Origin of the sequence: Paenibacillus sp. PsM32 (genome assembly GCF_030433815.1) — a bacterium.
GTDB lineage: Bacteria > Bacillota > Bacilli > Paenibacillales > Paenibacillaceae > Saccharibacillus > Saccharibacillus kyungheensis.
In genome coordinates, this window is record NZ_JARUWY010000001.1 from 576713 (window position 1) to 634383 (window position 57671).

Sequence of the window (57671 nt, forward strand, 5' to 3'; positions counted from 1 at the left end):
GGTGCTCGGATTCGTTACGACGAGTCGCTGTCAAGAATGCACGACCGGATTGGTTCTCAAGCATAAAGTCACGTGCAAATTTACCTTGTTGGATATCAGACAATACTTCTTTCATTGCTTTTTTCGTATCTTCAGTAACGATACGAGGACCTGTTACATAGTCACCATATTCTGCTGTGTTACTGATTGAATCACGCATTGTAGACAAGCCACCTTCATACATCAAGTCAACGATCAATTTCAATTCGTGTAGACACTCGAAGTATGCCATTTCTGGAGCATAACCAGCTTCTGTCAATGTTTCAAATCCAGCTTTAACTAGCGCACTTACACCACCACATAGTACTGCTTGCTCACCGAACAAATCAGTTTCTGTTTCTTCACGGAATGATGTTTCGATAACACCTGCACGTGTACAACCGATACCTTTAGCATAAGCTAGACCGATTTCTTTTGCAGAACCTGTAGCATCTTGATGAATCGCGATTAGGCCTGGTACACCGAATCCTTCTTCATATGTACGACGTACCATGTGTCCTGGAGATTTAGGAGCGATAAGCAACACATCGTTACCTTCTGGAGCTATGATTTGTCCAAAGTGAACATTGAATCCATGAGCGAATAGTAATGCAGCATCAGGTTTCAGGTTAGCTTCGATATCACTTTTGTATACACTTGCTTGTGTTTCATCAGGCATCAAAATTTGTACAAGGTCTGCACGTTTAGTTGCTTCTGCTACAGATAGTACTTCAAAACCATCATTTTTTGCTTTGTCAAAAGATTTACCTTCACGAAGTCCGATTACTACAGACAATCCGCTATCACGCAAGTTTTGTGCATGAGCATGACCTTGACTTCCGTAACCGATAATTGCGATTGTTTTACCTTTCAATACGTTCAATTCTGCATCATTTTCATAGTAAGTTGTTATAGCCATTTCTTATTCCTCCTCTAATGTATGAAGCTTGTTCTCGGTATACACCGGTAGTCATAATACTCAACCCTCTGACAAGAGCGGGTATTTCAAAAGATAACATGATATAGAAGAAACTCATTTCATCTGTAAACTACACCTGAATATACACTAGGAAGTTATACAGTTATCTTTTCAAATTACCCGCTCTTGCCTGATCAATAATCTTTTATACGTTACCGCGTATCATCGCTGTCGCGCCTGTGCGGGAAAGTTCACGTATACCATAAGGCTTCAACAATTCAAGCATAGCATCAATTTTATGAGTATCTCCTACCACTTGAACCATAAGACTGTTAGGGCCAATATCTACAACTGCTGCGCGGAACGTTTCTACAACTCCCATAATTTCTGGACGTTCAGCTGGCTCTGATTTTACTTTGATCAATGCTAATTCACGTGTAACCATTGGCTTGGAGCTTAGATCGATAACTTTGATAACATCAATGATTTTATATAGCTGTTTTTCGATCTGTTCTAACGTTTTTTCGCCGCCTGTAGTCACAATAACCATGCGCGATAATCCTACTTCTTCCGATTGACCTACTGTAATACTTTCGATATTGAATCCCCGACGGCCAAAGAGTCCTGAGACTCTTTGAAGAACGCCGGGCTGATCATTCACTAAAACAGCGATTGTATGCTTTGTAATATTCATTCTTCATCCCCCATTAACATTTGATCAATGGTAGATCCCTGAGTAACCATTGGATACACGTTCTCATGTTTGTTAACAACAAACTCGACAACGACCGGGCCTGGTGTATCCATCGCTTCTTTCCAAGCAGCTTGTGCTTCTTCTTTATTAGTAGCACGTAGACCTTTAACACCATATGCTTCTGCTAATTTTACAAAATCAGGGCTGCCTGCAAGATCAATATGACTGTACCGATTATCATAGATCAATTCTTGCCACTGACGAACCATACCCAATACCTGATTATTCAAAATAACAATTTTGACTGGAATATTATTGATCGCGCAGATCGCTAATTCTTGCGAACACATCTGCATCCCACCATCACCATTGATCGAAATAACCAAACGTTCTGGATTCGCCATCTGTGCTCCAATAGCTGAAGGGAAACCAAAGCCCATCGTTCCTAGTCCACCTGAAGTCACCCATGAACGAGGTTGGTTAAAGCGATAATATTGTGCAGACCACATTTGATGTTGACCTACATCTGTTGTTACGATCGCTTCTCCGTTGGTTGTATCATTAAGCATTTCTACCACCCATTGTGGTTTCAATACTTCATCTGAATCATCATAGCGGAAAGGCTTTTCTTGTTTCCAACCTGCTACTTTAGCCCGCCATTCATCTGCTTTTGTCGCATAAGGTACATTGACATTTAACATTTCCAATACCGTTTTCACATCGCCTACGATAGGAATATCAACTGCTACATTTTTACCGATTTCAGCAGGATCAATATCGATATGAACAATTTTGGCATGTGGTGCGAAGCCATCTAGCTTACCTGTTACCCGATCATCGAATCGTGCTCCGATATTGATAAGTAGATCTGATTGTTGAATCGCATTATTAGCTGTATATGTTCCATGCATCCCCGGCATACCAATCCATAGATCGTTACCACTCGGGAAACCACCAAGCCCTAGCAAAGTTGTTGTAATCGGAATACCTGTAGAAGTAACGAACTTGAATAGTTCTTCATGACCTCCAGAGTATACAACTCCACCACCTGCAAGAATCAATGGACGCTCTGCTTCAGCGATTGCCTGGTGCAATTTATCTAATTGTAATCTGTTAGGTGTGACTGTTGGATTGTAACCACGCATCGCTACAGGTTCTGTATGTGGTTTGAATAATGCTTTTGCTGCTGATACGTCTTTAGGAATATCGATCAATACCGGACCTTTACGACCCGTATTGGCAATATGGAATGCTTCATGAATCACTCTTGGCAAGTCCTCTACATCACGTACTAGATAACTGTGCTTGGTGATTGGCATTGTGATACCGGTAATATCTGCTTCTTGGAAAGCATCTGTTCCGATCAATGTTGTTGCTACGTTACCAGTGATCACAACCAGAGGTGTTGAATCCATATAAGCTGTTGCAATTCCTGTTACCAGATTGGTTGCTCCTGGTCCGGAAGTAGCGATACATACGCCAACTTTACCACTAGCACGAGCATAACCGTCTGCTGCATGAATAGCACCTTGTTCATGACGTGTTAGCAAATGTTTGAAATCTTCAAATCCATGCATTGCATCATAAATATATAATACTGCTCCACCCGGATAGCCAAAGACACAATCTACACCTTCCAGTAGTAAGCTACGAAGTAACATTTCCGAACCTGTAATCACTTCCGGTTTCATCCATTTCTCACGCAATTCATCTGTTGATTGTACATTAGGTATATTCGTACTCATAAGTCATCCTCCTCCCAAAAATTCACATCAATCTTACATTGGCAAATGAACAATATCCCTTGATCCAGCTTAGGATGTACAGTACAGATTTTCTGTTATAACTGGAAGAAAGACATCAAAAAAGCCTTTCGCCGCCTCAAACAGAAAAATCTGTTATTGAGGGACGAAAGGCTAAGCTTCCGTGGTACCACCCATATTTGCGCACAGCTTCACAGCATAAGTACGCCTCATAAAGTAAAGTAGATTAAGACTTTACTTGTTGTCTGTAACGTAGACCTTACGATTTTCCCTAATAATCATATTTGGAGTCAGATATAAATCTATAAGATCCACATCTACTTAAACATGCCTTTCAGGAAAACAGCTCCGAGGTGAGCTCGTATATAAGGGATTCTGATGAAGCTTACACCAAATGCTTCACTCTCTGGACAAAAGAGCCCTTAAAACTTCGTCCTCTTCATTGCCGATACATAGTATTCAATGATTACTGCCGCTTACGCTTGTCAGCGACTCAAATGATTTAGGAATATTATATGATTCATTTTCGATAGAGTCAATACTTCTTTTTTGTCATTCTTTACAATCCCATTTTAATACATCATTTGTTACATACTTAAAAAAAGTAATCAAACCAAGCTTTATCAGTAATCTATATAATAATTTATACCAAGTAATTCAGTATGTATTTTGTTCTTTATGCACAACTTCTATAAATAGTATAAAAGAAATCTTTGTCTAACAAGCACTAAAAGTTGGAAAAAATGCTGACTCACTTGCTTCATGTATCTAAATAAGTAATTGGTTAATTTTATTTTTTTATTCATAGAGCCACTCTATAAAATTTAAAATAATGATCTCTTTTTAGGTCAAAATTGATTTTATTTAATAGCTTGCAGATATAAAAAAAGTCGAAGTTCAGAAAAATCCAAACTTCGACTTTATTCAATCATTTACCTGTATTACTTTTTATATCGACTTAACGTTTACTTGGATCATAAGGTTGTCCCAGTGCAGAAGGTGCGCTTGAACGTCCTACTGCTGCAACCAATACAATAATCGTTAATACGTATGGCAACATATAAATCACTTCTTGCGGAATACTTTGTGTCCATGCAAAAAGCTGTACATAGTTACGCACTGCTTGAGCAAGACCGAAGAATACAGCCGCTCCGAATGCTCCCCATGGATTCCATTTACCAAAAATCATAGCTGCAATCGCAATATAACCTTGCCCTGAAATCGTATTATGCGAAAATGTTCCTGTAGTTGTCAGTGTAATTGTTGCTCCACCGATACCAGCAAGTGCTCCACTTAGCATAACTCCGATATAACGTAACCGATTGACTTTGATCCCTACTGTATCTGCTGCACTTGGATGTTCCCCAACAGAACGTAGACGAAGACCAAACGGTGTTTTGTACAATACATAATACGTAACAATAACAGCTATTACTGCTAAATACGTTGTAGGATACGCATGGAAAAAGACATCACCGATCAATGGAATAGTAGATAGATAAGGAATATTTACTTTATCAAACCCAGAGATCAAACCTGTTTCACCTGCACCATCAAATAACAATTTAACCATGTACAATGTACTACCAGCAGCCAAGAAGTTAATTACAATACCGCTGATAACCTGATCCGCTTTGAACGTAATCGAAGCTACAGCATGAATCAATGAAACCAATACTCCAAATACGATTGCTGCCAATACACCGATACAAGCTGCGCCAAAGCCGCTTAATCCTGCATCTTGAGCATAAAATCCTGCTACGCCTGCTGCAAACGCACCAAAAATCATCAAACCTTCTAGCCCTAGATTAGTAACCCCAGATTTCTCTGAGAAAATACCGCCTAAAGATGTAAAGATAAGTGCTGTAGCAAAGACTAGCGTCGTATTAATCAGCTGTCCAATAATAGTCAACACGTCCATTACAACACCTTCTCTTTCTTACGTTTAGCATAAAAAGGTTTTAAGACCCAACGTACAATGCCTTGCGCTGCAATAAAGAATATAATCGCTCCGATAACAATCCGTACAATCTCCGGTGGAACATCAGCACTAAAGCTCATCCCTGCTGAACCATACGTTAATGTACCGAATAGAATCGAACCTAAAATAATACCGAATGGATTATTTAGACCAATCAAAGCTACGGCAATTCCATCAAATCCAGTTCCTGGTGAACTTGCCATAACCGATTGATATTGGAATACACCAAGTACTTCAAAAGATCCTGCTAGACCTGCAAACATACCACTGATAAACATCGCTTTGACAATGTTGCGATTCACGTTCATCCCTGCATATTTGGAAGCATCCTGGTTAAAGCCTACAGCACGAAGCTCGTACCCTTGTTTTGTTTTCCACATAAATACATAGAAGAACACAGCCGCAGCCAGAGCAATAGCTGTCCCCCAGTGCACACGAGCATTACCCATCATTTCAGATAACCACATGATAGCAATAGATGCACTTGGTTGAATATCTTCAGAACGGTTTTGACCTTGCAACAACATAAAGTGATTAATCACAAAGTTAGCTAGATACAGACCGATCCAGTTCAACATAATACAGGAGATAACTTCATTAACACCACGAACTGCTTTGAGGAAACCAGCGATAGCCGCCCACAATCCTCCAAAGACAGCTCCTGCAATAATCGCAAGCGGTGCATGGATATAAGCTGGTAGACCATGAAGGTTCACAGCAACCACTGTAGCAGCTGTCATTCCAATTAGAAATTGTCCTTCGCCACCGATATTAAATAGTCCAGCACGTGCTGCAAAAGCAAACGCCATACCTGTCATAATCAAAGGTGTCATTTCACGAATAGCTTCACCGAAATCATAAGGATCACCATATACACGTGTGAGCAATGCAGAATAAGCATCTATCGGATTGTATCCGCCGATCAGCATAACAATCGCACCTAAAATCAGACCCATAATAATTGCGACAATTGGCAACACAAACGAATCTTTGGTAATCGCTTTGAGAATATTATTCATGTGCTGCACCTCTCTTCGCGGTGCTTCCTGCCATCATCAAGCCTAATTCCTGATCATTGGTTTTGTCTGGTAGCACTTCGCCTACAATTTGTCCTTCATAAATAACAGCGATGCGATCAGATACGTTAATAATTTCATCCAGTTCAAATGAAATCAACAATACCGCTTTACCTTGATCACGCTGTGCAATCAATTGTTGTTGTACAAATTCTATCGCACCAACATCCAGACCACGTGTAGGTTGAGCAGCAATCATTAATGTAGGATTTTTATCAATCTCACGCGCAATAATCGCTTTCTGCTGATTACCACCGGACAGTGAACGGGCATGTGTAGCAATACTTGGTGTACGTACATCAAAGCGTTCGACAAGGCGTGTAGCATGCTTATCAATCGCATCAAAGTTCAAAAATCCACCTTTATTGAATGGAGCTTTATAATACGTTTCTAGAACCATATTTTCACTTACTGAAAAATCGAGTACCAGACCATGTTTGTGACGGTCTTCTGGAATATGAGAGACACCGGATTCTGTAATCTTACGTGGGGACAAATTAGTGATGTCTTTACCAAGTAATTTGACAGTACCTCCATCTACATGACGTAGACCAGTTAGTGCTTCAATCAATTCACTTTGACCATTACCATCAACACCGGCAATACCCAAAATTTCGCCTGCTCGAACTTCTAAATTCAATCCTTGCAAAATAGCTGCGCCTTCTTTGTTGTTAGAAATGATATTTTCCATTTGCAATACAACATCGCCTGGTTCAGCTGGCTTTTTGTCTACTTTGAAAGTAACATTACGACCGACCATTTTTTCAGCCAGTTCTTGTGGTGTCGTTTCTGACTTTTTGACGGTATCGACTACTTTACCACGACGAATAATAGTTACATTGTCGGCAATTTGCATAATTTCTTTCAACTTATGTGTAATCAAAATAATCGATTTTCCTTCAGCCACAAGACGCTTCATAATTTCCATCAATTCCGAAATTTCTTGCGGAGTCAATACTGCTGTTGGTTCATCAAAAATCAAAATTTCCGCTCCACGATATAATGTTTTCAGTATTTCTACCCGTTGCTGCATACCTACTGAAATATCATGAATTTTGGCATTTGGATTGACTTGCAGACCATATTGCTCTGAAAGCTGACGAATCTCTTCAGTCGCTTTTTTATAATTGATTCGGGTTCCTTTTTTCGGTTCTGAACCCAGAATGATATTCTCAGTAACTGTAAATGGCTGAACGAGTTTGAAGTGCTGATGCACCATACCAATCCCGAGCTCGATCGCTCTGTTAGGACTGTCAATGATCACAGGTTCTCCATTAACTTCGATACTACCTTCTTCAGGCTGATAAAGACCAAATACAATATTCATCAATGTTGATTTACCTGCACCATTTTCACCTAAAAGAGCATGAATTTCTCCCTTGTGCAGCTTAAAGCTAATAGAATCATTGGCAATAATACCAGGAAAGACTTTTGTAATTTGTTTCAACTCTACCACAGGGGTTGCTGCACCCATGAGATCACCCTTATAAGCGTATTGATTGGTACAGACAGCAAGACTGTCTATAACCGAAAGCTAAAATTATGAGATTTTCCGAAACGACAACTGATATTTACATCGAACCATCAGGTTATAAACGTGACAACAAGGCTAGTGTCTATGAACCAGCCTTGTTGTTGTTTTTATTTGAAAAGCATATTAATGATCAAGTAATTACTCGCTAGGAACTTTCAATTCGCCGCTAACAATTTTAGCTTTGTAATCATCAACGAGTTTGATTACATCAGCAGGAACGTTTTTGGAAGAAGTATCTGCTAAGCCTACGCCATCCTCTTTAAGTCCCAATACTTCTGTACCACCAGCAAATGTACCATCTACGACTTCTTTAGAAACTTTTTCTACAGCAACGTCTACACGTTTAACCATAGAAGTCAAAGTCACTTTATCACCGAATTCTAGTGATTGGTCTTTATCTACACCGATAACCCATGCCGTTTGACCAGAGTTAGAACGGGAAGCTGCTTCGTTAAATACGCCTGTACCTGTACCACCAGCAGCATGGAAAATGATATCCGCGCCATCGTTGTACATTGTAGCTGCTGCTGCTTTACCTAGATCAGGTTTATCGAATGCACCTGTATAGTTAACAAGCAATTCAGCATCAGGGTTTACTGCTTTGATACCTGCTTTAAAACCAACTTCGAATTTTTTGATCAATGGGCTATCTACACCACCGACAAATCCGATTTTGTTGGATTTTGTCATTTTACCTGCTACTACACCTACTAAGAAGGAACCTTCATTTTCAGAGAAAGTTACAGATTTAACGTTAGGAGCATCGACTACACTATCAATGATAGCTAATTTTGCATTTGGATTTTGTTTAGCAACAGTAGCAATACCGTCTGCTAAGCTAAAACCAATACCCCAAGTTAAGCTGTAATCACCTTTTACAAATTGATTCAAGTTAGGAATATAATCCTGATCGGATTTACTTTGCAGATATTTAACTTCTGCTCCGCTTTCCTTTTGTACTTTTTCAAGAGCTTCCCAAGCAGATTGGTTAAATGATTTATCATTTACGCCACCTACGTCAGTTACCATACCAATTTTAACATCGCTTTTTGCTGCTCCGCCTGTAGCATCGCCACTCCCTGCGTTGTCAGTACCGTTGCTTTTGTTCCCACAAGCTGCTAATACCAATGAAAATGCTAGCAACATAATGAGTGAAAGTTTGTACGCCTTCTTCATGAATCTTTTTCCCCCTTAGAAGTATAAGCTATGATCTGCTGCCTCTCTGTCTGGATACGAACAATTTTTACCCTTATCGAGCTCAATATTCGTTATAGGTGCAGATTTAACAGTCGATGAACAAATTATACAATCAAGTGGTAAGAAAATCTACTATTTAAATTACTATTGGTCAATTAATTTACGATTTTATTTTCTGTAAGCGCTTTATTATGTAAGAAAATACTATTTTATGTTAAACCCATGTAATATTACCGTTCATACTCTTTACACATTTTACGTTTTAATGCGTTAAATCGCGATTTTCATGTTATGTTTTATTACTATGTATTTTTTGCTACTAATTTGCGTATAAAAAGAGCCCCCGGATCATCCGACGGCTCTTTATGCAACTCATAAGAATAAATCTTATGCGTTAATTTTTTCTTTAGCTACATTAGCCAATGAGTTAAACGCGTTAACATCATTTACAGCCAATTCAGCTAGCATTTTACGGTTAATATCAACGCCAGCCAATTTAAGACCGTGCATCAATTTGTTGTAAGACAATCCGTTAATGCGTGCTGCTGCGTTAATACGAACGATCCACAATCTGCGGAAGTTACGTTTTGTTTGACGACGGTCACGGTAAGCATACACCAAAGATTTGTTAACTTGCTCTTTTGCAGTTTTAAAAATACGGTGTTTCGAACCGAAGTAACCTTTTGCTAATTTAAGAATTTTCTTATGTCTGCGACGTGTGACGAATCCGCCCTTCACTCTTGCCATATCAGTAAACCTCCCAGTAAATTAAAATTATTTAAGATTAGATAATTGTTGTTTCAAACGTTTTACATCACCGCTAGACATCAACGGGTTTGTTCCCAAAACGCGTTTTTGACGTTTGGATTTGTGAGAAAGCAAGTGGTTTTTGAACGCTTTATAGCGTTTTACTTTACCTGTTCCTGTAATTTTGAAGCGTCCTTTTAAACTACTATGAGTTTTCATTTTCGGCATTTTAATATCCCCCTTTTAATTTTTCGGCGCCAAGATCATGATCATGCTGCGGCCTTCCAATTTTGGTTGGCGCTCTATTGTACAAAGTTCTTCAACTTCAACTTTTACACGATCCAATATTTTTTGACCAATACTTGCATGTGTAATTTCGCGACCGCGGAAGCGGACCGAGCATTTCACTTTGTCGCCATCTTTTAAAAATTTAACAACATTGCGGAGTTTAGTTTGATAATCATGCTCCTCAATGTTAGCACGGAACCATACTTCTTTAAGATCAACGATCTTTTGGTTTTTGCGTGCTTCTTTCTCTTTCTTCTGTTGCTCGTAGCGGAATTTACCATAGTCCATAATGCGACATACAGGTGGTTTCGCTTGTGGAGCTACATTTACAAGATCCATGTTCAAATCGATTGCCATCTGCAATGCTTCACGAGTAGGCGTAATTCCGATCTGTTCACCTTCAGCACCAACCAGGCGTACTTCTTTAACCCGGATTTCGTCATTGATCATATGTTCTTTACTAATAACTTTCCACCTCCATATTATGATCGTACAACTATATTAAATATAGAAATCAAAAAGGGATGCAGGTCTAGTCACCTGCATCCCTTGATCAGCTCATATCCATAACAAGACAAAGGCTTGTTATTACATTCAGATCAATGAACCAGCCGACTATTATCGGGCAGGTGAGAAGCAAAGCTTCTACTTTGTATATCTCAATCACGTACTAAAATAGTATACCATATACTTTTAATATATACAAGCCTTTTATAAACATAAAATAATCATTGATTTATAAGACATTTGAAATCTTATTTAATCATTCTAATTTATGTTACTAGTCATCTGTTGCTTTGTTAACTATAGCTGTAATTTATATTTACTTATAAAAAGAACCTGTATAACAGATAGACTGTTATACAGGTTCTTGAGTGAGATATCTTTGTGTAGCTTCAAGCGAGATTAACCTTGTTTGCTTTGTACTTCTTCCAAACGTACAACACGCGTATGTTGCGTATGGCTCCATTGTTTGTTGTTTTGTGTGAAGAAAGCATAAAACGTAATTGGCCACCAAGATAGACCGTAGATAGGGAACAATAGCAAGTATAGATATACTTTCCAAGACTTCACTTTTTCTAATGCCATTGCAAGAATAAAAGTAACAACATTGGCACCAATTGCTGTAATAGCTACCCACATTGGCAGGTAATTATAGATAGTAGCGATATGTGGTCCACCTAGAATAGATGTATCGATCCACATAGCAGCAGTCATTAAGAATGTAATTAAAACGATATATACGTTGACACTATACAATGCCAAGTCGAATTTGATAATGCTCATTTCTTTTACACTTTTCCATAATAGCGGGAAGAAATAACGACGAGCTACTGTAAAGTGACCTTGCATCCAACGCAAACGTTGGCGAGAAGAAGCTTTGAATGTTAACGGCTTTTCATCAAATACTTTTGCATCATAGCTAAAGCGCGGATAGATTCCTTTTTCTGCACAACGCATTGTAAATTCTAAATCTTCTACAAGGCTTGTTGCGCCCCATCCGATTTCTTTCAATAGTTCATTTTCAAAACACATACCTGTACCACCAAGGAAGTTCGCCATATTCAAATTATGACGGGACAATTGCCATAGACGGTTGATGTACCAGTAAGATACGCCATAAGCAGCAGTGATCCAAGAATCTTCTGGATTCTTTGTATCAATATAACCTTGAATAACACGTGCACCTTCACACATATCGTTGTTCATTTCTGTCAAGAATCTATGATCTGCCAAGTTATCAGCATCGAACATTACGATACCATCGTACTGACGAGGCATACTCCACAATTCTCTTAGCATCCATTCGATCGCGTATCCTTTACCACGTTCTGCTGGATTGGTACGTACACAAGCGTTCATTCCATGGCTACGTACGATATCTGCTGTACCATCTGTACAGTTATCACAGATAACAAACACATCATATAGTTCAGCCGGATAATCCATATTTTTTAGATTTTCCATTAATGCTCCAATAACGGTCTCTTCATTGTGCGCTGCAACTAGAACAGCAAATGATTTCTGTGGAGCATGATCCGCTCTTTTTTTCCTTTTAACAATTCCGAATAGCGAGAATGAAAACTGATATACACCGATAACTGCCAGTAGAACCTGGAGCACGATAAATATAGCATCAATAATGTTTCCCATAATAACTGTGAACCTCCTTAAATTTTAAAACCACAATATAACAAATTCATTCTTTTTCTCTAGATCACTAATTTCAAGACGTCACATTTTAAATTTAATTTTTAGCATGAGTCGCTTTAAAACTTTTCACCCCAGATGATTATACTATGACGAACATTAAAGTTATGTTACAAAACGATTACAAGCGACATTAAGATTTTGCACATTTTTTATGGATTTGTCAAAATTCTAAAAGAGGGTATACGGTTAAAAACCATGGAATTACGACGAGTTATATGCAATAAATGTTACAGAACAAGGTTTAACGCCATTTTATGCCTATTTATGTTCTATTTGCTTATTTTTATTGCTAATGGTGTTGGATTTGTATGAGGATAAATAATGAAGCTATGATGACTGATTGAGTTGTGGGTGTATTTCTTTGAATTTTTAAACGTATTTATTTGAGTTGAACCATGTTATTGATAACGATTTACATATTGGTTAAGGCGCATGTGAATGACTTTTGCCATTCTCGGGTAAGGGTAATAAGAAATACTTTTGGATTATTTTGCAAATCAGGTTTAAACTATTGGGTAACTTACAAAAGTTGTATCTATTTTAACACTCTGTTAACGTTATAAAGCTTGAAAAGCGTACTGAATAAAAATATGATGAATATAAGCCGAAAATTGGCAATTAATACGGGGGTCTCTCATGCGTCAGTTTCTTATTCGCCTACAAACGATGGAGCAACACATTTTTAGATGGTTTAACTCAAGGCTCCATAATAAGTTCCTAAATTTATTTTTTTACTACTTAACGAATTTAGGCGGAGCTACGTTCACGATTATAGCGACTTTGGCAGTATGGCAATTAGCGCCATTTCCTTGGAGCCGCGCAGGTCTCCAAGCAGCTGTAGCACTAGCGATTAGCCATGTTCCTGTAGCTATTGTTAAAAAGCTATACCCGCGTATTCGTCCATACTTAGCTATCCCTGAAACGATTACGTTCCGCAATCCTTTAACAGACCATTCGTTTCCATCAGGACATACCACAGCGATCTTTTCCGTTACTGTTCCATTTATGCTGACAGATCCACTCATGATTCTGTTGCTGTTACCATTCGCACTGATTGTTGCTGTGTCTCGTATGTATTTAGGATTACATTATCCTTCAGATGTACTGGTTGGAGCTGCAATTGGAACATCGGTAGCGATGGGTACATTTGCATTATGGCCGTAAAGAGGCTATTCTAGCAATATTACCGGATTGTTACAGTAGTATTACAGAGAAAGCTGGAATGTTTGCTTCCTCTACTCCATTTTATTAGAGAATACCTTGCAGAAAAGGTGAACTGGACGTGTCAAAATATAGAGTGCTGCTTTTGTCGGAAGGTTTTGGTTCTGGTCACACACAAGCTGCTTACGCACTAGCAAGTAGTTTACGCAAAATCTCACCGAATATTCAGACTAAGGTACTGGAACTCGGTAGTTTCCTTAATCCTAAAGTGGCTCCACTCATCCTAACCGCATACAAAAAAACGGTCATCTCGCAGCCACGACTTGTGCGTATGATGTATCGCAGCCAATACAAAAAATCGATCAATCGGCTAGCCACGCTAGCTTTACATCGTCTCTTCTATACACATACACATAATGTGATTCGGCAATTAAAACCAGATGTGATTGTATGTACACATCCGATTCCGGGAGCTGTGATTTCAAGGCTCAAACGATTAGGACTGCGTACACCGTTATGTATGGTTATTACAGATTATGATGCTCATGGTACATGGGTGAGTCCAGAGGTGAACCGTTATCTGGTATCTACACCTGATGTACGTTCCAAATTAATTCAGCGTGGTGTACCGATTCAGAAAATTGAAGTCTCTGGTATTCCTGTTCATCCAAAGTTTTGGGAACATACAGGCAAAGTCGAATTTCAACAGAAGTTTGGACTTAAAAATATGCCGACAGTACTAGTGATGAGCGGCGGTTGGGGATTGATGAGCGATGATGTGGTAAATGCGTATCTTACCAGCTTCAGCGATAAGATCCAATTTATTTTTTGTTTTGGTAACAATGAGAAAGCTTATCGCAAAGCTAAGCAGAATGTGAACTTTAATCATCCAAATATTCATTTGATTCGATACACTAATGAAATTGATCAATTGATGGAAGTATCCGATCTTCTTGTAACCAAACCGGGAGGAATGACATGTACTGAAGGATTAGCCAAAGCGATCCCGATGTTATTTTATAACCCTTTACCCGGACAAGAAGAAAAAAATTCTCAGTATTTTACGCAACAAGGTTGGGGAGAACCGATCACTTCGATTGATGTGGTTACGGAATGGATGGACTTGTTGATTAATGATTATGACGCTGTTGTAGAGCAACGTAAGCAAAATATAGCTCAGATTGATCGTTATAATCCAACACAAAGTGCTCATAGCATTGCTGAAATGGTAGAAAAAAGTAAGGTCTTATCCTAAATTAACGGATAAGACCTTACTTTTTTTATGTTATAAATTAATATTTATCTAGACGCATCGCTTGATATTCACGCAAAACGTCTTCACCGATCAATACTTCGCAACGATGAATATTCATCCCTTTGCCCATAAATTTAGCTTCATATTCTGTCATGACATGTTCTTCGTTGATACCATCACGATGAAGATTCAAGCTAATATTCGTCATTTGTAGACCATAATCGGCAAATGAATTTAGTGAAAATTCAAATAGCGTTTCAGAATCGGTTTTGAAATGAATTTCACCGCGAGTATTTAACAATTTACAATACATGTCCAAAAAGCGTGGATGTGTTAAACGACGACGACCATGTTTCTTTTTCGGCCATGGATCGCTGAAGTTAAGATAGATTCGCTCAATCTCACTAGGAGCAAATACCTCTTCAATTTTTTCGATATTTGCGCGAGCTAGCTGAATTGTCGTTGGTTCTCCGCGTTCTGCTTCTTCCCATGCCATTCTTGTTTTCTCACTGGCACGGCGTACCAATTCATCATACATATCGAAGCCGATATAATTGACATTTGGATGTTTGACACTCATTTGGCTGACAAATCTTCCTTTGCCCATTCCAAATTCAACATGAATCGGCAGATCGTTTCCAAAACGCTCTTGCCATTTTCCTTTATATTGTTCAGGATTCAGCACGACCAAATCTTCCTGCTGCTCCAATCCTTCACGTATTCCTTTTCTACCTCGTAAACGCATGTCGTTCCTCCGATTTCAATGGTCTATATAGTGATCCTACTACTAAGGCATTATTGTGACGAAGAAATGAGCAAATGTAAAGCATTTATCTGCATCATTATCTGAACACAGGAAAAAAGGATCTCCCTTCTCTGCAAGCAGATCAGAAAATCCTTTTCTCTATATTTGGAATTGGGGTCCAACAAATTTAGCAATCATAGTCTACCATTTTTCGTTATAAAATTAAATGGGTATTGTGATAAACTATGAAAAAATTAAGCTTTTAAGACGTTTCTACCTTTGATTACCCCTTTTTTGTAGAAATGAAGCGAACCTTAATTTTAAATCATTTATTTTGCAAATAATATTTTGAACTTCGTCACCTGTTGCTATCTTTTAAATCCAGATTTTTGTTACAATATAACCTGATTAGCGAGATATTACACATGTTAACGAACTGTTAAATACTTAATGAAGAACGATTGAAGGAGCTTCACTATGCTTACAACTCAAGATACATCCACTCCCCTATTATGGAGTGATAAAAGGTTTCATACGTGGAATACAGAGATGCGTGAACAATTTGGAAATAAAGTATTCAAAGTAACACTAGATGCTGGCTTTACCTGTCCAAATCGTGATGGTTCGATTGCTAAAGGCGGTTGTACATTCTGTAGTGCTCGTGGTTCAGGAGATTTTGCTGGTAGTCGTCGTGACGATCTAGTGACTCAATTTAATCATATTCGTGATCGTCAGCACCAGAAATGGCCTCATGCACAGTATATTGGTTATTTTCAAGCGTATACGAATACGTATGCTCCTGTAGAACAATTACGCGAATATTTTGAAATTATTTTGAAGCAACCGGGAGTTGTGGGATTATCGATAGCAACTCGTCCTGATTGTTTGCCTGATGATGTTATTGATTATTTGGCTGAACTAAATGAACGGACTTATCTGTGGGTCGAAATGGGTCTGCAAACGATTCATGAATCCACTTCTACACTTATCAATCGTGCTCATGATAGTCAATGCTATGAGGAAGCTGTAGCCAAATTGCGTGCTCGTGGTATTCGAGTATGTGCGCATATTATCTATGGATTACCTCAAGAAACACATGAAATGATGTTAGATACAGGCCGTGCTGTAGCTCAAATGGATGTACAGGGAATCAAAATTCATCTTCTTCATCTGATGCGCAAAACACCGATGGTCAAACAATATGAAGCTGGATTGTTACGCTTTCTAGAAAAAGATGAGTATATCAAATTGATTGTAGATACTCTTGAAATCTTGCCACCTGATATGATCGTTCATCGTCTTACAGGAGATGCACCTCGTGATCTATTAATTGGTCCAATGTGGAGTCTACGCAAATGGGAAGTACTTAACGGAATCGATGATGAATTGAAGCAACGTGATACATGGCAAAGTAAATATTGGAGAGCATTATAATATGGGATTTTTGTCTGTTTTGAGTTATGCACACAAATTGGTTGCAGAGCGTCTGGATGCTCACAACGGCTATGCTATAGACGCAACTGCTGGTACAGGTGTAGACACACTGATGCTTGCTAAGACCGTAGGCAGAAGTGGTCAGGTATTCAGCTTCGATATTCAGCAAGAGGCTCTTGATCGCACACAGGAGCGTTTAGACAAGGAACAGCATACTGTACTTGCTCCTGTGCAACTGATTCTGGATAGTCATGCTACAATGAACCAGTATATTCCTGATCATTTACATGGTAAAATCCAAGTGATCATGTTCAATCTAGGTTATCTTCCTTCAGGAGATTTGAGTATTATTACTGAACCGGATTCAACATTGACTGCTTTGGCATCTGCTTTTGATCTATTAGCTATTCGAGGTATACTAACGATTGTTCTGTATCCGGGGCATCCCGGTGGTGCTGAGGAAGCAGAAGCTGTGCAAGCATGGGCTTCTACTCTGCCTGTGGCGATAGCACAATCGATTATGTACCGCCAATTGCAACGACAAGATGCACCTTATCTGATTGCGATTGAGAAAAAAGCGTCAAGAACACCATAAATAAGCATGCCCTGCTGTATGTGATGTAACATTATATTGAAGGAGTGAGTATGGATGGCTGTACGCAAACTAGAACATGTAGGTATTATGGTAAAATCGATAGAAGTGTCGATTGCTTTTTATGAAGATGTTATAGGTTTGAAGCATCTTGAAAATGCTGGACATATCGATGAGCATATCAAACTCGCTTTTCTTGCTTTTCCAGATCAATCGCAAACTGAACTTGAATTGGTGCAAGGATACACAGGTGAGCTCGCTAATGAAGGCAGAGTGCACCATGTCGCTTTTGCAGTAGACGATATTGAACAAGAATATGCACGTATTCAAGCACTGAATTTGCAAGAATTGGATACCGAAATTACGACTTTACCTAATGGCAGTCGCTACTTTTTCTTTAGTGGCCCGGATGGAGAACGTCTGGAATTTTTCCAATCTGCACGTTAAGATAGATACAGATTGCTTGGAGAGACAAATTGCATAGGATACATAGAATGGTTGTATACCTATTACACTTGGAGGAGAGATAATAATGACTAATCCATACCCACTTCAATTTCAACCGGAATTTAAAGAACGTGTGTGGGGCGGACGTGCCCTTGAACAATTTGGCTGGGATATTCCTGAAGGTGTGATTGGTGAAGGCTGGATGATCGCGGATCACCCGAATGGAACTACTTCTGTAATCGGTGGCGAGTTGGATGGTGTCAGCTTAACCGAACTTACGCAAAAATTCGGTCGTGATTGGTTCGGTACCAAAGGCGTATCTGAAGTGAACGGACGTTTTCCATTGTTAATCAAATTGCTGGATTGTAATGACGACCTTTCAGTTCAGGTTCATCCTACAGATGATTATGCAGGGCTTCCTAAAGGTGAACTTGGCAAAACCGAAATGTGGTATGTACTTGCTGCTAAGCCAGGCGCTAAGATCATTTATGGTCTTAAAGAAGGCGTGACTCGTGAATCATTAGCAGAAGCGATTAAGAATAATAAAATTACAGATACACTGCAAGAAGTTTCGGTAGAAGCAGGCGATACATTCTATATTCCTGCCGGTACTGTACATGCCTTATGTGCAGGCGTATTAGTTGCTGAAATTCAACAAAATTCAGATACTACCTATCGTCTGTATGATTATGATCGCCCCGGGTTAGACGGTAAGCCTCGTGAACTTCATATTGAAGATTCTCTTAATGTGATCGCTTATGAAGGCGCTGGCGCAACAACAATGAAAACAGACGGCCTTGCTGCCGGACAATGGTTACAACTTGCGGCTTCTCCTTATTTTATTGTTGAAAAAGGAGTTGTCGACGGTGCATGGGAATTATCGACTACAGCAGAAAGTTTCACTATTCTAGTGATTGCTGATGGCGAAGGCACGATTACATGGGGTAATGAACATGTCGCTGTAAAAGGCGGACAATGCTTCTTATTGCCTGCTAATCTAGGACAATACACATTAGATGGTCATTGTACGGTTATTCGTTCTTATTTACCATAAATAATGTAGCGATACTGACTTCACTTTAATTTTGATTCAATCATTGGAATACATGGTTAACATTGCTTAGATTGTATTTTGTAAATAATACCAAAATAGACCTGTACAAACCTACATCGATTGTGTAGATTTGTACAGGTTATTTGCAAGGAGGGATAGGATGCTCGAACATACATTTACTATGACTGATCCTGAAGATGTTGCTGTACATGTATATGAATGGCGTCCAGAAGATCAAGCCGATCAGCTACCTGTGCGCGGTATTGTTCAGATTACTCATGGCATGTCTGAGACCGCCAAAAGATACAAACGGTTGGCAGAATCGCTTACTGCTCAAGGATTTATCGTCTATGCTCATGATCAACGTGGACATGGATTAACCGCTTCAGGGCCAGAATATTTAGGCGATCCTGGTGATAACGGATTTTATTGGATGACTCAAAATGTGATTCAATTATCCAAATGGATTCGAGATCATCACCCGACGTTACCTCTTTTTATTATGGGACATAGCATGGGTTCTTTTATTATTCAAAAAGTGATGTATGAGCAACCTGATCTGTATGATGGTTTTATGTTATCAGGCACAAATGGGAAACGTAATCTGCTTCGAGTCGGTAAGCAAATTGCTCATCTGCAGCAACGGTTTCGTGGTCAGGTACATCGCAGTCTGCTATTAAATATCATTGTATTTGCTTCTTACAATAAAGGGCTCCCCCGTCCACGTAAAACATTTGATTGGTTATCGCGTGATCCTGATGAAGTGTCATTATTTATGAATGATCCTTTTTGCGGAAAGCTACCTTCTGTGCGCTTTTATGTTCATTTTTTTGAATTATTATTAGAGATTCATCAACCCGGGCATATGAAGCGTATTCCAACGGATAAACCTGTGTATTTATTTAGCGGTGAACGTGATCCTGTAGGGCAGTATGGTAAAGGGGTCAAGCAATTGTATCAACAATATCTTCAGTTAGGTCTACAAGATGTTAAGCTAGATCTGTATCCAGATAGCAGACACGAGACGCTCAATGATATTAATCGTGATGAAGTAACAGCTAATGTGATTCACTGGTTAGATGAACATATATCTAGTACAACGATTGCATCCAAATAAAGCAACCTCTCCTATTGTAGTAGGTAGAGGTTGCTTTATTTTTGTACACCTATAATGATTTATTATGAAGAAACATTCCGTGACGTACGTAACAGATTGAGACCTAATAAGATAAAAATACTACCTGTGATCTTATTCATGTATGTAGCGATACGACTAGATTGTAGACGATGTGCCATTTTGCTTGAAAAGACTACTAACAACATACACCATAAGATGCCAGTCGTACTGAATGTAAGTCCTAGCAAAATAAATGGAATCGCTCCATATGTCTGTTCCGGGCTTACAAATTGCGGTATAAATGCTAAGTAAAACAAAGCTACTTTGGGATTCAGTACATTGGTCATCATCCCTTGTAGATATACTTTGCGATTACTTTGAGAATCTACAGCTTGCATCACTTGAGCCGATTCGTGACGCGCCATTATCGAACGTATCCCTAACCAGATCAGATAAGCAGCTCCAATCCATTTGACTATATTAAAAGCTAGTGCAGACTGCATAAGGATCAAAGAAAGTCCCAGACCTGCTAACAATGTATGTACTAATGAACCTGAGATAATACCGTATACTGACATGATGCCTGCCTTTTTCCCTTGAAAAATACTACGACTCAAAATATAAATCGTATCACTGCCAGGGGTGATATTCAGCAAAATACTAGACAGTATAAAAATCCAATAATGTTCGATTCCCCACATCTATCTTCACTCCTATCTTTTTTTCTATTTGAAGATTATACATGCTTTGATCGAAAATGGGTATAGAACATATGACTTTTAAGACGATACATTCAGATGATAATACAAAAAAATACAGACAAACGTATCTTATAGATACAATGTTGTCTGTATTTTGTGAAAGTAACACTTATAGCTAGTACATGATCGACTATTCTATCATCGCTTAGAAATTTATTGACGATTTTCTAATTTTCTTGGATCAGGGCTAGTATTGGCTGTCATTGCTACACCTTCATGTAGACCTGCATCAATAGATTGCCATGGAACCATTTTGAAGTTTTGATTAATCTTTTTGCCATTTTTCAAATTCTCATCATCTTGCGCAATAAATACACCATATGGATATTGGCTACCCATATTAGCACCTAGTACATCTATTCCATCTGTCTCGGTAGTTCCATCTATTCCTTTTCCATCATTGATCGTAAAGTTAGAGATGTACTTGTTATTATCTTGACGATCATACACAGCATACGTATTGTTACCTTGGCTAGAAGCCATCAAATATCCAGTTCCATTTGCTCCGTAATACAGAGTTAAGCCCTCAATATCATCGTGCAAACGACGTCCATCTGCGATATCTACAGTACTTAATGGTTGATTACCACCATCTGGCTCAGCGCTGTACTTCCAGATCGCTGCATCTTCTTCAGCAATATACAATGTGCCGTATTCGTCATCAGCAACCATACCTTCGGATTGTGTATCTAATTTGAAATGACGTACTAATGTGCCTTTCACTTTGCCTTTGCCATTATCCGTTAATTCATATTGCTCAAATTCGCCCTCTTTACCCAAAACAAGCGCATAATATTTGTTTGTTTTTAAACTATGATACAAGCTAAATCCATACACTTCGCCCATTTTGGATTTGATCGGGTTAGCCAAAATATTGGTAAGTGCTCCTGTTTTGCCATCAAAAGAAAAAATGTCTACAGTATTAGATGAACGATTAGTCGCACCAACAATATCTACTTTTTTACCATTCAAAGGAAAATCGTAACGAAGATCTGTATTGTTCATTTTGCCTGTGCTGTATGATTTTAATTCTTTTCCTTTTAGATCGTAGACTAACATTCCGCCACCTTTGTTCGTAGCAATAATCTTGCTATTCGAAGCATTGGAAGGATCGAGCCAAATCGCGGGATCGTCAGCCGCATCTTCACCGGATTCTACAGCATCTGTCTCCCCTGTCGGTTGTACTGCGAACACAGGTACTGTGTCAGTAGGATCATTGAATTTGGCATTTTCAGCATTAATCATTGTTAGTAAGGTTTGTGGGATATAAGTAGCTCCCTGTTGCAATTCAGCCGCTTGTTCCAATGTACCGCTTTTGCCTGCTAAACGGTATTTCTTCTCACCGACTGTGATTGAACCTGTAATGCCATTTTTCAATTGGAAAAAGGCAGCTTTGTCTTCTCCATCCCAGTACATTTTGCCACCCATTGCTTCGATTGATTGCCTAAGAGGAACGGATGAACCCTCTGCTGCATGTACAAGCGGACTCGCTACCGCTGTTGTAATACTGATTCCTGCCATTAATAAAGCCGTTTTACATATGTTCTTCAACATTTCATCTGCTCCTTATCGCGATTACGCTATGTATGGCGTGTCATACCCATCGATTTAAATATAGGTCATGATTGTTAGCGTGGAGTCTGTATTGTGTAAAGTTCAGGTAAAGCGCAGGAATTCCATTTATTTATCCAAATCTAGCTTCTTTTCATAGCAAAGACTAATTCCATCATCTTCATAATCTGCAAACACAGGAATACGATAATAGCCGTTACGCTCATAAAAAGCAGTCGCTTCAAACTGCTCTGCACCTGTCTCCAGACGAACAAAATGACATCCTTGCTCAATCGCTTTTTGCTCTAATGCTTGTAACATGTTGCCAGCAATCCCTTGTCTACGGTAAGTAGAATCAACAAAAAATCGCTTCAATTCTACACTGTCTGTATCCAATGGTCGGATAGCGCCGCAACCTACCGGTGTATCGTCTATATAAGCAACCATAAAAGTAGTATAAAAAGCATCTGGATGATCAAGATCGATCGTATAAATATTTTCCTCGTCATACCGTTGTTGCAAATCTTTATCTAATGCCTGAATTAATGTTCTCAAATGAAGATCAGTTGGCGGAACTTGCTCGATACGAATCATAGTTATAACACTCCTTCGGTGATTAAGATTGAGATGATTCTACAATTTCATAATGATGAACTGCCGGGAACGGATCATAGTAATGATGCAGTAGTTTTTTCCATTCTTGATATTCTGCTGATCCGCGGAATCCTTCAGTATGATCAGCTAATGTCTCCCAACGGACTAACAATAAGTATAGATTGTCAACTTCAAGGCAACGTTGTAATTCATGAGATATGTACCCTTTCATACTGGAAATAATCTGTGAAGCCTGGCGAAAACTTTGTTCAAACTCATACGTTTGACTTGCTTTCACTTGTAAATTAGCTACTTCTAATATCATAAAACAATGGCCTCCTTATACGTTAATAGGTAGCAGTATACGAATGATTCAGCACTACCCATAATGAGTTTGATTTAGTATAAATGGCTTTGCGATTTCGTTCAACCTGAATGTACAAAAAAAGCCTTGCTCCTACAATAAGGAACAAAGCTTTTATATTGATTATTTAATTACGGCTATTCAATTTAGATAACAAACGTAGAATTTCCATATACAACCAGATCAAAGTTACCATCAGACCAAATGCTGCATACCATTCCATATATTTAGGAGCACCTGATTGCGCTTCTGTCTCAATAAAATGAAAATCTAACAATAAGTTAAGTGCAGCAATCGCTACGATAAATAAGCTAATACCGATACCAATCCAACCTGTTTCATGAATAAACGGTACATTGATTCCAAAAAAGCCTAAAATAATATCAATAAGATATACAAGAGCTATTGATGCTGTACAAATCACGATCCCAAGTGCAAATCCTGGTGTAACTTTGATAATACGCAGTGTGTAGATCGCTAACATCAAAAATAACGTACCCACAGTAATCAAAATCGCATTGATGACGATTCCCGGGTAACTATAATCGGTCCACGCCGAGATAGCTCCTAACATTAATCCATTCAAAATGACATATAACGGTGCTGTTACAAACGCTGCTCTTTTGAAAAAAATAGTGATTAATGAAGTCACCAGACTACCGATTAGACCTACAATCAAAAAGCCTGTTACATCCTGTCCTTGATAATACAAATACCATGTGTACACTGCCGCAACCATCAATAAAGCAAGAAGTACCATTGTTTTTCCTACTGTACCGCCAACCGTCATTGCACCTGCTTTAAAGTCACTTTCTTTAAAATCCGAGAATGCTTTTTCGCTAAGTGCTGGATTGTTTAACGCCATATGATCATCTCTTTTCTGTCTAAAATGTAAAATCCCCTCTTCTATACCATGACTGTTATCGATTACTTGTCCATTATAGGTGGGAATGATTCATTTGAACAACCATAAATAGGTAATTTATCATAAATATTTATGAGGATGTAGTTCTTACAATCTACGTATTCACCCATTTGGCGCGTAGTACAAATACTTCTTTATTATTTTTAATCGTTTCGGCTAGATTACTACTTGTCGCTGTATGCTCACCGTCATTATTAACACGCATCGAAAGATCGACCGTTTTGTTCATCGGAATTGCGCGCTGATCTAACATTGTACTCGACATAGAAGTAGAAGCATGTACTGGAACATATGTATACTCTAGACTGGTAGAACTGAGTCCAACTTGAATTGTGATATCTACCTTCTCTTGACCATCATCTTCTTTTTTAGAATAAGAGCTAATCGTCATCTGTTGTTCTCCTGTTGGAATAGGCACATTGTTATACAACATTTGTTCTTTGAGCTGTCCATTGCGATAATGATCTATCCATGTTCGGACTGTTGTTACTTTTTGCTGATTGATATTTACTTTGGCAATCACGATATTTTCTAATGTTTGTGCTTGTAACTTTTTGTATTCAGAATCAGTATTAGGTAGCACATATAACTGAATCATCTTTTTTTGTTTTATCGCTTTTTTGGTAGCTTCTTTAGCTTTGTATTGTTCGATCAGATCTGTGGTTAGACCTTTTTCTGAAGAGGGCTGTGTGCCAGAATCGGTCACAGGCATATCAGGCGTTTGGATAACTTTAGCTGTGGCAGGGTGTGGTGAAGAAGATTGATTCTCACAACCTACTACTAGAATCAGTAATAAGACTATTATTGTTTTTTTCAATCGTTTGGCTTCCTTTCAATCATAGGATGATCATGATTTCCTAGAAATGATTTTAGAAAATATTGCACTACGGGAAGATCAGGTGGATTGATCATCTGCGGTAAATCAAACAGATCAAAAAATTGTAGTTCTTGAACTTCAGAATATTGAGCTTGCAGTGAACCGCTATACTCTCTACATACATAAGCCGCAACTACGTTATACACTTCATCACCATGTGGATACTGATAATACAGTTCAGGCCCGGAGAAGATATCCAGTAGCTGCAAATGCACAGCTACCAGTCCTGTTTCTTCTTCCAATTCGCGCTTAGCGACTTGTTCTAATGTCTCACCAAGTTCCATACTTCCACCTGGCAATCCCCAACAATGATTATCGGCACGCTTTTGCAATAGAATCTGTTGTTGATCATTCATCAATACGACTGTAGCACCAGCCATAATAAGAGGTCTGCTTCCTACAACTTCTCTCAGTTCAGTGATATAGCTCATCCACCTTTGCTCCTTATTGAACAGCGATAATTTGCTGTTTGGTCTGTCGCGCGATTTCTCTGCCTTCTTCATCCAGTGAAGCATCTAACATCGCAAACCATGTATCAATATCCATTTTGTCTTTACGAGCAGTCAAAATAATTTTCACTGCTTCCATCGCATGCGGTAGCATAGGCACTCCGCGCATATACAAAAAGGTATCATCTGTAATATGAAGCTGCTTATAAATATCCATTAATTCATTTAAAACAGTAAATGCACGATCATATTCTTTCGCATCTGCCAGTGCACGACAAGCATAATACATCATCTGTGGAATCGGTACACCTTCATCATCTTCAGCTTGTGCCCGTAATTGTTTGGCTTGTGTATAAGCTTCCATACCTTGATCGATATGACCTGCTAGAATAGCCGATGTCATCAAATTAAACCAATCATTAATATCACTATACTCTTTTGCTAACCACTCGAATGTTGCCCGTGCTTGTTCATATTGTTCTAAGCGAAAATACGATAGAGCTGTTAGACCGTATGCTTCTTTCACCACATACGTATCTAGAGATGAACGATACGGTTCTACCTCTTGCAAGACTTCATTGAACTTTTCTTGTTGAAACAATTCACGCAACCGATCCATTTCTTGAAATTCAGGATTGGCTAGATTCACTTGCTGTTGTGCTGGCTCCTGATCCGACCCGGATACTAAAGCTTCTTGTTGTTGTGTAGAGGCGTTATCTTGTTCAGTGGATGGATCGGAATTTTTACCAAATAATGAACGTAATTTTTTCATCATATATACTCCTTTTCTGGTAGCTATTTTAAGATTGTTGCCAGTTGTTATCGATAAATTCATCCCGTCCGGATTGTTCACGATCTTCTTTATAATGTTTAGGATTCTTTTTGTGATAATCTTGATGATATTCTTCGGCTGGATAAAAAACAGGTGCAGGCAAAATCTCTGTAACAATCGGTTGTGTAAATCGACCACTTGCTGCAAGTTCTGCTTTGGATTGAAGCGCTAATTCTTGTTGTTCTTCATTATGATAAAAAATAGCAGTACGATACTGTGTACCACGATCTTGAAATTGTCCGCCATCATCGGTAGGATCTGTCTGTGGCCAGTATAGTTCTAATAATTTCTCGTAAGCAAATAAAGATGGATCAAATGTAATTTCGACCACTTCATAATGACCGGTATTGCCTGTTTTGACTTGTTCATATGTTGGATTTTTGATATGTCCACCTGTATAGCCAGACACAATCCCATGAATACCCGGTAATTCTTCAAATGGTGTAACCATGCACCAGAAGCATCCTCCTGCAAATGTTGCTTTTTGTAATTCTGACATGTACGTGATCCCCTTCTGTTTACAAATATATTTATTACACCTTTATTATACGTATGTTTAGAAAGCATTACAAAAGCCGCAACACCCAGATGATCACTCATCTTATGCTTGCGGCTGATTTTAAAAATTCATATGGCTTATCGTAATAAGCATTGTATAGACTACCTGCTATTTCTGTTCAGGAATATAGACGACAAACCCGCTATCTTCACAAAACACATCACTGAATTGATATACCTGTTTGTTATCGACAAACAACCATTCCAGCACTCTACGGATGACTTGCAGCATGATAGTCCCCTCTCTTCATTTCAACTTCGCCTGTATGGCTTATCGTCATTTTAAGGTCGAGAACTATCGTTGTCAATCATGATTTTTGTAAATAAAATAAGCAGATATTAACGCTGTGTAAATGTTTCAATATAAATGGATTTATGAGGAAGAAATATCAAAGTAATGACCAAATATCCCTAAAGAATCAATCGTCAAATTCCCTTTATTCGTTGAGTATTCATCTGTTGTTTTTTTGTACAAAAACAAATGACGTTCTGCTCTATCTTTCCATTCAATCGCTTGTCCATTGATACTGCAATCTCTGGTTACACTAGCGCTGGTACACTTCAAATTATATTGATCGACCAACCATTGATTATATGACTTTTCCCCTGGTACCGTTGCAATCATACTCAAAATAAGTGCAAAAAAGATCATAATCAAAATCCATTTTTTTCTTTGTTTCGGCAAAATGTAATCAGCTCCTATAAATGTGAGAACGCTATAATATTTTGTAATGGCTCCGATGAGGATTGCCATGCTCTTGCTTAAATGCTAGCTGTATATAGAACTGACTGGCTTGCTCACTGTTTGTATACAATACAAGTATATTATAGAACTTCTTCGCTTCAGAAGTCACTTTTTGCACCAATTGCTTGCCAATTCCCAGATGGCGATAGTCAGGATGAACATACAGTCGTCGTATTCGACCTGTCGAATGATCGGAAAAAGGATCTTGATTCAAGCCGACTACTCCTATAATCTGCTCTTGTTCTCGAACGATATACAGAGCTTCTCCTTCACCTGAAAATGTATTTTCTCCTGCTACGTATTCGCTAACCAATCGCCGAAGATGTTTGAATCCTTCTTGTTCACTTCGGATCACTAAAGGTTCCAGTTCATGTACTTTCAATTGTTCTACAACAGAGATGATCATATGTATAACCTACTTTCTTTAGATATTTTCGTTCAAAATAAATACAGATCATATCCCTATTTGAATAGAGGAATATGATCTGTCTGAATATACTCTTTTATTTAGCTGTGTTCAACTTTAGACTTTTTACTCTGGTTGATCATCGTCTCGATACGTTCATTGCCTAGAATCTGACGGAAATGATGAATCATATGCTCGATATAATCAGCAGCCAGCCATTCCAAAGTCACACTTTCTCCAGAAGGCAAAATACCTTCTTTGGTATAATCTTCTTCTGGAATCTGAGCAAGTACTGTCGAAATCTGTACATTGCGATTGATCCAGAGCTGAATCACATCATACGGATCATAACTATTATGATAATCATTGAGTTCTACCCAGCGATCTTGATCGTACCCTTCGATCGGAATAGGATAATCAGACAGAGCAATTTTGACCAGACGTATATAATTGTTGGCTGCCGAATCACATAGATGACCGACAATTTCTTTTTTAGACCATTTGGCAGGATGAGATTTGGCGCTAAATTCGTCTTGAGGAATACGATTCAATTCGGTCTGAAAATGCAACACCAGATTCTGAAGTCGTTGACTGTAATTCATTAAAAATCCTCCTTTAGCAAAATAAAATGATCATCGATCTAACGAATATACACGCCAAAATAATACTGACTGTTGTTATCTTTATTCCATGTCGCAGAAAGTACATACTTTGCATAACCACGCTCTAGAGGCACAGTGTACCTTCCAGATCTATCTACTTCTACTGGAAAATGCTCTCCATTTTTTACCATGTATAATTCTATTTTAGCAGGCTTGGTTGGAAAGTCGACTTTTATTTGTGATGAAGGTGCAACTGAAATTGCTTGACCCTCAATCTGTTGATCTAATGTATCAGGTGCTGGTGGTATGCCACATATAGATTCTAACTGATGTGTCTCTGGATTCCACTTAGACGAGCAAAATGCTCCTGAATATAACGGAATCGTTGTCCCGCTGATTTGTACTGTAGGCTCTGGCAAACCTTCTGGAAAAGTAGTACTTTGAAGAATCATATCTCTTAATCGATTCGTATCTGTACTGGAAATACGATAACCTTGATGACTATCCGCACCATCTAAAAGTAAACCTTCTGTATGTGCATTATGTTCAAATCCTAGTGAAAGCGAATAGTGATGAGTTGTCTGATCATTATCAACTAATTCTACATTATACTCTGTAGACATATCGAGTATGCCTTCAACGGGCTTCGCATGTTCAATTGCATCTACAATGATCTGTAAATCTTCTGGATGTGTAAATGAAGTCTCTATACATGAATCATTCTTCCACGTGGGATTACAGGCAAATGTTGCTTTCTGGATCGTATCATGAGGATCTTTTAATCCCATATGAAAAAGACCATTATCTGCTTCATGATTATAAATAGCTAATAACACAATAATGCCAACGACTACTAAAATACGTGGATAGATGGCTACCTTCCCCTTCTTCTAGATAATATATACAAATAATACCATTTTACGTTCAAAACAAAAAGACGCTCTTAATGAGCGCCTTCGGTTCCAGCTTGGATTACTGGATATCAGTATACAATCGAACATAATTTATATGTTGCGATTGAGTGTTATACGAGAAAATAAGAAAAGATTTCGGAAACTTGGGATTGGTCAGATGATAAGTGGCTTCTGCTGTATAAGCTATATCTTTCGAAGTATCATTGGTCTCAGCAGGCTTACCTAAGTTAGCGATAACCGTATCTATCTTTAATTTTTTGTAAGCATCTGCCCCTGAAGTGAATTCTACTATTTGATCATTAGCATCGAAAGTCACATCGAGTGTGCCGTAACTCAGCATAGGTCCTTCTGTACCACCTAGTTCAGGCTTACCTTGTAAACGAACTAATGTTGACCGACTTGATCCTAACGATAGACCTTCAGGTAGATCAGGCAATGTACCTTTGTTGGCGGCTTCCAGAATGGTCGTACCAGAGATATCAGTGTCATTATCAGTAACAGTACTTGTTGCAGATGAAGAATCAGTAGTAGCAGAAGTAGATGATTCTTGTTCTGTTGTAGTCGGTTCCTTCTCTGTCTCAGTAACTACCGGTTCTACGATCTCATGCGCCGATGAGGTTGCAGATGTAGAAGAAGGGGTTGATGGTTGATTACCACATCCTGCTACAAGCAACAACCCTACGATGAATAAACTGGCTTTGCCGAGTCCAGTTGATAGCTGTCTTTGGTTAGATAATAAATTACGATTACGTGTAGATCTATTCATTTCATATTCTCTCCTCTGTATAACTGATTCATTGAACATAGTATATAGAGAACATGTATCTGCGATATGAACGAATGTATCTAACTTGTAAATAATAGATGCTTTTATAATTGCTGAATTAACGTCGTATAATAGCTGTTACCATTGCGCTGATCTAACCGCCCTGCTGTTTCTAGTGCCATTTGTTCTAGACGACTCGCTATAGCTGGCAAATCATTAGCTTCTTCTGGATAGGGATAGCCAGCTGGTAATTTAACAGATGTCACATTGCCATCGGCAACCAGACGCTTGAACAGTACAGCCGCATACGCATTAAACATCATCTTATCACGCGGATTCTCATGATCCAAAGATAATCCAACCCATTGTTCGAATACTTCCAAAGCCTGCAAAAGATCGATATTTAATAGGTAATACATATGCTCACCTGAATGAAGTACAAAGTCACGATTGCCTTTAATCAGGCGATAGCCTTGTTTTTGATATTTCTCTGCTTCTTCTAATTTACCTTGACGATACAATGGCATTAACACTTTCGATAATGTCAGATGAGGAACTTCACCACAAGTCATTCGTCCTTTCAGAATAGGTCTAGCTGTGCGAATAATCTGCTCGTCATTACCTTTCATCACTTCAAACTCTACGAATTGATGTTGTTCACAGGCTTCACAATCGCTCATCTCATCACGATCCATCGCTTTGGTCTTATTTAAAAATTGTTGCGCTTCTTCCACTTCACCATAATCTTTAAGTAGTGAAAAGCGATAGTAATAATAAGAACGTTCACTATATCCGAATTGTTCATAACGTTTACGCATATCTACTAATAATTCATCTATTTGTGCTCGGCTGACTTCTGGAAACGAAGCAATCGAATCCAAAATCCATTTGTATGACCATAACAATGTAAAATCATCATACTCCTCTGGTTGTTGATCAAATTGACCTAGTAACCATGAGAATGCCACCAGGGCTTTCATCGGGTGACCACTAAAAGTACAAGTTTCGACTAATTCTTCGCGTGCACTATAGCCCTGTTCTACATCACCAAGACTGTCTGCAATTCGAATCGCTTCTTCTAACAAAGCGATTTTGGCTCTCCCATTAGGCAAACTATACGCTTGATCCATAATATCTTCAAAATCTGGATTGATCTGTTCAGGTTGGTTATTCATTCGGTATGTCCTCCTTGATCTGTATTCGCTGATAATCCCCAATCTAAAAAGCGAACAATGCCTTGATTCAATACTTGCATCTCTTGTCTATTCATCGGATAGTGACCCATCATCAATGCATTTACATATAACATTTCGATAGCAACAACAATCATACTTTCATTTTTAGCTTGGAAAATACGCTCTACGACTGAATTGTTTATATTCAGATAAAGTGTCGAATAAGCAGACTGTTGCAATGAAGAACTTAGACTTTGCAGTACAGAAGTTAAAGCAAGTGGGCTAACTGATTTGGATGTCTCAATAGAGCGCAAATCCGAAGCTTCTTGCGATAAAGTAAATAAGGCTGGTAAATCTTCCGGTTTGAACCGTTTGAGTTGAATCTGACAGCGGAACCGTTGCAAAGCAACATCTGCATAACGAACGGCTTCATAATATTGCTTGCGCTCTTCTGTCGTAATATCGGTAAAAGCAAGAGAGACATCTTCTGGAATTAAGCGCTCTGTATTCGCTTCTGCACATACTTCAGGAAGAAGAGCAATCAGTTCTGCATCGTACACATAACCACCATTCACCACTAATAACGATTGTGCAGAAGCAACATGAGTAATCTGACGATATTCGTCCAGACTGGTCGTATAATACATTTTCTGATTATCTGCTAGTAATTCATGTACTTTACGGCGACCGTATGTTGTCTCAAAAGGTAACCAGCGATAAATAATCTGGAAAAACGATGTATCTTCAACCGCAAGAGCTTTCATTGATAACGCATGCAATTGAATAATGCGTTGTAGTCGATCAGGCTCATATTCTGCCATACGTAGCAATTCAGCACGAATACTATTTCCTAGTTCTTGACGAACTTCTTCCAACTTCTCGTTTTCGTAGAAATGTTCACGAGATGCTGTCGGTTGTAATTCATCTGTCCAGATAATACTTTTCACAAAAAACGCCCAGTCTGGCAAAATGTTTTCTGCTTTTTCTGAGACTAGCATATATTTCAAATAGACTCGATTCGATTTCTTCACATTCAGATTCACAGAGTGTGGCAAAATATAAGCGATACCACCTGTACGTCCTGAAGCAGTTCGCAACGGAATATAATCTTGAAATTTCTCTCCTAATAAACGCTGTCCCAGTTGCAATACTTCATCACGATGACCTCGTGCTCGTTCTGGATCATCCAGCCATACAGGACGCTGATCGTTAATAATGCGCTGAGTCTGCTCATCACGAAACGTAATCGGATAGGGCAATAATGCACCATAATCATAGATCCATTGTTGCAACAATTCAGATTCATAATACATTTCACAATTAGGCTTGCAACGTAAATATACTTTGGTTCCTGGGGATAATTCTGTCTCTAGTTCACGAATATGATAAGTACCATCTGGATTACCACGCCACTCTAGCGCTTTGCCACCTTTGGCAGATTGAGTCACCATAACGATCTCATCACTCACCATAAAGCAAGATAACAGTCCAATCCCGAATCGTCCGATAAAGGAAGTCTCTTGTGTAAACGCATCTGCTCCACTACGCTTAGACGACTGACCGATCATCGCCAAAAATTCATGTACATCTTCTCTTGTTAAGCCAATGCCATCATCTTCGATCATCAATGTCGAACCAGCCCCTGAACCTGTTAACTCAAGATGGATACTTCCTTGATAAGTAGCATCTTGTTGCGAACGAGCGGTTACAGCATCGACAGCATTTTGTAAAACTTCACGTAAAAACACTTTAGGATTACTGTATAAATGATTGGATAAAATATTAATCATTCCACTAAGATTGACCTGAAACCGATATGTATCTGACTCACTCATAGAACACAACTCCTTCAATAATTTTAATGATTGTCCATTCTAGCTAACACGTCATCATATTCCAAAAAAGCATCGTACTCATAATAATAATTAATCGCAATCACCATCATTTCAGGTGTAGGCGTCTTGCCTGTATTGTGCAAAATATCAATAATATCTTCGAACGTAGCCAATTCTAACCATGTTTGTATATGTTGATCATCCACCCAATCAGGAAAAATATCTTTACGAGCGTTGGTAATGGTTCCTCCTTGATACTCCAATTCATTCAGCCAATCTTCATTAAAATAATAAATAGGAGTAGTAAGCGGATTGCTTTCCCACTTTTTCACATTAAGATAGAGCCATTGATTTTCTATCTTATTCATCACAGGCAACAGTTCTACCAAATGATCAAACTTGGCGTGTTGTAATTCTCCTTTTTTATATAAATCAACGATGTGCTGTTGATTTGGATTCATATTATTTCCCTCCTCTTTGGGCAAATACAATTAGACTATACTATGACTATGTTCATACTTATGCTGTACCTTTTGTAATGCTTTGACGATCCCATCTCTATTTTTGGCATCTTTCATATACTTCGGTAAGCGATAGGACGCATGACGCTTAATATACAAAGAAGGCTTCATCCGCAGATCAGCCGAAATATAATCAATAAGATAATTCAAATGTTCGTGATTCATTGCCCAGATCAATTTGCCTCGATAATGGGTGAGCAAATATAGATTTAATTGGAAAAAAGGGTCTTTCCCATCTTTAATCACAAATCCAGAAGAACATCCTTTAGATGTTTTTTTGTTGAGAGGTACTTGATTACTGGTATGGCAGTATGGGCAACGAATATGTACATTTTTATGTTGCTGTTGACCTTTGTCTGTCACTTGCACGTTAAACCAACGCTCGCAAGATGTACACACGCCGCTTGCTCTATAATCATAGTCCATTGGATACTTTTGCATATAAAAACAATGGGAACATCGCATTTCTATTGATTCATTGTCGGTGATAGAAGCAGGACCAGCACATTTAGGGCATTCTACCAGTACCGGTTTGCCATGATGCAATAAATACCAGATACTATAAGGCTCACCTAATTCATCGAAAAAACGTTTCATGGTGCATCTCTCCTTTGTGTAGTATATCGTATTGTATGGATAAGTATTTCCTTCCACACAACAAGAATAATATCAGCTAGAAGTAGGTGTAATAACGTATAACTACTTAGACAAGCCATACAATCATAGCCACATTTATTCTGTATTACCTTACTTTTAAGTATACATTTCTCCAAAGTACAGAACAAGCGTTTGACCTGAATGCAAAAAAAAACTTGCGTAGGGTCATATCTTTTTCCCTACTACAAGTCTTAATGTATTCTTATTCATTTAGATTTCGCCATTCCATTCTTTGTAAAAGCGGTCTACATATTCTTGCATATATTGATGACGTTCTTCGGCGATAATACGTGCAGAAGGCATATTGATCATATCTTTTAATTTGAGTAATTTTTCGTGGAAATGATTAATAGCTGTACTCTTCTCATTGCGATATTGTTCAGAAGTCATTGAAGTACGGACTGGAATATCAGGATCATGAATAGGACGACCGGTATGCCCTGAATAAACAAATACGCGAGCAATAGAGATAGCTCCAATCGCATCCAGACGATCAGCGTCTTGTACAATCTGTCCTTCAAGCGTACGTACAGGAGGATTGTTCCCGCCATTGTAAGACATAGTCGCGATAATCTCTATTATATGTTCCACATCGGTTGGAGGGATCGATTGTGTATCTAACCAATCGGTTACTTTACGCATACCTGCTTCTTTGGAGACATTGAGCTTTTCGTCTGCTACATCATGAAGCAAAGCCGCCATCACTGCAACAAATCGATTGCCTCCTTCAGTCGCTGTAATACGTTCGGTCATTTGCACAACACGGTGAATATGCCACCAATCATGTCCACTGGTATCCTCAGAAAGAACCGATTTCACAAATTGGGCTGTATCTTGAATCACTTGTTCTTGTATCTGTTCTGTACTATTCGGTGTGGTTGTCATTGTGGTATCGTCCTTTCGCTCTAAAGATTATCAAGATTACGTGGTCGGACAAAAAGTATACATGATTTTGGATATACTGTACATCTATCGCTGTATTTTTATCGAAGTTTGTATCAATACATCCATATATATGTAAATTTATAATCGAATATATGGCTCTAACCCTAATTAAACGCTTGAAAATGGTCGATATTATAATCAATATAAACGTGAGACTTCTATCTAAAAATAATCCTTACTTAAATGATCTTACTCGTTTTGAAAAAAAGAATAGCTGAATTGGATGATTTTATTTGTGAGAGGAAGTTACTTGTGCAGAACTATAATCAACAATCAATGGATGCTTTAGTAGTCAAAGCTTTGGAGAATAACCTTGCTATTATTCGATTTGATACTCATCGACGTGTAGCTTATGTAAACGATATTTTTGCTCGTACTATGGGTTATACACGTGAAGAAATGCAAGGAATGGATCATCGGTCTTTTTGTTTTCCTGAGTTTGTGAACAGTCCTCAATATGAACTATTTTGGAAAAGTCTTTTATCTGGAGAAAGCTTTCAAAATAAAATCGAACGTATGGATGCTAGCGGCAACTCAATCTGGTTAGAAGCCACGTATATGCCTATTTTCGAAGATGACAATCATCAAGTTATTGGTATCTCCAAAATCGCAACCAATATTACACAGCGCCAAAACCATATGACTACTGTCGTCACCGAGCTACAAAATATGGCAGATCATATGAGTGAACGTGCCAACAAAGGGATTAACCGCAGTCAGGAATTATTGCAAAGTATAAACAAAATTGCAGATGTCTCTGCTGAAAACAAACACACTTTGATGAACCTTCAGCAACAGGCTTTATCGATTCAAGGAGTAGTGCAGACGATTCGAGATATTTCTTCTCAGACGCATTTGCTTGCTTTGAATGCAGCGATAGAAGCCGCTCATGCCGGTGAATTTGGACGTGGATTCGATATCGTTGCCAAAGAAGTACGCAAGTTATCGAAAATGGTAGAACAATCTATTATTGAAGTACGTGATAGTGTAGATGCGATTACACGCGAAATTGAGAAAATTGCTAAAGGCACCAACGAAGCTCAATCCACCGTAGAACAAAGCCAGCAACAGCTTCAAGTAGCGATGAGTGATTTCACCCAAATCTCTTCGGCAGCTCAAGAATTAGATGTTCAAGCACGCGAAGTATCGGTAATCCTTTAATTTAATAAATAGACGCAAAAAGACCGTTCTATATGAGTAACGGTCTTTTCGATTTATTATTTTGTATTCAAAATATTACTACTAAGTATTTTTTATTTTTTTCCTTTAGTGTTGAGAATGATTTGGGTTGGTTACTTCCTCTATGTCTTCTAATGGTTCATCTTTATTTGCACTATTCAGATGACGCTTCTGCTCCGCTTCTGCGTGATATAGATATAGAATCCCTGCGGCTAACGATATCCAACTCAAATATAAAGGTGCTTGACCTACACTATTTGAAAAAGTATCAAACAGTTCACTGTTCCATGTAGTTGTTCCTGATCCCCATATAGCAGCACTCATGTATTTCACACTATACAAAAAGGCGGCTATTGCGATCAGACTGATTCCTGCGGCTCGTTTGTTCATCATAATCTCCATTCTGATTTGCGTATTGGTATGACTTAGATAATTACTATTACTGAATCTCAAATTGAAGGCATATCAGATGGCATCTGTGGTGCTTGATGATTGGTATATTGCCAGCTCATAATCGTTGCGCTGTCTTTGCCCTGTTGGGTATGAATATGTTGTAAGATCGACTCTATATTCGGCTTAAGATCGTGATCATTTACCAATGCTTGATATACATGTGTAGGATGTTCAAAATAATGATCAGGTGTATCGACTACACCATCTGTCATTAAAACGATAATATTATCCCCTGCTCGTAACTGTCTTTTGCCAATCGTGTAACAAGGAACTTCCAGATCGAACGTATTCACCTGTCCAATCCATTCATAAAACTGTCGCTGATTCAGTCCATATTGACCCCAGGCGGCTAGGTCAGGATGAAGTAGATATGCCATACAATCGCCTACAGAGAACCACCATAGATAAGCGTCTTTTTGTAAAACGATCAGACAAGACGTTTCTCCGCTTACCTGCTGACATGCTTGACGAAAAGACACACTCGAAAACAAGTCTACGATATACTTTTCAAATACATCGAATAGATCAGGTTGTTCTAACATCGCTTGAAGTCTAGATTCATCTTGTTGTAACGTATCAATAATCAGTGCTGCACTGGTCGCTGTCTGATGAGCATCCAAAAGAACAGCTAGCCTGGCAGAACCATTTTCACTTTGCATCACTAATAAGCCATCTTCATTTTTATAAGCGCCTGCTCCTGTATGCCCGCCGTACCATCCTATATGTATCCCATGTTGCTCTGTCATCGTTGGCGTATCTAAAAAAGGTTGCTCACTTCCGACCCATCTATAACTGCTAACACTCATAAGTACCTCCTTTATTTATGTCCCAAAAACCTGATCCATCTTTTCCAAATCATACGGTAAAAGCCAATCATAATATTGCTCATACAAGCGTTGTAATGAACCTTTTTGCATGCCTACAATATCGAGTCCACGATCATCGTACATATGGAAGATGATTTGTTGCTTGGGCTCTATAACATACACGCTTTCAGATAAAGAAGCTCCTCGCTCCGGAAAATCTGTATAACTAATCGCTTTGAAAATCCCTGCATAATCAAGATCATGGATCGTACACCATACATATTGGCTTTGAATATATCCGTTTAATTCTGCTGTATCTTCATCATAATCAGGTTGTTGCGAATGGAGCTTAACCTGTGAAAAACATTCTGATCGTAGATACGTTGATAATACCTGAACTTCATTTCGCTCAATACGTTCAATATCAGATAATACAGTCTGATAAGTAAAAGTCAGTACACATACTTGTTCACTTTCAGCAAATACAGCTTCAAATAAAGATACAGCATGTTGTTGAAGTTGTTCAAAATAAGTCGGATCATCAATACCACGATAAGGTACTCCTAATTCAAACCGTAATCCTAAAGGAAAGTTATAAAACAAAGGCACTTCTAACTTCATTTGTGGAAAAGTCTGCTCTAACCAATCATTAAAATCATTATTCATAACTGTAGTCACTCTTTACCTCGCTTGGACTGTAATTCTTCCCATTCATGCAAATAGATCATCTGTTCCTGATCGGATGTATCTAATTCAATCGGACAAATAAATTCTAACAAGTTACCATCAGGATCATCAAAATAAATAGCCGCATGCGCTTGAGGTCTATTTGGTAATACAATCGGGCCAATCGGTTGAAAGCCAAACACTTCGCGTACAGCAATTCCTTTGGCTTCTAACCACTCTTTGGCTTGCTTGATATCTTCATAATCAACGCGAAAAGCCATATGACGCAAAGAAGGATGATACGGTGTGTTCACCTGCTCGCCTTCCCATAGCCCTAACCAACTGATTCCTTTCTCGATCCATACAAAACTCAGACTCTCTCCGCGGTGAGCAATCTCAAGCCCTAATTTCTCATAAAAAGCGAGCGATCTATTCATATCTTTGACAGGTAGCAATGCTTCGTACAATCCTTTAATCATCATAATCCTCCATTCGTAGATGTAAAATTCAATGTTTCTTTACTATTCTACCTCAATATTAAAACTTGTCTAATTGCCCAAAATAGGGTTATATACACATATATCCGTTTACAATCAGGGGGCGTTTTGATGAAATCCAATTCACATACAACTGTGCCTTATGGCTATGAACCTGTTATCGAAAAAAGCAAAGGAACGCTAATCTACTACGATTCGTTCGAACACACAACAGATGATGATCTGAACTTGGCGCTACGAACGATGGATCATATGCAATTTACACGCTTGGTGCTCTATCCACTGCATGAGCAGACAGTAAAGCGCATGTCCAAAGAGCCGGTATCTGCTTATTACAAGCGTGAAGACCGTCTACATGCTTGGAAACGAGAAACCGAACGCAAAAGCATCACCGTAGAAGGCTGGGATGGTAAGCGTAAAAAGTATACTCCTATCGAAGCCGCATTACGCCATCTGGTAGATCAATACCAATCTCCTTATTTTCTACTGATGACTCCTGATATGGCGAACTTATTCGCGTCATTTTCTTCTTTTGAAGAATGGATCAGTAAGCTCAAAATCGTTTTGACAGAAGAACCTACTTTCCTTCATCCACGGATGCAAAAGTATAGCAAACGTTGGGTAGTAGCAGGAGTCGAAAAAGAGTAATTCGTCTATGTTTCTGCCTTTTCAAAAATACGTAATTAAGTTATAATAATACAATAAAACATTTATTTACGTGCTATGTATAAGGCTGAAAGGTGTGGAATGGATGGAATATATGCTTCAACAGATTTTGCAGGAAATCAAATCAGTTAAAACAGATGTGCTATCGCTTCATCAAGATAATCAATCTCTAAAAAACGGCATGCAAGAACTTAATCAGAATCAAATTCTTTTAGCAGAAAGACAGTCACAACTAGAAAAAAAACAACTTCAATTTGAACAAAATCAAACGGATTTACAAAAAAATCAATTACGCATGGAAGAAAACCAGGTTCGTCTGGCTCAAAATCAGATCCAACTAACAGAAAGTCAATCCCGCTTGGAGCAAAGTCAATCACGACTAGAAGAAAACCAAGTTCGCTTAGAGCAAAATCAAGTGCAAACTAATATTAAAATCAGTGATATTCATACTGCTGTTGTTCGTCTTGAAAATGATCAACCCAAAGATATTGTCGCTCTGTTAGAAACGTTTGATGATTATTTTTGTGAAAAAGATTCGGAATTAGCTATACTGAATCATCGTATATTTCGAGTAGAATCTAGATTGGAACGTATGAGTATGCGTGCTTAAGCCATCCTGAAGGATGGCTTTTTTATTGTCTGCTTCTTCTTGATCTGGTTGGTACTCAATCAAGTCAGACAATTGACATTGAAATGTATCACATAATTTATTTCTAACAAAATCAGTAACGCTATGTATTAAATAAAAACACCAGTCATATCATTACAATATAACTGGTGCTTCTTGGTCTTACATCGCTGCCCCTTCAGGCGATAAAGCAGTAGTGAAAAATACAGGTTTTTGCTGTTCATTCTGCTGATACGCTACCAGTAACAGACTGCGTCCTTCGCTAGCCGTTAAGGGTTCACCTGCAAGGATTTTATCCAAACGGAATGGCAGTTCTTCCATCACTGTATGCTTATGAAGCTCTTTATCATTTAATTTCAAATCAACAAACTCGGTTGAGAAGTCTTCCGGTTGTTGAATCGCATGTCTGATATGGCTGGACATTTGATCTTTGTTCATCGTGAAGTCCCACCAGATTTTACGTGGTTTGTACTTATGGTTGAGGAAGTAGTCTAACTTCATCAGTCCCAGTACCACATCCATACGCGGTGTCTGGCGATCCATTAAGAAGGCTTGTAAATGGGTAAATAAATCTTCCAATTGGTGACCGATCTTTTGCCAGCCTTGGGCTTCCCAGTAATTCCCGAACTCCTGGAAAAAGTCGAATGGCGACTGGAACTCATTGTATAACAAGTAATTCAGCGTATAATCCATCCGATGCGCATTCCAGTATTTCTCCAATACATCTTCCAGACGCTTCAAGCGTACAATATCTTCAAAAGATAGCTTATCGCTACTCAGAATCTCATACGGCGCATGATCCATATACGTATACTGATACTTGTCTGCATCGATCCGAAGCCCTGTTCCGCGTAACATTTTGAGGAATCCTAATTGCAATTCTTCTGGCCCTAAAGCAAATACATCGTTAAACGTTTTGCGGAATGTATCATAATCTTCGAGTGGTAAACCTGCAATTAAATCTAAATGCTGATCGATATTACCCGACTCTTTGATCTTCGTTACTGTACGACTAAGCTTGGTAAAGTTCTGACGACGCTTCACCAGTTCATTGGTCGGATCATTAGTGGATTGCACACCAATCTCAAAGCGGAATACACCCGGTGGTGCATGTTCTGCTAGATAATCTAACACTTCGGGACGCATAATATCTGCGGTAATCTCAAATTGGAACGTACATCCATTATGATTCGCTATTAAAAACTCGAACATTTCCATCGCATAATCACGTTTAATATTAAATGTACGATCGACGAACTTGATTAATTTGGCACCTTGATCGATCAAGTACAGAATATCGCTTTTGGTACGTTCGATATCAAAGTAGCGCACACCGACTTCAATACTGGATAAGCAAAATTGACAGCTAAACGGACAACCACGACTCGTTTCAAAATATACAACCCGCTTGGCAAGTTCAGGTACATCTTCGACAAATCGGTACGGCGAAGGTAATTCATTGAGATCAAGCTTCGGACGACCTGGCATCATAATCAGTTCTTCGCCTTTGCGGTATGCTACCCCGTAGACAAAATGATATTTGCCTGCTCCTTCGATCTCTTGTAGTAAATGATGGAACGTTTCTTCGCCTTCACCAATCACGATAAAGTCGATATTGCTCACACGCTTCATCCAGTATTCGGTATCATAAGATACTTCAGGTCCACCGAGTACAATTTTCACTTCTGGCATGACTTTTTTGAGAATATCGACCACTTTAATCGTTTCTTCAATATTCCAGATGTAACATGAAAATCCGATCACATCCGGTTTCCGTTGAAATAAGTCAGATACGATATTCATCACCGGGTCTTTGATTGTAAATTCGGCAAGTTCAATATCAAAGTCTTTTTCACTAAAAGCTTTTAGGCAACGAATCGCAAGTGATGTATGAATATACTTGGCGTTCAATGTAGATAATACGACTTTCATAGCGATATGCTCCTCTCATGCTGTAACAAAATCATTCGGATATCGGCAAGCACCTGTTCTGCGCAAGTATTAATAAAGAAATGTCCACCATGATAAGATTTGAATGTCGTTAAAAGTGATGAATACTCACTCCATGCTTCGATATCTATCGTTGTCATTTGATCCTGTTCTCCGGTTAAGACAGTGATCGGGAACGGAAATACTTCATACTGCTTGTTATAGCGATATTGCTCTACAAGCCTAAAATCGGCACGCAATACAGGAATAATCATCTCCAACAATTCCTTATGTTCCAGTATAACATCCGGTATTCCGCCGAGGGTAATGACTTTTTCTATAAAGGCTTGATCTGAAAGTTGGCTCCATTCTTTGCGACTGGCAATATGAGGAGCTACTCGTCCTGAGAATAGGCTTGTTACCGGATAACGACCTGTTTCGGTATACACTTTATGTATCATTTCAAATGCAAGAAGACTGCCCATACTGTGCCCGAAAAAAGCAAACGGACGATGGTCTTGAAAATACGGTCGGATCTGCTGCCATAGATCTTTAACAACTACTGCCACATCGCTAACTAATGGCTCTGCAATTCGGTGTCCATGACCGGGAAGCTCAATCGGAATCAATTCAATCTGTGGCTGCAATGATTTTTTCCATGAATTATAAATATAAGCATTACCACCTGCATACGCTAACGTAAATAATCGAATCTTATTATTCATCTGTATTCCTCCATATGATTGTTGGGATAGCGCTATGCAGTAAATATACTGATTCGGCATGATAGCAAATCTGTTACAAGCATCCCAATACCCATCCTTCTAACAGACTCAATTGATATTCTGCTCTGCTTAATGTAGGCAAAGACAGATAAGGTGCTAACGTCTCTTCTTGATCGCGCTCTTGCATCCATGCTGCGATATAATACGCATCACGTTCATGTTCACTATAGGTCGAGATATTGGATAGATGAGGTTCGGTGATCATTCTTCTTTTGTACAATGAAGGATACGCTTCGACAATCACATGATGTTGTTTTGGTATTATTTTACCATCAAATGGCCAGAAGTGGATGTTCATTCCATGTCTTTTTTGCCAGTATCGTAGACGATATATCCATGCTAATCCGGTATGGGTCGAATAAGAGACTGCCCCTTGCATCCCGGAGACACGATCCAGATCGACTACACTTTTGGTTGAAGGTACAAATTCACGTTCCACTAATCGCTTGGCGATAGAGTTGGTGTAATGGGCTTGTTCTTTACTTTGCTTCATGGTAAGTCTGGTCGTCTGCCATGTCTGATAACTCCATTTGAGAAAATCATCCCACTGATCCAACTGCAATTGTTGCAACACTGACAAAGGATACGACAGCCCATGATCGATACCGATAATTATTCGTTCTTGACTGGATAATAACTGATCCCGTAACCAGAGATACACTTCTTCTCTTGACCAGAGATGATCTTTGTCAGGCGATGTCCTAGAAGTAAGCGAACTCACAGTAGAGGGATAGATTAGAGAAGCAGGTGAATGGATACTTCCCTGCACAACAGCGAGACCTTTAATTTTGGAGCGTGGCTTATCTGCTCCCGAGTAATCTATTCCGATATATTTTTCAAATAAAGGCATATTTATCTTCCTCCGCATGTTCTTATCCTGCTGTGACCTCATTGCCAAACATTACAAAAAACCGATACTTCTTACCGATAAGCTCTTTTCAATATAGATTGTGAAAAGAAACTTGATCGAAGTATCGGTTGTAGGTTGGTTTCTTTTAAAATTCTTCCATATCGTAACGTCCTTGATCCATATCCATACTTTCTTTCTGGAAAAAGGCTAAAAATGGTTCGCCATATTTGCGGAATTTCACTTCGCCGACCCCTTTGATCTCCAGCATTTCGCCTTCGCTTTGCGGTTCGACAACACTCATTTCACGCAATGTTGCATCATTGAAAATAATATAAGAGGGTACACCTTCACGTGATGCCAGTTCACGACGAATCAGACGCAATTGCTCGAAGATTGTCTCGTTAACTGCTGAAGCATCGTTATTACGGCTAGTGCTACGACTACGGCTAGAACCTGAACTACTTGAAGCTGAAGCCGCTATTGGACGTGGTGCACGTTGCATGACTTTACGCTGTCCTTTTAGCACTTCGGCTGCGATCGGTTGCAATTTCACCACCGGATATTGCCCTTCTGTTAGCAACAGATATCCTTCGGCTGCCAGTACATTGATCCGCTCAGAGATTTCTTTTTCTGATAAATGAGACATTAATCCATGAGTAGGCAATTGATCGAACTGATATTGCAATACTTTTTTGTTACGTGAACCTTTGAGCACTTGCGCTACCACCGAGACACCGAATCGTTCACGTAGACGATGAATACAGGAGAAGATTTTCTGCGCATCGATCGTCATATCGACTAACTCGCGAGCATCCCGGCAAGAGCTACATTGTCCGCAGGGTTCACCGGAATGTTCTTCATGAAAATAATCGAGCATCGCATTACGTAGACATTTGGTTGTATAACAGTAATCGACCATCTGTTGCATTTTGCGATAATCGTTATGTTTGCGATCACCTTCATGCATATTTTGTTCCAGTAAAAATTTCTGGGTCATAATATCTTGCGGGCTAAATAATAGGATACATTCACTAGGATCGCCATCACGACCTGCACGACCTGCTTCTTGAATATAAGCTTCCATATTTTTAGGCATATTATAATGAATAACATACCGAACGTTAGACTTATCGATACCCATTCCGAATGCATTCGTAGCCACAATTACCCGAATATCATCATAAATAAAAGCTTCCTGACTCTGATCCCGTTCATCATCACTCATTCCGGCATGATAACGTCCAGCCGCTACCCCACTACTAAGCAGACGACTATACAGATCATCTACATCTTTACGGGTAGCCGCATAAATAATACCGGATTCATTATCATGAGACTTGGCATAATCGATCACAAAGTCACGTCTCTGCGTACCACGCATGACCGCCATCGCTAGATTATCCCGACCCAATCCTGTAATAAATACCTGCGGATCATCTAATTTTAAAAGACGCAAAATATCGTCACGCACTTCCGGTGTTGCGGTCGCTGTAAAAGCGGCAACGATCGGACGCTGTGCCAATTGATTTACAAATGGTGAAATCTCAAGATAACTGGTACGGAAATCATGACCCCACTGCGATACACAGTGTGCTTCATCGACAGCGATACACGTAATATTCACACCGTTCATTTCTTCGCGGAACCAATCCAGTTCTAAGCGCTCAGGTGCAACATATAATAACTTCAGGTCGCCACGACGTGAAGCTCGAATCCGTTCATTCACTTCTTTACCTGTTAACGTGCTATTAATATAAGCCGCTGGAATCCCTGCCGCTGTAAGTGCATCGACCTGATCTTTCATCAGTGAGATCAGCGGTGAAATCACTAGCGTCACTCCGTCATTAACCATCGCTGGAATCTGATAACAGATCGACTTACCGCCACCTGTAGGCATAATTCCGAGTGTATCCTGACGTTGTAATAGACTATTTACAATCTTCCGTTGACCTTCTCTAAAATCTTCATATCCAAAATACTTCTGTAACAAAGTCTGTGCTTCCTGCATCACAGGCGCTTGCACGCTCATTGCCAAAACTCCTTATCCTGATTCTGTAGTGATCGTGTTGCTTTCTTCTGCTTCAAATCTATACTCCTATTTTAACAGAGAACGAACGATAATTCTCAGCAACTTATCAATTCTGATATAATATATGTGATAATGATTATCATTTTCATATGTAAAGGAGAATCAATATTGAACTTTCCACAGATGGCACCTATAACTACCCAAGCAACTGTTCAAGCACATCCTTATGTATTACAACTGCATCATGCAGATATTCAACATATACAACCTCAGACTTCATTGTCATTAACACAGATTATGGCGACTCATATGACTATTCTTGTGCTGATCGAAGGCGAATGTATATTAAAGCGTGAAAATGATCCCTACCCTATGAGAACAGATACAGTCTATCTATGTCATTCCGGTAGTACATTTGCTTTGTCTTCCGAACATATGGATACACAGGTAGCGATGCTTCATCTGGAATTATATCTGCCACATCCAGACGATCCTAGACAATTGCAGTCTGTTACCGATTCTCAACACTTATATTTTCCGGCTGAAGCTACACTTCCTTATGCCAGTGCAAAGTGTCAGCAGATTTGCTCTGCTTTTCGTTCAACTCATGTATTACATCGCTGGCGTGCTCAGATTGATGCTATTGAATTGTTGTTTGAAGTGGCTACAGCCAAAGAAAAATGTACACTCCAGCAAGAAGATGGTCTGGTGCGTGCTCGAAATTATATTGCTGATCATCCTCAGCAAGCACATACGCTAGAACAATTAAGTCAGATCGCTGGACTTAGTGCCAAGCATTTCTCTGATGTATTTAAAAAAACCTATGGTCAAAGCCCTCATGAATATATGACTGAAATTCGTCTTACGCAGGCCAAACAATTGATGCTTCGTTCAGGCTACAAACTCAAAGATATCGCGCATGAAGTCGGTTATCGGGATGAATTTTATTTTAGTCGTGTATTCAAAAAAGAAACAGGTGTATCGCCTTCGACATATATACACAAACGCAAGCAAAAAGTAGCCGCTTATGCTAGTGTGTCTACGCTTGGTTATTTGCTACCGCTTGATATTGTACCTTATGCCGCTCCACTACATCCCAAATGGTCAGGATATTATCTAGAACGTTACGGTGCAGATATTCCTTATCATTTGGAATATGGAAATTCATATCAGCAGACTCATACCGCTATACGACAGCTAGAAGAACTCAAGCCTGATTGGATCGTATGCTCACACGATATTCAAGCCGAAGAATATACACAGTTAAGTCAATCTGCTCAAATGATTACATTGCCAGCTCCACAACGTGGTTCATGGCGAACAGGCTTATATCAACTGGCAGAACAACTTCAGATGAATGAAGAAGCCAAGCAATGGATCAATACATTTGATCAACATACTGCACGTGTTAGAACGTTACTTACCCGCTCAGATGGTTCCAGACCTAATGTGTTATTTGTGCGTATGCTTCATGATCAATTATACAGTCTCGGTTCAGCCGGATTATTAGATTATGTCTATGACGAACTGGGAATACAGCGACCTCACGATACACCGGCTGATGATAATGAAGAGGATATAGTGACATGGGATCAATTACAAGCAAGTGATGTAGAGCATATTGGTATCTTAATTCGTCAAGATTCGGAGACATTAGAACACTGGCATCGATTACGGCAATCTTCTCGCTGGCTTGATCTTCCAGTAATCCGTCAACAACAATTGCATATTCTAAGTTCAAGTCCATGGCGCGAATACTCTCCTACTGCTTTGACCAGAGTACGTGAAGAGCTAATACACTATTTATCCGCCAAAAGTCCATGTGCTATCCGTTGATTGTCTATGGCAAAGCACAAATATAACCTCTATGATAGCTATTGAGAATCTTTCTCACTGATATTGAGGGGAGTTATATAATAATCATGAAAAAAACAATTACGTCTATATGTATGATTGCCACATTTATAGTATTGTCTGCATGTGGTAAGCCTATAGCGACAGAAGGAACTAGCTCTTCAACAACTACACCTGTAGCTTCGACGGATTCAGCTTCTACAGCTACACGAACGATTACGTATCTGGACAAGTCTTATACGATTCCAGCCAAAGCCGAACGAATCGTCATTACAGGTTCTTTAGAAGCGATGGAGGATTCTATTTTACTTGATATTCATCCTGTTGGCGCAATCTCTGTCTCCGGTAAATTTCCTCCTTTGTTCGCTTCGATTACTGATCAAGCAGAATCAATAGGAGAAAAAATCGATCCTAACTTTGAAAAGATTTTGTCCCTCAAACCGGATGTTATTCTTGGCACAACCAAATTCGATCCGGCTATACTGGAAAAATTACAACAGATTGCTCCCACTATTCCTTATTCGCATGTTGCTACAAACTGGGAAGAAAATTTGACCCTGTTAGGTGAAATTAGTGGCAAACAAAAACAAGCAGCACAAGAAATCACTGCTTACAAAGCTAATTTAGAAAAAGCGAAAACGACTTTACAAAGTACATTAAAAGATAAACAAGTATTGCTGGTTCGTATGCGTGAAGGAGCTGTCTGTCTATACGGGCCTGACTTATACTTTAATCCTGTATTATACAGCGATCTGGGGTTAGCTATTCCAGCAGAAGTTGCCGCTGCCAAATCACAAGAAGCGATCTCAATTGAACAATTTGCTCAAATGAATCCAGATGTGTTATTTATCCAGTTTTCAGAAGATGAGAATCCAGATGCTACAGGCGCTCTGGAAGATTTGCAAAACAATCCGATTTTCCAAAGTATTCAAGCTGTCAAAGATGGCAACGTCTTTGTCAATGTAGTTGATCCGCTCGCTCAAGGTGGAACAGCGTATAGTAAAATTCAATTTCTTCAAGCTTTTGTTGATACGTTACAATCCAAATAAGAAGGTAATGAATCTAATATGTACAACATTTATAGACTACCGGCAGTGATCTTTTGGACTGCCCCGGTAGTCATTATTTTCATCATTGTGATATCTGTTCTATATGGAGCCAAAAACATCTCATCTCTTGATGTCTGGAACGCTATCGTTCATTTTGATGCTGGTAATGTCGATCATCAGATTATACGTCATTCAAGGTTACCGCGCGCGATCGGTGCTTTGTTGATCGGTGCGTTTCTCGCGATGTCTGGCGCAGTCATGCAAGGGATTACTCGTAACGATCTAGCTTCCCCTTCACTACTTGGTGTATTGGATGGTTCTGTATTTGCGATTACATTATGTATGATCTTTGCACCGTCTATACATGGAAGCAGTCTGATTGTGGTATCCATGTTAGGTTCGGCTTTTGGCATGTTATTGGTATTTGGAATGTCTTATCTGATTCCAGGAGCACAGTCACCGATTGTTCTAGCTATTTTAGGCACATTAACCGGTATGTTTTTGAATGGATTAGCTGATGCGATTGCGATGTATTTTCATGTATCTCAACGGATTAGTTATTGGTATAACGCTCGCTTATATCAGATTGATCCTGAATTGATTCAATTATCGCTTCCATTTGCTATTGTCGGCTTTGTGATCATGTTAATTATTGCCCGCTCTATTTCTGCGTTATCTCTAGGCGAAGAAATATCTACAGGTCTAGGACAACGGGTCAAACTTATCAAATTGGCAGCTTTTATAGCAGTTGCTTTGTTATCCGGTATTTCTGTGGCTCTAGCGGGAAAAATTGCTTTTATCGGCTTGATTGTTCCTCATATTGCCAAAATGATCGGCGGAAACGATTATCGCCGTATTATTCCGTTATCCGGTGTACTTGGAGGGATGTTTTTAGCTTGTTGTGATATTTTATCTCGGTTTGTAAATTATCCATTTGAGACTCCTATCGGTGTGATTACTGCTTTATTCGGTGTTCCTTTTTTCCTTTACCTGATTCGTCGTAAAGGAGGCTCACGACATGGATAAAGACTCTCAAGCACGCTATATATCGATCATGAGTATTGGAATAGTGTTGATTTTGCTTATAGTGGGAATCGGTCTTACGTATGGTGAACTCAGACTGTCATGGATCGAGATGATGTCTACACTGCTTCATAGATCGAGTGATGCTTCTCATTATATTGTCATTTTTCAATTTCGCTTGCCTCGTATTGTATTGGGTCTAGTGATAGGAGCAACCCTCGGGATTGCAGGAACTGTCGTACAAAGTCTCACTCGCAACCCATTAGCTGATCCAGGGATCCTAGGGATTAATGCAGGCGCAGGTATGTTTATTGTGCTGTTTATGTTTTTGATTCGTGATCAGATCGATATGACAGGAAATATAGCGATTATGATGATGCCTTTATTCGGCATGGTGGGCGGTTTGTTAGCTGCGCTACTGATTTTTCTACTGGCCAAAGATCAACACGGGCTTAATCCACAACGATTGATTCTGGTAGGGATCGCTATCACTACAGGATTCTCGGCAGTTACGTTATATGCATCGCTCAAAATGAACCCGCAAGATTTTGAAAAAGCATCAGCCTGGTTATCTGGAAACTTTAATTCAGCGAACTGGCTATTTGTTTTATCGATGCTTCCATGGATAGTAGTATTGCTTCCGTGGTTGCTTTGTCAGACACGACTGCTAGATGTTATGCGCTTAGGTGATCATACGTTGCTTAGTCTAGGAATACCTTTACGGCAAAAGCGTAGTCAATTGATGTTTATTAGTGTAGGGCTTGTAGCGGCTGGTGTGGCTGTATCCGGTAGTATTGGCTTTGTAGGATTAATAGCTCCTCATATGGCGACCCGACTTGTCGGACTTGCTCATCGGCGTGCTCTTCCACTTAGCGGTGTAATTGGTGCTTTGCTGGTGCTTATTGCTGACTTTATCGGACGAACTTTATTTTCGCCAGCTCAATTGCCTGTAGGGATCGTTCTTTCGATTATAGGAGCTCCTTATTTTGTATGGTTATTAAGTAGACGTCGCCAAGCATAATGATCATATCGCACAGATAAGATGATATAAAATTAGCTACCAAAAAGTCTGTAGTTGAAAGGAGATACTTGATGAAACGGACAGATCAATTGGATATATTAGGACGCAAATTAACGGTATACTTACCGCCTTCTTATCACCTTTCAGAACGTGATTATCCTGTCGTCTATGTACAAGATGGAGGTCAATTAATAACTCACTGTCAAAATTATATCGAACGATTATTTCGAGAACAGTTGCTACATGAAGTGATTCTAGTAGGCGTACATACCGATCGGCGTACTTATGATTATACCCCCTGGCCAGCTCCGGCTTTGAACCCTCAATTTCCTGCTTTTGGTGGACAAGCCCAATCTTATATTGATGAATTAGCCGATCAGGTAAAGCCTAATATCGATCAACGTTATCGGACACTTACAGACGCTATCTCTACAGGGATAGTCGGTGGTTCTTTGGGCGGGTTGGTCAGCATGTTTGCTGCGTACTGGCGACCGGATATATTTGGCTGTGTGGGTATGCTTTCTCCTTCCTGCTGGTATGAAGGAGTGATGAATTATATCGAAGAACATCCGGCTCCTTCCGCTGATCTCAAGCTATATGTGTCGATAGGCAATTGTGAAGGATTATACAAACAGAACAGTCAACAACATATGTTCCAAAATGTACTATCTGCATGTGAATTGTGGCAAGCAAAAGGCTTTCCTGCACACCAACTTCTGCTTGAGATTGAAGATGGCGGTACTCATGATCTGCTGTTTATGACGCAATATTTTATCAAATCATTACAATTTCTGTTTGGTGCTTCTAATGCAGCCTATTCTGGCACAATGTCTTGCAGTTAATGGTCTTCTTATACAGCTCATACTTGCTAATAGATTATGACTCAGACAACACAAAGCAGACCTCTTACCATTACAGTAGAAGGTCTGCTTTGTTTACTTTTCCAATATAATTATCTATGCGATATTGAATAACTGCTTTGAAGATCTATCGGTTAACGATAAATCATTGTTGCTACATCATGTAACGATTGTCTGGCTGCGATACTGATGCCTGCCAGTTGGAAAAAGCCATGATTCACACCTAGATAACGACGACAATGCACATCTACATCAGCTAGTAATAACTTGCGATACAAAGCTTCATTTTCGAATAATAACGGATCAAATTCAGCAGTTAACATATACGTTTCTGGAAGCCCTGCAAGATTCTCTGCATATAACGGGCTGACTTCTGGATGATTTAACGGTAGATCACCAAAATAAGCTTCATATCCACTAATCAATACATCTCTAGTTATAATATAATCGTTGCCATACTGTGCATATGTTGTACTTGTACCGCTGGCATCAAGCATCGGATAAATAAGAATCTGACGCTGTGGCAACCAGTCACCTTGCTCTTTCAACCGCAGACATGTCACCAGCGCTAGATGTCCTCCTGCACTATCTCCTGCAATCGTTATTCGGTTACGATCTCCGCCCCATGCAGTCACATGCTCACGAACAATCTGTACTGCGCGTACAGCATCATCGTGTGCAGTTGGATATGTATACTCTGGTGCTAATCGGTATTGCACAGCAATAACCAGAGCTTTACCTTCATAAGCCAACTGACGCATCTGTTGATCATGAGTCTCCAAGTCTCCACTGACAAAGCATCCCCCATGATAATAGATCAATACAGGCAAGTCCCTCTGATCTACCGGTTGGTAAAGGCGTAATGTAATATCATCAATATTCACATCCTGAATAGAATAAAGCTCTACTTTGTCTCCTGCCAATGGAATTGTGCTCAAATATCCTGCACGACGTTCTTCGATACTTTGATGAAGTACAGACGGACGACCTGCTTCTACAAACTGTTCTACCAGTTGACGTATTCCTTTTTCCAAATGATCTAAATGTTCTACTTTATGCATTGTATATGTTCTCTCCTGTCATTCGATATAATCTATATTTACACAGTATTGATCAAAGGAGCATCTTGCCATTCTGTAGCATGACGATGCACGATTTTTAGAAAAGCATCCAAAGCAGGCGATTGCCACTTTTTCAAATGATAACTCAGTTGTGTATACACTTGTTGTTCACGATCATCCCAATCTAATCGTGCTAATTTGTGTTCTTGTAGTTCACGTTCTACTGCTACAAGCGGTAAAAAAGAAATGCCCAATCCTGCCATAACACATTGCTTGATTGCTTCTATACTCCAAAATTCCAGACTGGGATCGGGGAAAATGCCATGACTATTTAGATATTGTTCAAATAGTGTGCGATACGTACAACCCGATTCAGTATGCAAAATCGTTTCGGTACGCAAATCTTCTGGAACAATATGAGCTCGACCGACTAATGGATGATCAATAGGTGCGATCATCGCCATCTTTTCATACACAAGTGTCTCCATATGCAGTTCACGATCTTCCAGTTCTGGTTGTAACAAAAACGCTATATCCAACGCTCCACTACGAATCATTTCTAACAGTTCTGAACATGCACCCGGTTTGAGAATAATTTTGACAGCGGGATGATGTTTGCGATATTCACGAATAATATTAGGTAACCGAAAAGCAGCTAGTGATTCTGGAGCCCCTATAGTTAATGTACCCGACATTTCTGCATCCGAACGAATCGCATCTTTGGCTAATGCATGCATTTTGGATATTTCTTGTGCATACGGAAGTAAACGGCGCCCTGCATCGGTAAGCAAAATCTTTTTGTTCATTCGATCAAACAACGGTGTACCCAACTCTGCTTCAAGCGCTTGAATCTGTGCGGTAATGCTAGATTGCGCATAATCTAGACGCTGAGCTGCACGTGTAAAGCTTCCCACTTCTACTACGACTAGAAACGTAAATAAATGTCTGGATTCCATATTTATCTCTCCCATCGGTTTTTTAGATGGATTGCATTTGAAATTTCCGTTTTTCCGATAACATTATTATCTGCTACGCTGTAGCAAATGACAAGGAAAGCAGGGAAATTAAAATGAACACTTCACATTCATCTCATCTAAAACGGACGATCGGTTTACCGCAAGCTGTCGCTCTCTATATTGGAGCTGTTCTAGGATCAGGTGTATTACTTGTTCCCGGACTGGCGGCTCAAATGGCAGGCCCTGCTTCACTGATTGCATGGGGATTCATGACGTTGTTGATTTTGCCAATGGCTTTGTCGATGGGATTATTATCTGCCAAGTTCCCGAATGCTGGCGGAGTCTCTCATTTTGTGAGTATGGCTTTTGGGCCGCGTGCAGGTGCGTTGGTCGGTTGGTTTTTCTTATTATCTGTTCCGATCGGTGCACCTGTAGCCGCTCTTACCGGTGCAGGTTATATGACAGCTGCGATGGGCTGGGATGAATCAGTTCGAATCGGGATAGCGATCTTAATGTTGCTGGTTGGATTAATCACCAATTGGTTCGGGATGCAAGTGGCTGGCAAAATCCAAATTGCAGTCGTTATTTCTATTGTAGCTGTACTTACATTTGCGATTATCGCTGCTGTGCCTGAGATTCAAGCCGTTCATTTCACTCCATTTATGCCGCATGGTTGGACAAGTATCGGACAAGCGGCTGCGATATTGTTCTGGTGCTTTATTGGCTGGGAAGCCGTATCTCATATGTCCGAAGAATTCAAAGATCCACGTAAAGCAGCCATTCGTGGTGTTGTGATTGCTGCGATTATAGTAGGTATTTTGTATTTTCTAACTGCACTGGCGACTGTAGGTACACAAAGTTATCTGATAGGTGGATCAGATGCTTCACTGGTGTGGATAATTAGTCGACTGCTTGGTTCATGGGGTGCTGTATTAGCTGGAGTTACCGGTATTTTTATCTGTACAGCTACTATTATTGCGTATGTCGGGGCTTCTTCTCGTGTTGCTTTTGCATTATCCAGACAACAATATGCTCCTAAATGGATGAGTCTATTATCTGCTAGATACAGTACACCTGTAGGCGGTATCCTTTTTCTAAGTGTATGCTTCGGGTTGATTACTGGTTTGTACGCAAGTCATATCATTTCGTTGACCACTTTAATTCAATTGCCTAATGCGACTTTTATTTTGACCTATCTTGGTGGATGTGCCGCAGGGATTCGCTTATTACGTGAAAGTCGCTTTGGATGGATCATCAGCTGGATTTCTTTTGTAGCTACAGCTATTATTTTTCCATTTACAGGTTGGGCTATTTTGTATCCGGTAGCGATCACTATAGTATTCGGAGTTACTCTTCTTATTCAGTCCAAATATCGAGTAAACAAAGTACCACTTTGGGATCAAAAGTGAAAATAATTGATACGATAACAAAAGCTGTTCTGTAAGCATCTCGCCTACAAAACAGCTTTTTGTTTGATAACTATCTTACTCTAGCAAAAATTCACCTCATGATTATGCCCATTGCTGTATCTAATGAATACTATACGTATCTGTACTTACTGTTGGATCTGTAATATCACTATACGTATCAGTTAGCACCGTACTATGCGGGTTGGCACTATAAAACAATAATAATTCTTGAAATGTCACCCATGTGGTGGTCGTCTCCGTCAATATCATAATCCCTTCATAATTGCCTGCTGGCACAGGAATAGGTGCTAATACGCCGCCAAAAGGATTAAAGTATGCTTGAATTTTGCCATCATATAATAGATTCCAATCATTGCCCTGTAGACCATAGATAGTGAATGCCTGCTTACCCGGAACATTCAACATGCTGACTAATTGAATCGCATCCAATTCAACAGGCTTAGGAAAATGATAATTAATCGTTCCACTCTTATGATTGCCTGTATTCGGTATCCAATAGGTAGATAGATCGCCATCAATCGTATATTCTGGTCGTTGGTTATCGTAATAACCGACACTGGTTACAGTAGTTCCTTTGGGAACAGGATCACCGGTCGCATAACTCATCGGTGTAGCATGTACAATATTGGAATAGTTTTGATTTTGCCCGTTAACAACAGCATTAACAACAAAGTAATACGGAACACTGTTATTATCTAGCCCTGGTACTGTGTAATTCTGGTACGTATCTGCGTTCACAGTAATCGTCTGCCCTAGCAAAATATCTGGATATTGCTTCATATAAGTGATGCGATATTGATCGGCTGCTGGAACTGTATCCCATGTTAAATGTACTTGTCCATTTTGCGGTGTAGCCTGTAGAGCGGTTATATAAGAAAGATCACTTTTATATAATAGTTCATTTACTACGACTGGAGCGGCTGTAGAGCTAATTTCTATTTTGAGTAATTGGTACCAATCTGGCTCAATAGGGATACTGTCGATCGCTATCGGAGACGTAGAACCCTGTACATGTACTGTTTTTTGCCCGATCAACGTATTGCTGTGTTCACCTTCTTCATATATTTTATACGTAATATCACTTTCCACTGGCGCTGTTATCACAAATTGCAGTTCATTTATATATAATGGATATCCGACAAGATAGCTTAGTGTTGCATTTTTACTGTTGTTTTGAGTTTTCCATGTGGATGCTATATCTCTATCCATTGTATTTTCTACAGGGTTACGATAAAACTCACTACTTGCACTTTTACCTGTATTGACCGGGAAATTATATCCAGGTACTGGCATGCTTAGTACTTCTGTGGCATAATTTGTCCGTACTTCATTGCGTACTCCGGCTACTGTAAAATAATAAGCAGTGCCTGTTGTCAGATTAGGAATCTGTACATCTGTATACGTATCTGCTGATACAGTGATTGTCTCTGTATAATGCCCTGAAGTCGTACCATAACGTATTTGATAATGATCTACATTGGCAAGTGGTTGCCATTGAAGCGATACTTCTTCATTGTTATTAGTCGCTTTAAGCTGTGTTGGAGCAATGCTAGTCGTTGTAGGAAGTAGATTCACTTCACTCATTAGCAACCAATTACGCGTAGAACTCACCGAAATATCAATTCCTTCATACCAGCCTATTTGTACAGCTATCGGTGTAAGAGCTTGATATTCACTGGCAGTCACATGAAATGTACGTGTTGCAATCGTGCGCCAGTATCCATTTTGCAGACCGCGAATTGTATATGTCTCATACCGATCTCCCGTGCCTCCTGTAGAGACTTGTACACCTTTCAGATTCACAGCTTCTGGAAAGTTCATTTGAATACGTCCTGTATTACTAGATACTTTCCATATACTATACCAATCACCATCTCCGATATTTTGCGGTACAAATGTTGGATCATACGTAGTCGAAGTATACGTTGTACCTACAGGTATACGACTCCCGACCATCCCTTCACTTCCATCTGTTACTACCGAAGCCGCTTCGATCATCTTCGCCTGTGGAACAAAAACAAACAGCATACTAAAAATACACAAATACAGCCACCCTTTACTTAATTGAGATTGGCTTTTCATAATTGACCCCCTTTTATCATTTCATACAAGTAGAAATGCTGTTATCAACGGGTTATGTATATTATTGGATGCTTAATTAATAGCACAATATGGATTTAATGTATATTTTTATTTTATTAGATGATTTGAATCAT

At 39.3% G+C, this 57671-nt stretch carries 60 protein-coding genes (1 of these 60 cut by a window edge); 16 read left to right on the forward strand and 44 right to left on the reverse strand.

Annotated features, from left to right (window positions below; genetic code table 11):
* From ilvC to QCD85_RS02735, 11 genes are all read right to left on the reverse strand, one after another.
* Positions 1-937 carry the 5' portion of a ketol-acid reductoisomerase gene (gene ilvC / locus QCD85_RS02685; RefSeq protein ID WP_069327257.1) on the reverse strand. 56 nt of this gene lie to the left of the window's left edge, so the window shows 937 of its 993 coding nt (coding positions 1-937); the start codon lies at positions 935-937; the stop codon falls past the left edge of the window.
* Between the two features lie 205 nt (positions 938-1142).
* Positions 1143-1631, reverse strand: a complete 489-nt coding sequence (gene ilvN, locus QCD85_RS02690; RefSeq protein ID WP_273615417.1) for an acetolactate synthase small subunit — start codon at positions 1629-1631, stop codon at positions 1143-1145.
* Positions 1628-3376, reverse strand: coding sequence for a biosynthetic-type acetolactate synthase large subunit (gene ilvB / locus QCD85_RS02695; protein WP_273615416.1), 1749 nt, complete (start codon positions 3374-3376; stop codon positions 1628-1630). The genes ilvN and ilvB overlap by 4 nt, the downstream gene beginning before the upstream one ends.
* Before the next feature lie 976 nt (positions 3377-4352).
* Positions 4353-5315 (reverse strand): ABC transporter permease, encoded by a 963-nt coding sequence (locus tag QCD85_RS02700; protein WP_273615415.1) that lies wholly within the window; start codon positions 5313-5315, stop codon positions 4353-4355.
* Positions 5315-6394: an ABC transporter permease gene (locus tag QCD85_RS02705; RefSeq protein ID WP_204825098.1), complete on the reverse strand. Its 1080-nt coding sequence runs from the start codon at positions 6392-6394 to the stop codon at positions 5315-5317. The genes QCD85_RS02700 and QCD85_RS02705 overlap by 1 nt, the downstream gene beginning before the upstream one ends.
* Positions 6387-7925 (reverse strand): ABC transporter ATP-binding protein, encoded by a 1539-nt coding sequence (locus QCD85_RS02710; protein WP_274170557.1) that lies wholly within the window; start codon positions 7923-7925, stop codon positions 6387-6389. Before QCD85_RS02710 ends, QCD85_RS02705 begins: the two co-directional genes overlap by 8 nt.
* Before the next feature lie 198 nt (positions 7926-8123).
* A complete protein-coding gene (locus QCD85_RS02715; RefSeq protein WP_273615413.1) occupies positions 8124-9161 on the reverse strand; it encodes a BMP family lipoprotein in 1038 nt (345 codons plus the stop codon).
* A 408-nt stretch (positions 9162-9569) separates the two neighbouring features.
* Positions 9570-9929 (reverse strand): 50S ribosomal protein L20, encoded by a 360-nt coding sequence (rplT, locus tag QCD85_RS02720; protein WP_204825101.1) that lies wholly within the window; start codon positions 9927-9929, stop codon positions 9570-9572.
* Between the two features lie 27 nt (positions 9930-9956).
* Positions 9957-10157: a 50S ribosomal protein L35 gene (gene rpmI, locus QCD85_RS02725; protein ID WP_273615412.1), complete on the reverse strand. Its 201-nt coding sequence runs from the start codon at positions 10155-10157 to the stop codon at positions 9957-9959.
* Between the two features lie 15 nt (positions 10158-10172).
* The gene (gene infC / locus QCD85_RS02730) at positions 10173-10667 is read right to left on the reverse strand and encodes a translation initiation factor IF-3 (RefSeq protein ID WP_204825674.1); all 495 of its coding nucleotides are present in this window, start codon (positions 10665-10667) and stop codon (positions 10173-10175) included.
* A gap of 456 nt (positions 10668-11123) precedes the next feature.
* On the reverse strand, positions 11124-12362 hold the full coding sequence (locus tag QCD85_RS02735) for a glycosyltransferase family 2 protein (protein ID WP_273616261.1): 1239 nt from the start codon (positions 12360-12362) through the stop codon (positions 11124-11126).
* A 705-nt stretch (positions 12363-13067) separates the two neighbouring features.
* Between QCD85_RS02735 and QCD85_RS02740 the strand changes: the two genes are divergently transcribed.
* Both QCD85_RS02740 and QCD85_RS02745 read left to right on the forward strand, forming a co-directional pair.
* The gene (locus QCD85_RS02740; RefSeq protein WP_273615411.1) at positions 13068-13595 is read left to right on the forward strand and encodes a phosphatase PAP2 family protein; all 528 of its coding nucleotides are present in this window, start codon (positions 13068-13070) and stop codon (positions 13593-13595) included.
* A 118-nt stretch (positions 13596-13713) separates the two neighbouring features.
* Entirely contained in the window at positions 13714-14847 is a 1134-nt protein-coding gene (locus tag QCD85_RS02745) for an MGDG synthase family glycosyltransferase (RefSeq protein ID WP_273615410.1), read from the forward strand.
* A gap of 37 nt (positions 14848-14884) precedes the next feature.
* On the opposite strand, the gene trmB is transcribed toward QCD85_RS02745, so the two are convergent.
* Positions 14885-15592: a tRNA (guanosine(46)-N7)-methyltransferase TrmB gene (trmB, locus tag QCD85_RS02750; RefSeq protein ID WP_301261558.1), complete on the reverse strand. Its 708-nt coding sequence runs from the start codon at positions 15590-15592 to the stop codon at positions 14885-14887.
* 477 nt (positions 15593-16069) lie between these two features.
* On the opposite strand from trmB, the gene QCD85_RS02755 reads away from it, so the two are divergent.
* The 5 genes from QCD85_RS02755 to QCD85_RS02775 all read left to right on the forward strand — a co-directional run bounded on the left by QCD85_RS02755 (position 16070) and on the right by QCD85_RS02775 (position 20236).
* Complete coding sequence (locus tag QCD85_RS02755) at positions 16070-17026, forward strand: TIGR01212 family radical SAM protein (RefSeq protein WP_274170559.1); 957 nt, start codon at positions 16070-16072, stop codon at positions 17024-17026.
* A gap of 1 nt (position 17027) precedes the next feature.
* A complete protein-coding gene (locus QCD85_RS02760; protein WP_301261559.1) occupies positions 17028-17621 on the forward strand; it encodes a class I SAM-dependent methyltransferase in 594 nt (197 codons plus the stop codon).
* 54 nt (positions 17622-17675) lie between these two features.
* On the forward strand, positions 17676-18065 hold the full coding sequence (locus QCD85_RS02765; RefSeq protein WP_301261560.1) for a VOC family protein: 390 nt from the start codon (positions 17676-17678) through the stop codon (positions 18063-18065).
* Positions 18066-18150: 85 nt separating this feature from the next.
* Positions 18151-19119 carry a type I phosphomannose isomerase catalytic subunit gene (locus QCD85_RS02770; RefSeq protein ID WP_301261561.1) on the forward strand — a complete coding sequence of 323 codons (969 nt, stop codon included), beginning with the start codon at positions 18151-18153 and terminating at the stop codon, positions 19117-19119.
* A gap of 160 nt (positions 19120-19279) precedes the next feature.
* Complete coding sequence (locus tag QCD85_RS02775) at positions 19280-20236, forward strand: alpha/beta fold hydrolase (protein WP_274170562.1); 957 nt, start codon at positions 19280-19282, stop codon at positions 20234-20236.
* A gap of 62 nt (positions 20237-20298) precedes the next feature.
* Here QCD85_RS02775 and QCD85_RS02780 read toward each other — a convergent pair whose 3' ends face one another.
* From QCD85_RS02780 to QCD85_RS02875, 20 genes are all read right to left on the reverse strand, one after another.
* A complete protein-coding gene (locus tag QCD85_RS02780) occupies positions 20299-20937 on the reverse strand; it encodes a LysE family translocator (RefSeq protein WP_301261562.1) in 639 nt (212 codons plus the stop codon).
* A 213-nt stretch (positions 20938-21150) separates the two neighbouring features.
* Entirely contained in the window at positions 21151-22551 is a 1401-nt protein-coding gene (locus tag QCD85_RS02785; RefSeq protein ID WP_301261563.1) for a phytase, read from the reverse strand.
* A 126-nt stretch (positions 22552-22677) separates the two neighbouring features.
* Positions 22678-23142, reverse strand: a complete 465-nt coding sequence (locus QCD85_RS02790) for a GNAT family N-acetyltransferase (RefSeq protein ID WP_301261564.1) — start codon at positions 23140-23142, stop codon at positions 22678-22680.
* 22 nt (positions 23143-23164) lie between these two features.
* Positions 23165-23467 (reverse strand): antibiotic biosynthesis monooxygenase family protein, encoded by a 303-nt coding sequence (locus QCD85_RS02795; RefSeq protein WP_301261565.1) that lies wholly within the window; start codon positions 23465-23467, stop codon positions 23165-23167.
* A gap of 166 nt (positions 23468-23633) precedes the next feature.
* Positions 23634-24371: a Bax inhibitor-1/YccA family protein gene (locus tag QCD85_RS02800; RefSeq protein ID WP_273615399.1), complete on the reverse strand. Its 738-nt coding sequence runs from the start codon at positions 24369-24371 to the stop codon at positions 23634-23636.
* Between the two features lie 154 nt (positions 24372-24525).
* Entirely contained in the window at positions 24526-25248 is a 723-nt protein-coding gene (locus QCD85_RS02805) for a hypothetical protein (protein ID WP_301261566.1), read from the reverse strand.
* Entirely contained in the window at positions 25245-25739 is a 495-nt protein-coding gene (locus tag QCD85_RS02810; protein ID WP_301261567.1) for an NUDIX hydrolase, read from the reverse strand. Before QCD85_RS02810 ends, QCD85_RS02805 begins: the two co-directional genes overlap by 4 nt.
* 13 nt (positions 25740-25752) lie before the next feature.
* The gene (locus QCD85_RS02815) at positions 25753-26529 is read right to left on the reverse strand and encodes a hypothetical protein (RefSeq protein WP_301261568.1); all 777 of its coding nucleotides are present in this window, start codon (positions 26527-26529) and stop codon (positions 25753-25755) included.
* 28 nt (positions 26530-26557) lie between these two features.
* Positions 26558-27088, reverse strand: a complete 531-nt coding sequence (gene msrA / locus QCD85_RS02820) for a peptide-methionine (S)-S-oxide reductase MsrA (protein ID WP_273615395.1) — start codon at positions 27086-27088, stop codon at positions 26558-26560.
* Between the two features lie 168 nt (positions 27089-27256).
* Positions 27257-27379 carry a hypothetical protein gene (locus tag QCD85_RS02825; protein WP_273593517.1) on the reverse strand — a complete coding sequence of 41 codons (123 nt, stop codon included), beginning with the start codon at positions 27377-27379 and terminating at the stop codon, positions 27257-27259.
* 141 nt (positions 27380-27520) lie between these two features.
* A complete protein-coding gene (locus tag QCD85_RS02830; RefSeq protein WP_273615394.1) occupies positions 27521-27832 on the reverse strand; it encodes a hypothetical protein in 312 nt (103 codons plus the stop codon).
* A gap of 31 nt (positions 27833-27863) precedes the next feature.
* A complete protein-coding gene (locus QCD85_RS02835) occupies positions 27864-28298 on the reverse strand; it encodes a GNAT family N-acetyltransferase (protein ID WP_301261569.1) in 435 nt (144 codons plus the stop codon).
* Between the two features lie 101 nt (positions 28299-28399).
* Positions 28400-28900 (reverse strand): DinB family protein, encoded by a 501-nt coding sequence (locus QCD85_RS02840; RefSeq protein WP_273615392.1) that lies wholly within the window; start codon positions 28898-28900, stop codon positions 28400-28402.
* Positions 28901-28938: 38 nt separating this feature from the next.
* On the reverse strand, positions 28939-29736 hold the full coding sequence (locus QCD85_RS02845) for a hypothetical protein (protein ID WP_273615391.1): 798 nt from the start codon (positions 29734-29736) through the stop codon (positions 28939-28941).
* Between the two features lie 136 nt (positions 29737-29872).
* Positions 29873-30580 carry a DUF4309 domain-containing protein gene (locus tag QCD85_RS02850; protein ID WP_301261570.1) on the reverse strand — a complete coding sequence of 236 codons (708 nt, stop codon included), beginning with the start codon at positions 30578-30580 and terminating at the stop codon, positions 29873-29875.
* 104 nt (positions 30581-30684) lie between these two features.
* Positions 30685-31755 (reverse strand): hypothetical protein, encoded by a 1071-nt coding sequence (locus QCD85_RS02855; protein ID WP_273615389.1) that lies wholly within the window; start codon positions 31753-31755, stop codon positions 30685-30687.
* A complete protein-coding gene (locus tag QCD85_RS02860) occupies positions 31752-33590 on the reverse strand; it encodes an HSP90 family protein (RefSeq protein ID WP_301261571.1) in 1839 nt (612 codons plus the stop codon). The genes QCD85_RS02855 and QCD85_RS02860 overlap by 4 nt, the downstream gene beginning before the upstream one ends.
* 23 nt (positions 33591-33613) lie before the next feature.
* A complete protein-coding gene (locus QCD85_RS02865) occupies positions 33614-34051 on the reverse strand; it encodes a DUF7716 domain-containing protein (RefSeq protein ID WP_301261572.1) in 438 nt (145 codons plus the stop codon).
* A 30-nt stretch (positions 34052-34081) separates the two neighbouring features.
* The gene (locus QCD85_RS02870) at positions 34082-34708 is read right to left on the reverse strand and encodes a hypothetical protein (RefSeq protein WP_301261573.1); all 627 of its coding nucleotides are present in this window, start codon (positions 34706-34708) and stop codon (positions 34082-34084) included.
* A gap of 270 nt (positions 34709-34978) precedes the next feature.
* A complete protein-coding gene (locus QCD85_RS02875) occupies positions 34979-35653 on the reverse strand; it encodes an HD domain-containing protein (protein ID WP_301261574.1) in 675 nt (224 codons plus the stop codon).
* Positions 35654-35965: 312 nt separating this feature from the next.
* Here QCD85_RS02875 and QCD85_RS02880 point away from each other — a divergent pair, with 312 nt between their 5' ends.
* Positions 35966-36874: a methyl-accepting chemotaxis protein gene (locus QCD85_RS02880; protein WP_441005593.1), complete on the forward strand. Its 909-nt coding sequence runs from the start codon at positions 35966-35968 to the stop codon at positions 36872-36874.
* 105 nt (positions 36875-36979) lie between these two features.
* Here the strand turns inward: QCD85_RS02880 and QCD85_RS02885 are convergent, their stop codons facing one another.
* Genes QCD85_RS02885 through QCD85_RS02900 form a run of 4 tightly spaced genes read right to left on the reverse strand, consistent with a single transcriptional unit; the run spans position 36980 to position 39296 of the window.
* Entirely contained in the window at positions 36980-37282 is a 303-nt protein-coding gene (locus tag QCD85_RS02885; protein ID WP_301261575.1) for a hypothetical protein, read from the reverse strand.
* Positions 37283-37341: 59 nt separating this feature from the next.
* Entirely contained in the window at positions 37342-38151 is an 810-nt protein-coding gene (locus QCD85_RS02890) for a protein phosphatase 2C domain-containing protein (protein ID WP_301261576.1), read from the reverse strand.
* A gap of 15 nt (positions 38152-38166) precedes the next feature.
* Positions 38167-38817, reverse strand: coding sequence for a DUF3885 domain-containing protein (locus QCD85_RS02895; protein WP_301261577.1), 651 nt, complete (start codon positions 38815-38817; stop codon positions 38167-38169).
* 8 nt (positions 38818-38825) lie between these two features.
* On the reverse strand, positions 38826-39296 hold the full coding sequence (locus QCD85_RS02900; protein ID WP_273615381.1) for a VOC family protein: 471 nt from the start codon (positions 39294-39296) through the stop codon (positions 38826-38828).
* Between the two features lie 129 nt (positions 39297-39425).
* Between QCD85_RS02900 and QCD85_RS02905 the strand changes: the two genes are divergently transcribed.
* Positions 39426-39962: a hypothetical protein gene (locus tag QCD85_RS02905; protein ID WP_301261578.1), complete on the forward strand. Its 537-nt coding sequence runs from the start codon at positions 39426-39428 to the stop codon at positions 39960-39962.
* A 103-nt stretch (positions 39963-40065) separates the two neighbouring features.
* Positions 40066-40590, forward strand: coding sequence for a hypothetical protein (locus QCD85_RS02910; RefSeq protein ID WP_301261579.1), 525 nt, complete (start codon positions 40066-40068; stop codon positions 40588-40590).
* Here QCD85_RS02910 and QCD85_RS23915 read toward each other — a convergent pair.
* The 5 genes from QCD85_RS23915 to recQ form a co-directional block, all read right to left on the reverse strand.
* On the reverse strand, positions 40522-40719 hold the full coding sequence (locus QCD85_RS23915) for a helix-turn-helix domain-containing protein (RefSeq protein WP_367317621.1): 198 nt from the start codon (positions 40717-40719) through the stop codon (positions 40522-40524). The genes QCD85_RS02910 and QCD85_RS23915 overlap by 69 nt on opposite strands.
* A 51-nt stretch (positions 40720-40770) precedes the next feature.
* On the reverse strand, positions 40771-42540 hold the full coding sequence (locus QCD85_RS02915; protein ID WP_301261580.1) for a B12-binding domain-containing radical SAM protein: 1770 nt from the start codon (positions 42538-42540) through the stop codon (positions 40771-40773).
* A complete protein-coding gene (locus QCD85_RS02920) occupies positions 42537-43262 on the reverse strand; it encodes a thioesterase II family protein (protein WP_301261581.1) in 726 nt (241 codons plus the stop codon). The genes QCD85_RS02915 and QCD85_RS02920 overlap by 4 nt, the downstream gene beginning before the upstream one ends.
* 73 nt (positions 43263-43335) lie before the next feature.
* On the reverse strand, positions 43336-44172 hold the full coding sequence (locus tag QCD85_RS02925; protein ID WP_301261582.1) for a hypothetical protein: 837 nt from the start codon (positions 44170-44172) through the stop codon (positions 43336-43338).
* Positions 44173-44317: 145 nt separating this feature from the next.
* Positions 44318-46201: a DNA helicase RecQ gene (gene recQ, locus QCD85_RS02930; RefSeq protein ID WP_301261583.1), complete on the reverse strand. Its 1884-nt coding sequence runs from the start codon at positions 46199-46201 to the stop codon at positions 44318-44320.
* Positions 46202-46369: 168 nt separating this feature from the next.
* Here recQ and QCD85_RS02935 point away from each other — a divergent pair, with 168 nt between their 5' ends.
* From QCD85_RS02935 to QCD85_RS02955, 5 genes are all read left to right on the forward strand, one after another.
* Positions 46370-48037: an AraC family transcriptional regulator gene (locus QCD85_RS02935; RefSeq protein ID WP_301261584.1), complete on the forward strand. Its 1668-nt coding sequence runs from the start codon at positions 46370-46372 to the stop codon at positions 48035-48037.
* Between the two features lie 86 nt (positions 48038-48123).
* A complete protein-coding gene (locus QCD85_RS02940) occupies positions 48124-49104 on the forward strand; it encodes an ABC transporter substrate-binding protein (RefSeq protein WP_301261585.1) in 981 nt (326 codons plus the stop codon).
* 18 nt (positions 49105-49122) lie between these two features.
* Positions 49123-50130, forward strand: coding sequence for a FecCD family ABC transporter permease (locus tag QCD85_RS02945; RefSeq protein ID WP_301261586.1), 1008 nt, complete (start codon positions 49123-49125; stop codon positions 50128-50130).
* Entirely contained in the window at positions 50123-51148 is a 1026-nt protein-coding gene (locus QCD85_RS02950; RefSeq protein WP_301261587.1) for a FecCD family ABC transporter permease, read from the forward strand. Before QCD85_RS02945 ends, QCD85_RS02950 begins: the two co-directional genes overlap by 8 nt.
* 71 nt (positions 51149-51219) lie before the next feature.
* Positions 51220-51990 carry an alpha/beta hydrolase gene (locus QCD85_RS02955; RefSeq protein ID WP_301261588.1) on the forward strand — a complete coding sequence of 257 codons (771 nt, stop codon included), beginning with the start codon at positions 51220-51222 and terminating at the stop codon, positions 51988-51990.
* A 152-nt stretch (positions 51991-52142) separates the two neighbouring features.
* Here QCD85_RS02955 and QCD85_RS02960 read toward each other — a convergent pair whose 3' ends face one another.
* A complete protein-coding gene (locus QCD85_RS02960) occupies positions 52143-53069 on the reverse strand; it encodes an alpha/beta hydrolase (RefSeq protein WP_301261589.1) in 927 nt (308 codons plus the stop codon).
* Positions 53070-53107: 38 nt separating this feature from the next.
* Positions 53108-54025, reverse strand: coding sequence for a LysR family transcriptional regulator (locus tag QCD85_RS02965; RefSeq protein ID WP_273615369.1), 918 nt, complete (start codon positions 54023-54025; stop codon positions 53108-53110).
* A gap of 113 nt (positions 54026-54138) precedes the next feature.
* Here QCD85_RS02965 and QCD85_RS02970 point away from each other — a divergent pair, with 113 nt between their 5' ends.
* Positions 54139-55434 (forward strand): APC family permease, encoded by a 1296-nt coding sequence (locus QCD85_RS02970; protein WP_301261590.1) that lies wholly within the window; start codon positions 54139-54141, stop codon positions 55432-55434.
* A gap of 120 nt (positions 55435-55554) precedes the next feature.
* On the opposite strand, the gene QCD85_RS02975 is transcribed toward QCD85_RS02970, so the two are convergent.
* Entirely contained in the window at positions 55555-57537 is a 1983-nt protein-coding gene (locus QCD85_RS02975; RefSeq protein WP_301261591.1) for a fibronectin type III domain-containing protein, read from the reverse strand.
* Positions 57538-57671: the final 134 nt, after the last annotated feature.

What these genes read in the sequence shown, in the direction of transcription:
- ilvN (WP_273615417.1), bottom strand. Translation starts at nt 1,631, where the DNA reads ATGAATATTACAAAGCATACAATCGCTGTTTTAGTGAATGATCAGCCC.
- ilvB (WP_273615416.1), bottom strand. Translation starts at nt 3,376, where the DNA reads ATGAGTACGAATATACCTAATGTACAATCAACAGATGAATTGCGTGAG.
- QCD85_RS02700 (WP_273615415.1), bottom strand. Translation starts at nt 5,315, where the DNA reads ATGGACGTGTTGACTATTATTGGACAGCTGATTAATACGACGCTAGTC.
- QCD85_RS02705 (WP_204825098.1), bottom strand. Translation starts at nt 6,394, where the DNA reads ATGAATAATATTCTCAAAGCGATTACCAAAGATTCGTTTGTGTTGCCA.
- QCD85_RS02710 (WP_274170557.1), bottom strand. Translation starts at nt 7,925, where the DNA reads ATGGGTGCAGCAACCCCTGTGGTAGAGTTGAAACAAATTACAAAAGTC.
- QCD85_RS02715 (WP_273615413.1), bottom strand. Translation starts at nt 9,161, where the DNA reads ATGAAGAAGGCGTACAAACTTTCACTCATTATGTTGCTAGCATTTTCA.
- rplT (WP_204825101.1), bottom strand. Translation starts at nt 9,929, where the DNA reads ATGGCAAGAGTGAAGGGCGGATTCGTCACACGTCGCAGACATAAGAAA.
- rpmI (WP_273615412.1), bottom strand. Translation starts at nt 10,157, where the DNA reads ATGCCGAAAATGAAAACTCATAGTAGTTTAAAAGGACGCTTCAAAATT.
- infC (WP_204825674.1), bottom strand. Translation starts at nt 10,667, where the DNA reads ATGATCAATGACGAAATCCGGGTTAAAGAAGTACGCCTGGTTGGTGCT.
- QCD85_RS02740 (WP_273615411.1), top strand. Translation starts at nt 13,068, where the DNA reads ATGCGTCAGTTTCTTATTCGCCTACAAACGATGGAGCAACACATTTTT.
- trmB (WP_301261558.1), bottom strand. Translation starts at nt 15,592, where the DNA reads ATGCGTTTACGAGGTAGAAAAGGAATACGTGAAGGATTGGAGCAGCAG.
- QCD85_RS02755 (WP_274170559.1), top strand. Translation starts at nt 16,070, where the DNA reads ATGCTTACAACTCAAGATACATCCACTCCCCTATTATGGAGTGATAAA.
- QCD85_RS02760 (WP_301261559.1), top strand. Translation starts at nt 17,028, where the DNA reads ATGGGATTTTTGTCTGTTTTGAGTTATGCACACAAATTGGTTGCAGAG.
- QCD85_RS02765 (WP_301261560.1), top strand. Translation starts at nt 17,676, where the DNA reads ATGGCTGTACGCAAACTAGAACATGTAGGTATTATGGTAAAATCGATA.
- QCD85_RS02770 (WP_301261561.1), top strand. Translation starts at nt 18,151, where the DNA reads ATGACTAATCCATACCCACTTCAATTTCAACCGGAATTTAAAGAACGT.
- QCD85_RS02775 (WP_274170562.1), top strand. Translation starts at nt 19,280, where the DNA reads ATGCTCGAACATACATTTACTATGACTGATCCTGAAGATGTTGCTGTA.
- QCD85_RS02780 (WP_301261562.1), bottom strand. Translation starts at nt 20,937, where the DNA reads ATGTGGGGAATCGAACATTATTGGATTTTTATACTGTCTAGTATTTTG.
- QCD85_RS02785 (WP_301261563.1), bottom strand. Translation starts at nt 22,551, where the DNA reads ATGTTGAAGAACATATGTAAAACGGCTTTATTAATGGCAGGAATCAGT.
- QCD85_RS02790 (WP_301261564.1), bottom strand. Translation starts at nt 23,142, where the DNA reads ATGATTCGTATCGAGCAAGTTCCGCCAACTGATCTTCATTTGAGAACA.
- QCD85_RS02795 (WP_301261565.1), bottom strand. Translation starts at nt 23,467, where the DNA reads ATGATATTAGAAGTAGCTAATTTACAAGTGAAAGCAAGTCAAACGTAT.
- QCD85_RS02800 (WP_273615399.1), bottom strand. Translation starts at nt 24,371, where the DNA reads ATGGCGTTAAACAATCCAGCACTTAGCGAAAAAGCATTCTCGGATTTT.
- QCD85_RS02810 (WP_301261567.1), bottom strand. Translation starts at nt 25,739, where the DNA reads ATGAGCTATATCACTGAACTGAGAGAAGTTGTAGGAAGCAGACCTCTT.
- QCD85_RS02815 (WP_301261568.1), bottom strand. Translation starts at nt 26,529, where the DNA reads ATGAAAAAATTACGTTCATTATTTGGTAAAAATTCCGATCCATCCACT.
- msrA (WP_273615395.1), bottom strand. Translation starts at nt 27,088, where the DNA reads ATGTCAGAATTACAAAAAGCAACATTTGCAGGAGGATGCTTCTGGTGC.
- QCD85_RS02825 (WP_273593517.1), bottom strand. Translation starts at nt 27,379, where the DNA reads ATGCTGCAAGTCATCCGTAGAGTGCTGGAATGGTTGTTTGTCGATAAC.
- QCD85_RS02835 (WP_301261569.1), bottom strand. Translation starts at nt 28,298, where the DNA reads ATGATCATCTCTGTTGTAGAACAATTGAAAGTACATGAACTGGAACCT.
- QCD85_RS02840 (WP_273615392.1), bottom strand. Translation starts at nt 28,900, where the DNA reads ATGAATTACAGTCAACGACTTCAGAATCTGGTGTTGCATTTTCAGACC.
- QCD85_RS02850 (WP_301261570.1), bottom strand. Translation starts at nt 30,580, where the DNA reads ATGAATAGATCTACACGTAATCGTAATTTATTATCTAACCAAAGACAG.
- QCD85_RS02855 (WP_273615389.1), bottom strand. Translation starts at nt 31,755, where the DNA reads ATGAATAACCAACCTGAACAGATCAATCCAGATTTTGAAGATATTATG.
- QCD85_RS02860 (WP_301261571.1), bottom strand. Translation starts at nt 33,590, where the DNA reads ATGAGTGAGTCAGATACATATCGGTTTCAGGTCAATCTTAGTGGAATG.
- QCD85_RS02865 (WP_301261572.1), bottom strand. Translation starts at nt 34,051, where the DNA reads ATGAATCCAAATCAACAGCACATCGTTGATTTATATAAAAAAGGAGAA.
- QCD85_RS02870 (WP_301261573.1), bottom strand. Translation starts at nt 34,708, where the DNA reads ATGAAACGTTTTTTCGATGAATTAGGTGAGCCTTATAGTATCTGGTAT.
- QCD85_RS02875 (WP_301261574.1), bottom strand. Translation starts at nt 35,653, where the DNA reads ATGACAACCACACCGAATAGTACAGAACAGATACAAGAACAAGTGATT.
- QCD85_RS02885 (WP_301261575.1), bottom strand. Translation starts at nt 37,282, where the DNA reads ATGAACAAACGAGCCGCAGGAATCAGTCTGATCGCAATAGCCGCCTTT.
- QCD85_RS02890 (WP_301261576.1), bottom strand. Translation starts at nt 38,151, where the DNA reads ATGAGTGTTAGCAGTTATAGATGGGTCGGAAGTGAGCAACCTTTTTTA.
- QCD85_RS02895 (WP_301261577.1), bottom strand. Translation starts at nt 38,817, where the DNA reads ATGAATAATGATTTTAATGATTGGTTAGAGCAGACTTTTCCACAAATG.
- QCD85_RS02900 (WP_273615381.1), bottom strand. Translation starts at nt 39,296, where the DNA reads ATGATTAAAGGATTGTACGAAGCATTGCTACCTGTCAAAGATATGAAT.
- QCD85_RS02905 (WP_301261578.1), top strand. Translation starts at nt 39,426, where the DNA reads ATGAAATCCAATTCACATACAACTGTGCCTTATGGCTATGAACCTGTT.
- QCD85_RS02910 (WP_301261579.1), top strand. Translation starts at nt 40,066, where the DNA reads ATGGAATATATGCTTCAACAGATTTTGCAGGAAATCAAATCAGTTAAA.
- QCD85_RS02915 (WP_301261580.1), bottom strand. Translation starts at nt 42,540, where the DNA reads ATGAAAGTCGTATTATCTACATTGAACGCCAAGTATATTCATACATCA.
- QCD85_RS02920 (WP_301261581.1), bottom strand. Translation starts at nt 43,262, where the DNA reads ATGAATAATAAGATTCGATTATTTACGTTAGCGTATGCAGGTGGTAAT.
- QCD85_RS02925 (WP_301261582.1), bottom strand. Translation starts at nt 44,172, where the DNA reads ATGCCTTTATTTGAAAAATATATCGGAATAGATTACTCGGGAGCAGAT.
- recQ (WP_301261583.1), bottom strand. Translation starts at nt 46,201, where the DNA reads ATGAGCGTGCAAGCGCCTGTGATGCAGGAAGCACAGACTTTGTTACAG.
- QCD85_RS02940 (WP_301261585.1), top strand. Translation starts at nt 48,124, where the DNA reads ATGAAAAAAACAATTACGTCTATATGTATGATTGCCACATTTATAGTA.
- QCD85_RS02945 (WP_301261586.1), top strand. Translation starts at nt 49,123, where the DNA reads ATGTACAACATTTATAGACTACCGGCAGTGATCTTTTGGACTGCCCCG.
- QCD85_RS02950 (WP_301261587.1), top strand. Translation starts at nt 50,123, where the DNA reads ATGGATAAAGACTCTCAAGCACGCTATATATCGATCATGAGTATTGGA.
- QCD85_RS02955 (WP_301261588.1), top strand. Translation starts at nt 51,220, where the DNA reads ATGAAACGGACAGATCAATTGGATATATTAGGACGCAAATTAACGGTA.
- QCD85_RS02960 (WP_301261589.1), bottom strand. Translation starts at nt 53,069, where the DNA reads ATGCATAAAGTAGAACATTTAGATCATTTGGAAAAAGGAATACGTCAA.
- QCD85_RS02965 (WP_273615369.1), bottom strand. Translation starts at nt 54,025, where the DNA reads ATGGAATCCAGACATTTATTTACGTTTCTAGTCGTAGTAGAAGTGGGA.
- QCD85_RS02970 (WP_301261590.1), top strand. Translation starts at nt 54,139, where the DNA reads ATGAACACTTCACATTCATCTCATCTAAAACGGACGATCGGTTTACCG.
- QCD85_RS02975 (WP_301261591.1), bottom strand. Translation starts at nt 57,537, where the DNA reads ATGAAAAGCCAATCTCAATTAAGTAAAGGGTGGCTGTATTTGTGTATT.